We start from the raw sequence: 57,671 nt of genomic DNA, 5'->3' as shown, positions 1-57,671 counted from the left end.
ATTCCGGATACATCGGTGACTATGGTAGATTTCGGAATCATCCAGACCTCGGCCAAAATGGAAATGGGACAGCGCCTCTGTACCTTGTTTGACGATTTGCACACAGTGATTCAGGAATTGCAGCCAGATTTGGTGGCGGTGGAAAAATTGTTTTTCTATCGTATGTCAAGTACTATCCTTGTGGCACAGGCTAGGGGTGTACTTTTGTTAGCTTTGGCACAACATAAGCTACCGTATGTTGAATTTACACCTGGCCAAATTAAACTAGCTTTAACAGGTTATGGTAATGCCGATAAATCTGAAGTGCAAGATGCCGTGGCGCGGGAGTTAGATTTAGACGAGATTCCCAAGCCCGATGATGCTGCCGATGCTTTGGCGGTGGCTTTGACAGCTTGGTTTCAGTTGTAGCTATTTGCACCGAGCAGTCAGCCATATTGTGGGATGGGCATCCGGCCCGTCCTGAATGATTAGCGGGCATATTTTTGCCCACTCCAAAAAAAATTTGGGGATATTTTTTTATTTGTCAGTCCCTAAGATGTCATGCCGCTTTTGCCTGAACTAAGAAATTTTTTCACAAATAAGTAACAACAGGCAATGAATTCAGCTTGTCGAAAACCAACAATATTTTGCACAAACTTATAAATGGCTTTCTTACTAGTTCCATTAAACTCTGGAAACCGCACTAAAGCCTCATCTATGAATTTTGCATATTGTGAGTAATCAATAAATAAAGACTCTCTAGCTAGTTCAAAATATGATTTAGCTAAAGCCTGACGATATTTCATGGAAAGTTTGTTTAATTGCAATAATTTTTTTTCACTTTTATCTATAACTATATAGTGGTTTTTTATCCAACGACTTTTAGAAGCAGTAGAAACTGTAGCTGCCGAGCCATGTCGTCTATAGATTGAATAACAGCCTGGTTGATATATAACTTGAGCTTCATTCATTACCACTGAAATAAAAAAATCTCTATCTTGTGCAGCAGTCAAAGTTTCATCCCAACCGCCACTATTTTCTACTGCGGTTCTTTTATAAAGTAAAGCACTTAAAGCCACCCACCAATTTGCTAATAGAGAAGCCAAAATATCTGTTTGTATTTCGGGAATTTCTATTTTATCTAAGAAAAAAGAACCATCAGATAAATGGCGCTGATATCTCCAATCGCCATAAACAACATCGGCTCCTGTTTCTTCTAAAAATTGGACTTGCCTTTCTATCTTTTCAGGCAAAATATAATCATCTGCATCTAAGTACTGAATATACTCTCCTCTAGACAAATTGAATCCTCTATTTCTGGCATAATTTCCCCCTTTATGAGCTAAAGCTTGCCAAATAATTTTATCTTGATAACTTCTCAGAATGTCTAATGAATTGTCTGTAGAGCCATCATCAATCACAATAATTTCAATGTTTGGATAAGTTTGTTGCAAGCAACTATCAATTGCTTCTGCTAACCATTTTTCTGCATTAAAGCAGGGGATGATTACTGAAACTAGTGTTTTTTTTTTCATGGGTATATTCCAATAAATTTGGCAAAATTTGCTGTTATAGGTGCTTTTGTGAGGAAAAAAGTTAAATATCTCTAATAAATCTAGGCTTAATTCGTAATTATGATACCGCAAGAGGTATATTAACTTAGTGCATTACTAGATATTAAAACAAAGTGGTAAGTAGGTGGGCGTAAATAAAGTTAACTGGTCGGGGTCGTCATTTGTCCTTTGTCATTGGTAAGGGTTTCATGGGGTTTACGAGTCGTAATATAGTTCGGTTTTTCCGAGTTCCACTTAATTAATACTCGATAACTAATGATCAGTAAACCAGCAACTTGGGGAAACAAACGTAAAAGTAAGGCAAATGGGAGGTAGACAGCATTGCTTGAAGAGTGACCGTAAGGCTACAGCCAGTGACATGGGCTTGAATTACTCACTAATAGGTGGTTTTTTGGTCTGCTGGCATTTAGCTGAAATATCTGCATGACAAGCTAAAAAGCTTTTGGGTTTACTGATGACGAGAGACTGTATCCCAAAGATCAGTTAGGAAATGTTTATGTTCTTGGATATCTGATTTTTTTGCCTGTAAAAATCCAGCTTCTCGCATCTCCTCTGGCACAGGCTTAGAAATAATATCAACGACTTCCTGAATCGAATTATAAACAAATCCGGCTTCACCAACATAATTCCTAATATCCGGTCGAATATTTGGCATACACACACCAACACCAGCAGCCTGTGCTTCAGCCACCGCCATAGGCCAACCCACTGTAGCTAATTCAAATGCTGCTGTGTATACAAGCCACTGATGTTTTTTGTATTCTGAATGCATTTGATTTGGTTCTATAGGCAAAATAATATTTACAGGATGATTTTTGCTCTCATTCAGCGATTTGAGTTGTGCGACATCATAACCTAGTGCATAAATATCAAACTTTCTCTCAGGCATTAATGAAGCGAGGGTAATATAGTCTTCCATTTTCTTTTTAGGAATGGCTGCACCAGTATTCATAATTGCATCACCGTTGGTTGAGCGATTATAAAAAGATGCATAATTTACCACTGGATAACAATCGATAATTTTATTTGATCGAACACCGTGTTTTTCCAAAAACGGTCGTGCAAAGGGAAAAGCTAAAGCACCCAAGCAAAGTTCATGATTTAGCCAATGCAAGTTTTTTTTGATTTGGGTAACTTTCTTAAATTGCGGGGTATCTTTTTCGATAATTTCTCTGATCCGACCCCGCCAGTTTTTTCTTCGCAGAGAAAGTGTATCGTAAGAATGGGTACGGATTGTAAAGGGTATTCCTGTACTCTCGGCTAGAGGGCCTAATGTGGATAACTGATTTAAGTAATGTGTGTGGAGAACGTCAGGTTTCACCTGTTCTATCAGTTCTTGAATGGCATTAATTTCGGTTAGGTGATGATAAGGAAAGTGATTTTTGTAAGGAACATTTGATGGTTTCTGAGATACAATTGTGACATTGTATTCATGATAAATTGCTTCTAATTCTGTTTTAATATAAGTCTGAGAAATTTGGGGATAGCCTCTGATGATATACATTACAGAAACTTTTTTCATAATCACCTCACATGAACATAAATATGATTAGTTGAGAAAAATAAATCGAACTAATTGTTCTTTTATGATTGTGCGATCGCCTAAATATTGTGTGGAAGTAATTTCTTTTTATATGGTGATAAAACACGAATCAAAGTATCTCCTGGAGATAGTTGCATCGCCCATAACAATGTAGACAATGCTGAACTTTTTTGACCTAATTGAAATGACCTGACAGCGTGTTCATACAAGAATTTAGCAAAAGCTTTGGGATGCTGAAGCAACAGTGATTTATGTTTGTATATTAGACGTTCAAAGTTCACCTGACGCAGCGAGGGATCTCGTGAAATTCTGGGACCATCGTGTACATACAGACGATAATTAACTGTTGACAGACCAAGAATTGAGCAAACAGGATTCAGTCGCAAAAACATTTCAGTGTGTACACGTGAGGTAAAAGATTCGTCATAACCTCCTATTGATAAAAATATTTCCCGTTCTACCACCAGCGTTTGTTTAGAAAAAAACGACATTCCAGACTCGATTTCTTCTAAGAAAAAATGTGCGCCACGTGGTAAAGTTGGCGGTATACGCTGAGAGAGTAATTTACCATCTTGATTGACAACTTCCAGACTCGATAGCACTGCTACGGGTTTTGGCAACGTCGTATTAGCAAGAGCTTCTAGGGAAACTTGAGCCATGTGAGGTAACAGTTCATCATCATCGTCAAGGTATGTCATCCATCTTCCGCGTGCTGCTTTGGCCCCAACGTTACGAGCTGCGGCAGTTCCGCCGTTTTTTGGCAAGGAAATAATTTTTAGTTGGGGGTGTGCGGGTAAATTCACTGGCTCATTGGAAGCGTCATCAACAACAATTACCTCTATATCTTCTACAGTTTGTCCTAGAGCAGATTTAACTGCCCGTGGTAATAAATGAGGGCGATTATATGTAGGAATAATGATACTCAATAAAGGGTAGTGCATATTTAATCAAAGTTAAACAATTTTGGATTTTGGATTTTAGATTTTGGATTTTAGATTTTGGATTTTGGATTTTGGATTTTGGATTTTAGATTTTGGATTTTGGATTTTGGATTTTAGATTTTGGTTCGACCACAGATAAATCAGAGAGCTTGTATCATTTTTAGTTATTGATAACTTGCCAAATTCGGGGTTGATAAAATAAACACCGACTTGTATTTCTGCTTGATTTGACAGTAAATCGAAAAGATTCAATCTTATCAAAAGAGCGGACACCTTGTTTCAGGTATATGTTGGCGCTATACATACCAGGAACTAAGCCACAGTTGGGCATCTGCATCTGAATTTCAACTTTTCCAGGAAAGACTTCCAAAACTTCATTGTCACTGGCTGAAGTGATAGTCAATATCCGAGATTCACCTTCACTGAGGGTGGAAAGTAAAAATCCCAAGTTAACATTTTCCAGGTGTTTATCGGCTTTGCATTCCACAGATAAATAAGCAGGCTCACCAGTTGTCAGATTTGGCAGCAAGTTACCTTGTGGATCTTTAAAACATACAGAAACAATATCTAACCCTAAACTTTCACTTTCTGGTTTTTTTGGTAAATTCATTAAACCTACTGCTTTTTCTGTTCCACTCAAGCAAAGGTCTTCTTCATATTTACGGATTACTGTTTCGGTTTCACCGGCTGAAATCAATTTGCCTTTTGATAAATAAAGGGAAGATTCACAGACATTTAAAATATTATATTGGTTATGAGAAACTAGCACAAAAGCTGTACCTTTTTCTCGCAGTGATGCTAGGCGATGATGGCATTTCATTTTGAATTTAATATCTCCCACAGCCAGCACTTCATCAATCAATAAAATATCTGGTTCTATGTGAACTGCACAAGCAAATCCTAGTCTAGCTGCCATACCAGAACTATAAGTTTGTACAGGGGCATCAATGGCATCTCCAATTCCCGCAAAATCTACGACATCTGCAAATTTTTCTGATATTTCTTGAGTTGATAAACCCAGGATTGACATATTAGCATAAATATTTTCTCGTCCTGTTAATATGGGATTAAAACCTGCTCCTAGTGCAATGAGTGGAGCCAGCCTACCCGTGACTTTTACACTGCCAGTATCGGGCTTAATTAAACCACTAATAATCCGGAGCAGCGTACTTTTTCCCGCACCATTTGACCCTACTAAGCCTAACGCTTCTCCTCGCCGCAGTTGGAAGCTGACATCTTGCAATGCCCAAAACTCTTTTGAACGCAGAGTATCACTTTTTCTATTTCCGCCGACTAACTCGGTGGCGATATCCTGAACACCATAGAATAAAGATTGTTTTAAGTCTCTACAGAATTTTTTAGAAACGTTGTCTACTGAAATCAGGACTTCAGTATCTTCAAGCTGAACCGCAAGTTTTTGATCTATTAAATTAGTCATGATTAGGAACTGACTCTCTCCACCACGAAAGGCATAGCAAGACGGAATATAACCCAGGTTAATATTAATCCTACTAAAGTAATTGTGCTGACTAACCAAAAACCATAAGGTTCTGATACCACTCCTGTTGTAGCTAATTCTCGCGTTGTTACCAATAAAGGAGTGACGGGATTCATCTGGACTAAAAAACCAAAGGTTCCTGCTTTGGGAACTGGATAAACTACGGGAGTTAGGAATAACCAAAACCCTGTAATCAGAGTTAATCCTTTCGATACATCTTGATATAATACTCCTAAAGGAGCTAATAGAATGCCGAGAAATGTTCCCAGCAAAACTAAATGAATTAATGGCACTGGAGTTAAAATTATTGTCCAACCTACGGGAATCTGAAACCAGATAAATAATGCCACTATTAAAATTAGCTTGACGGCAAAGTTAAAAAATACTTCGCCCACTTTGGCTAAAATCAATGCTTCCCGTGGAAAGTTAACTCTAGCTAACATCGGTTTGGCAGTTGTCACCGCTTGCACTGGCGCATTTAAAGCTTCAACAAATGTTTGCCACAATGCGGTGCTGAACATAACATAAGCGGGATAGGGTATATCTGTAACGCCAACGTTAATAACTTGGGCATTACTAGCAAGAGTAAAACTAGTGGCCATAATGATTGGTGGTAAAAAAGCCCAGGCTATTCCTAAAAAGGATTGACGATACTGAGCGCTAATATCCCTGACCATCAGTCTCCAAGCAAGTTCGCGAGATGCTAGTAAGTCTCGCCACATTTGTCGGAACAATGTCAACGGATGTCTCAGCGTACTTTCAGGTGTATAAATGACTTGATGCTGATGTTTCTTCAAAACTTTTTACTGCCCAGTTTTTTAACTTTTGACTCTTGACTTATTGGCGGTGCTAGTTCCTATTTCGATGCTGTGATTGCAGATTCATCTTGTTTGCTATTTGGACTTTGTATGACACTGGACAAATGTTTTTGACCATAGCGGTAGGTGATCAAACGGTTGATTACTTTCTCTACAGAACCAAGAATTTTATTAGCCAAACGGGAGTTAATTTTGCCAAAGAGGAATTTCTGGGACAAAGGTTTAATTATGGTCATTTGTCGCCGCCATCCCAAACGGTTGTATTTATTTTTGAAGTACTGATCTTCGGTGATATTCCACTTTTCACGCAGGTGTTTGAGACTTGCTATTTCCCAAGCATCGCTCCAACGCAGCATATAGTAGGGTATGTCTGTCAATTCTAATTGTGAAGTCGGGACATAAGTCATCAGCGATGCTGGTTCTAGGTAGACTTGACCGCCGGCTTGAGTTACCAATATGCAAAAATCAATGTGTTCTTTTGTGTTTAGCAGTTTTTCATCTAAGAAACCAATTTGCTCAAATATTTCTGTGCGTACCATCATGCAATGGAACTCTGCTAGTCCGGTTTCTTGACGTTGTAGCTGGGGAAGGACATCTGCAACTTTCCGACCTTGGTGATAAATTTTTTCAATTATCCGCCGTTTTGTGGTTTCTCCTTGGGTTTCCACTGCTACCCTAGATTGTCCACCTGCACAATGTATTTCTGTGTGCAGTGGCAGATATTGACAGATTAAGGGACTAACTACGGTTGCTTGAGTTTCTTCGGCACATTCTACCAAAGGCTTTAGCCAGTCGGGGGTAACGACTACATCATTATCGATGAAAACGACGTATTTGGTCGTAACTTGACCTAGACCGATGTTTCTGGCACGGTTTGGAGAGAGATAATAATCGGTGCGAATTATTTGAAATTGCTTTTGTTTGGCTTGTTGGATTAAATAATCTTTGATGTGAGGGGGGGAACCACCATCAATGTAAATTAAGTTAAAGGGATACTTAGTATGCTCATAAATGCTTTCTAGAGACTCACGGGTGTAGCTGAAACGTTCCCGTGGGGAGACAACAATTGTCACGTCTGGGGTGGCGAATATCGCTTGTGAGTTCATGGTGTGATCTCAATCAATAAATAATGTAATTGTGAATGAATTAGGAAAAGGTTAAGTTGATATTTTTTCATAATTCATATTAACTAGTGGATTTAACACTGTGACTTGAGAAGATAAATTATTCTTCATTACCTGCTGATAAATTTCAACTAGTCTATCGTTTAATCTATTGAGGTCATAATGTGACTCTACATAAGCATGACCAGCTTGACCCATTGTTGACCAAATTTCTGGATGTTCTATAAGATAAATTAATTTTGAAGCTATGGCGTTGCTATCTCGCTCTGGAACGAGAAAACCAGAAACACCATTGTTCACAAGTTCAGGAATACCACCGTGGAGAGTAGATATCACTGGTAAACCCATGATCATGGCTTCTTTTAATGTATTCACAGGCGCATCTTGATTACCATCTTTGGCTGTGATACAGGGGGCGATAAAAATATCTGAATTATCAAGAATTTCCACAATTTCTGGCTGGGTTTTCCAACCAACAAGCTGGACTTGATCAGTAATATTTAGGGAATCAATGATTTGCTGTAAATCTGGTTTTAATAAGCCATCGCCAATGATATTGTACTCAATATTTGGGTAAGATTTTATAACTTGGGCAACGGCACGAATAGCGTATTCAATACCTTTCTTTTCTACAAGACGGCCAGTTGTGGCAATCCGAATTTTACCATCAATATGAGGCTGTCTGACTTTAAATGGAAACAAACTGCTATCTATACCCGAACCATGAACAACGAGTTTTTGCGGATTACAACCTAGTTTTATGGCTTTTTTCTGGAAATATTCGCAGTTCGCTAGAAAAAAATCTCCTTGAGCAAATAGTGAATCATAAATATGTTCTCCATGCTTTCTCACAAACCAACTGATATCGTAGCCTCTAAATGTAGTAATTAATTTACCTTTGATAGCACCAATATCACGCAAAAACATCCCTTCTAAACCTAACATCCCAAACTGGCAATGAATAATATCATAAGGTTGAGAGTCTAAGAGCCGCATCGCTGAATATAGCAACCGCAAGGAGGCTGCTGTTCTAGCATATTTGAAAATGTTCAGCGATCGCAGCACAACCATCGGAGCTTTTTGCAAGTTTTTCCGGATTAATTCGATAGCTTTGAAGAAGCGCCACAAGTAATTGTGGGGCATTTTTGGTGGATAGTGTGTATGAGCTAATAGGTGATATTTTTCTACATCTGGATGAAGTTGATAAGTATGCTGTGGTGGATGTCCATAAATATCAACTTGATGACCACGGGCAATTAAACCTGTAATTTGATTGGTAATAAATGTTTCTGATACAACCGGAAATTCTCCGACTATGAAGGCAATTCTCATACTTATCTCTTACAGGTTACTAGCTGTTTTAAATTTAATCTCTTAGAGATGTTTGGGTATGGACAATAATTGGTTCCGGGCTGGATTTTTCCAATGCATCACAATTTTTGAGCAAAAAACCATATTTTTTAGAATACATAAAAATTTTTCAAAAATATCCCCAAACAAAAAACTAAATCAAAAAAATATATATGGCACAAATATTTAATCTGTTGTTTATATTTAAAACAAGTAAATATTTTCAATATCCATCTAAAGATATATTTAAATGCGGTGGATGTCTTCTGTAAAGCTGCACTTGATTCACCTGACAGCTAAATGGTCAGAGAAATCCAATATAAAATCAAAGATACAATTAATACTAGTAGTATCTTGGAATCAACTGGATATGTCCCCATCGTTAACTGAAAAAATTCTCTCCCAACTACCAGGCGATGTTCTCGGAGGTTTGCGTCAAGGCGATCGCCTTTTAACATCCATTAGAGAAAATACCGCCCCAGTCCCCACGGTAGTTACAGAAAGCCAGCAGCCATTAGACGCTGTAGACTGGGATGTGATCGTCTGCGGTGGAACTTTAGGGATTTTAATTGCTTGCGCCTTAGCAGTGAAGGGGCTGCGGGTGGCCTTAATGGAACGGGGAATTTTACGGGGGAGAGAACAAGAGTGGAATATTTCTCGCCCAGAATTAGACGTATTTGTAGAATTAAACTTGCTGAGTCCTGAAGAATTAGCACAAGCGATCGCAACTAAATATAACCCCGCACGAGTCAGTTTTGCAGGTAGTCCCCAAATCTGGGTAGAGGATGTCTTAAATATCGGCGTAGATCCAGTTTATCTCCTAGATACCTTGAAAACTCGATTTCTGGCGGTTGGGGGAAAGTTGTTAGAAAATACACCCTTCACTGATGCGATCGTTCATCCAGAAGGAGTCATAGTCAATCACCAATATAAAACTAAATTATTAATCGACGCAATGGGACATTTTTCTCCCATCACCCGCCAAGCCCGCCAAGGCAAAAAACCAGATGCTTTGTGCTTAGTCGTGGGAAGTTGCGCCCAAGGTTTTCCGGAAAATAACTCAGGCGACTTGTTGTTATCATTTACGTCTTTGCAAAATCAATGTCAGTATTTTTGGGAAGCTTTCCCAGCTAAAGATGGCAGAACTACTTACTTATTTACATACATGGATGCAGAACCACAACGCTTGACTTTAGCAGCATTGTTTGAAGAATATCTGCGACTGCTACCAGAATACCAGGGTGTGGAATTAAACCAATTGCAATTTCAACGAGCGCTGTTTGGCTTCTTTCCTACCTATCGCCAAAGTCCCATCAAAACCCCTTGGAATCGCCTTTTAACCGTGGGAGACAGCAGTGGTAGTCAGTCTCCCTTGAGTTTTGGCGGCTTTGGGGCAATGGTACGTCACCTGAAGCGGTTAACATTTGGTATTCATGAAGCACTAGAAAGCAATCAATTATCTGCCAAAAATTTAGCCCTGTTGCAACCCTATCAACCAAATCTCACAGTTACCTGGTTGTTTCAAAAAGCCATGAGTGTGGAAATAAATCAGAAAATCGCCCCAGATCAAATTAACCAACTACTCCAGGCGGTATTTCAGGAAATGCAACAACTGGGGACACCAGTCTTAAAACCGTTTTTGCAAGATGTGGTGCAGTTTTCGGGACTGACACAAACACTGTTAAAAACTGGTTTATTTCATCCGGGATTAGTGGCCAAAATTATTCCGCAAGTAGGTTTGACAAATTTAGTTGATTGGATAGGGCATTATAGTAATCTAGGTATATACACTGCCTTGTTTCGGTTAAGTCCCATGCTAGAAACATGGGTAAAGAATCAGCCCAGCGAACAACAATATTATTGGCATCGTTTAATTGATGCCTGGAAATATGGTTCTGGTGCTGACTATTCTGACGAATGATTGCCAAAAACTTGAATATTAGATGTGTGAGAATAACATGATTGAGCAGAAATCTTTAGGCATAAAATACTTTACGGTACTGATTGGCTTCCTGCGCGATCGCCAGGGTTTTCTTGACGAAGTTCGCCAAGGTGCGAGATTACCAAGCAAAATTATTTCTTTGTTGGTTTGTAGTTCCATTTTTCTGGCGATTTATGGCGGCATTATTGGTGCATACCATAGCTGGATGCAAGCTTTATCTTCCGCTATCAAACTACCAGCACTCTATCTGATTACACTGCTAATTTGTCTGCCCACATTGTATTTTTCTAATATTATTTTTGGTTCCAAACGTACTTTTACTCAACACTTTACACTAGTCTTAACTGCGGTTTCCGTGACTAGTGTACTCTTATTTAGTTTTGCCCCAATTACACTTTTTTTCTTAATTACTACCAATAATTACCAATTTTTAATTTTATTAAATGTAGTAATTTTTACGATAACAGGAATTATTGGGATATCTTCTTTATATCAGGCCATGAATTTAGTTTTAGAACAAGATAATCAAGGGAGCAAAACACGTCAGAAAATCTTACGATTTTGGCTGCTTCTCTATGCTTTCGTAGGCAGTCAGTTGGGATGGACTCTCAGACCTTTTTTTGGTGCGCCTGATTCGACCTTTCAATTGTTTCGAGAAAGAGAAGGTAATTTTTATCTGAGTGTTATTCAAGCTATTAGCTACCTTTTAGGATTCGGTTCATGAGTATGCTTCTGTCCTTGGGCTAAATGCAAAAGTTCTTGCGTAGTTAAACTACGTTTGTTCTCCACAGACGCTTGTCGCACTGCATCCAAGACAGACTGGGTTGCTTCTGGGTTCAGAGAAATACCATGCTGCTCTAGCACATTAGACAATAAATGCCTACCAGAATGCTTACCCACAACCAAACGCCTTTCCCCGCCTACCTCTTCCGGGGCAAAGGGTTCGTAAGTATGAGGATTTTTTAGTACACCATGAGCATGGATACCTGATTCGTGAGCAAAACTATTGTCGCCCACAATTGCTTTCCCAGGATGTACATCGTACCCTGATGCTGATGCTACAAGTCGGGATAATTCCACTAAGCGAGAAGTATCAATTCCTAAATTAGTATTATGGATGCGTTTGAGAGCCATCACGACTTCTTCTAAAGCGGCATTTCCGGCTCTTTCTCCTAAACCATTGACTGTTGTATTCGCTGATAAAGCACCAGCCTTGATCCCGGCGAGAGTGTTCGCAGTGGCTAAACCAAAATCATTGTGGGTGTGCATTTCTACGGGTATGGATAATGCTGTCACCAATTGTTTAACTTGTGTATAGGTAGTGAAAGGATCGAGAACTCCTACTGTGTCACAAAAACGAAACCGTGATGCACCACATTCTTGAGCATAAAGCGCTACATCCAAGAGGAATTGTGACTCGGCTCTAGAGGAATCTTCTCCGCCTACGGAAACAAACAGCCCATGATCGAGGGCAAAGCTGATACTATTCCCCAGTTTCTCTAAAACTACTGGCCATTTTCCCTGAAATTTCACGGCAATTTGGATCGCAGAGACAGGAATTGATATATGCACTCGCTGCAAACCACAATCTATACAAGCTTGAATATCTGAAATTACGGCGCGGTTCCAACCCAGGAGGTCAGCTTGCAAGCCTAAGTCAGCAATTGTCGCGATCGCGTATTGTTCGGCTTCACCCATTGCGGGAATCCCGACTTCTAATTCATGAACTCCAATGGCATCCAGTAATTGAGCGATCGCTATTTTCTCCTGCAAGTTAAAGGCCACACCAGCCGCTTGTTCCCCATCACGCAAAGTTGTGTCGTTGATCACAGTTTGATTCATTTCCGTAAGGCCTCTGTTATCATACTTAATATACAAAACTTTTCCTGTGTAAATAAGTAAAACTACAATTATGTCCCAGGATTATAGAGTAAATAAAAGTACAGCCAGTTTTCTGTCCCTCTTCTTTTCTGGGTAAAAGCATAATGCAGAGATGCCTGTGCTGCCTGCGGCATCGACTGAGCTTGATTAGATCAAACAATTTTAGATTTTAGATTTTAGATAGCGCAGCGTTAGCGAGTCCGCGTTCGCGCAGCGTCTCGTAGAGAGCGTCTTTTGGATTGACTCCACAGATAAATCAGATATCGGTCAATAATCGTCCATCCTCTTCTATCTGCGGTTAATTCATTCTTGTTCCTGCTATACCTCACGAATGTGGAAATCGCTAGATCATTTTCTCATCTGGTGAGGTAAAATTTTTTCCTTGTTCATCTGTCTTTAAGTGTAGAAATTCGGGGAGAAAATGGAAGTAAATCTGCTGAAGGAGGTAGTCTTTGTGGTGCTTTGGGTGGAGGTAATAGCGACAAGATAAAATTATCATTTGGTGGTTATGTTCTATTAGCAACCGTGGCTCTCATTGGTTGATAAATTCTGCTATTGAACAATACAAACAACCCCAGCAGCAATCAGAATACACTGAGTTTATAGGGGTATTTATTAATCATTATACTGACTAATAGTTCCTTAATGGTACATTCAAGCATCTCAGGACTTGTAGAGTTTTAGCCCCAAGGTTAGTTTTTCTGATCATTTTCAAATGTCAAGAATTCTTGCAAATTTTCTGTCCCAAAAATAATTGCAATTTGTAAATTTTTGTATTAATTAAAACTTTTAAAGTTATATTTTATTAAGTAACTAATATGGAAATGCTTTGAGAGCAATGTTTACAAAAATGACGATAACTGAAATAAATGTGTGAAAAATTACATGATTTATGCTGGCGATAGCTTAAATATTGCACTTGGGTGGTTTGACCCCCTCCGGGTCAGAGCATTAATTAGTGTAATCTCTGAAAGTAAAAGATCATCTATCCCGCATTCAACAATACAATGGGTTTGAGAACTACAAAAATTTCCTCAATATCCCAAGTTGTATACTCACTGACGCGATAGCCAGGAAAGATTTTTTTGATATCCCACCAAATTTATATTCAATAATCTGATTTATCTCCTTTTCTAAGTCAATAACCGTCGGTAACCAAGCAGTTTCGAGCTATATCTTTCGCTAGGTAGTTCTGATATCCATCAGATAATGAAAATTGATGAATTAACTATGAGATTAAAAAATCAGCTAATTGAATCGCCTAATTTATATCATGCTATTGATCAATTTCCTTTAACGATTAGCCCTGATAGTTATGTAGTCGATGCCATTATCTTGATGAGTCAAGAACCCAGGATGAATTCGTCACCAACCGACTCAAATTATCGGTTAGTTGACAGGAGAGGTAATCGTCAGGTTAATACCTGTATTTTGGTTGTAGAGCAAGGCTTCGTATTAGGTATTTTTACAACTACAGATGTAATTAGAATCACGGCTAGCCGCAGAAATTTATCTCAGGTGAAAATGGCTGAAGTCATGGTGAAGCCAGTGATTAGCCTGACACCATCCCATTCTCAGGATATCTTTACAGCTTTCTCACTATTGCGTCAGCATCAAATTTGCCATCTGCCTGTTTTAGATCAACAGGGGCAATTAGTCGGGCTGGTCACCGAAACTACCTTGCTCAACACCTTTGCGCTGAATACGGTGAGCGCTGTCGAAATCTATCCGCAAAATGTACAGCCACCAAAGCTCAAGGACTGCCAAACTCACGATCATTTAAAAACATGGTTTGACGCACAAACAGTTGAAGTCATGCAAGTTAATCAAGAACTTCAGCAAGCCCTCACAGAACTCCAAGCGGTGCAAGAAAAACTGGCGGTGGCGCGTGAAATCGCCGAATTAGAACGTCAGCGTTATCAAGATTTATCTGAGTTCGCTTCTCATGGTTATTTAGTCAGCGATACCACAGGTGTGATTCAAGAAGCTAACCATGCAGCAGCTACCTTGCTGTGTGGACAACAGAATGATCTGGTGGGCAAATCATTAGTTGTGTTTATTGCTGAACAAGACCGTCAAAGTTTTATCACCCAACTCCAGACATTACAGCAGATAGAAGACTGGGAAATTCACCTCCAGCCACGGGATAGTCTCTCTTTCCCAGCTAGTCTCAGAGCAGCGGCCATCTATGACTCACAGGGTCAGCGAGTGGGTTGGCGCTGGTCGCTTTGTGACATTAGCGCCCGCAAACAAACAGAAGAAACTTTATTCCAAGCCACCAATGAGTTAGAAATCCGGGTAGAGGAACGCACACAGGAACTTCTTTTATCTAACGAGCTTTTACAACAGGAAATCACCGAACGCCAGCAGATAGAAGAGTCATTGCGGCAAAGTGAGCAACTGTATCGCCAGTTAGTGGAAACTCAAACCGACTTGATTGTCCGCGTAGATTTGCAGGGAAGAGTTACTTTTGCAAATAAAGTACTTTGCCAAGCGTTGGATCAGCAATTAGACCAGTTACTGGGTGAATGGTTTTTTCAGTTTTTCCATCCAGATAACTTGCCTCAAGTCACAGAAAATATCAGAAAATTGATCTGCCCACCCCATGACTTGTTCACTGATGAGCAACCTTTGTTGACAGTTAACGGTATGCGCTGGGTGCAATGGCAGGTGGGAGCAATTCAGAATGAAACCGGAGAAGTGGTGGAATTGCTGGGGGTAGGCAGAGATATCACCGAGCGCCAGCAGATGGAGTCAGCGCTGCACAAAAGTGAGGAAAAATTTCGCAACTTTGCTGAACAAACCCAAGCCGTGATTTGGATGTCAACCCCAGATTTAAGCCAGCACTTGTATGTTAGTCCGGCTTTTGAAAAAATTTGGCATCGTTCTTGCCAAAGTCTAGCTGACCAACCTGACTCTTGGATAGAAACAATTCATCCAGATGATCTCGATCGCCTGATGGCAAAAATCAAACGACAGATGCAGCATCAGTCTGCTGATGTAGAATATCGCATTTTCCGCCCTGATGGTTCGATCCGCTGGATCTGGGATCGGGGTTTTAGCATCTATAATCAACAAGGAGAGGTGGAATATACTGCCAGGTTTGCCGAAGATATCACCGAGCGCAAGCAGATAGAAGATTCACTGCGGGAGAGTGAGCGGCGACTAACTTTAGCCCTGGAAGCCACTAAAATGGGTACCTGGGACTGGGATCTCCGCACGAATCAAGTCATCTGCTCTGCCAATATGGCGCTCCTTTATCGTTTCCCCAGTAGTCCTAGTGGTGTAAGCATAGAAGAATTTTTGAACTTAGTTCATCCTGAAGACCGCAAAGGTTTGTCTGAGGTGATCTCTTGCAGTATTGCGGAAACAAGTGAATATCAAACCGAATTTCGGGTTGTTTGGCCCGATGGCACTATTCAGTGGCTCAGTGGCAACGGTAAAGTATTTTGTAACGAACTGGGTGAGCCAATTCGGTTGATCGGTACAACTCGGTGCATTGGCGAACGCAAACAGGCAGAAGCCGCACTGCGAGCTAGTGAAGAACGTTATCGTTCAGTCGTTGCTGCCATGCAGGAGGGAATCATTGTATATGAAGCTAATGGCAATATAGCTGCCTGTAATGCCAGTGCTGAAAGAATCCTGGGGCGGACTTGTGACCAAATGCTCAGGCACATCTCTGACGATCCCTTCTGGCAGACAATCAAAGAAGATGGCTCTCCCTTTCCTGGTGAAATGCATCCATCAATGGTCACCTTACGTACAGGCCAACCCTGCTCGAATGTGGTCATGGGACTGTATCCGCCCAATGGACAACTCACCTGGATTTCCATTAATTCCCAACCCTTGTTTCACGACAATGATCCTGTTCCTTATGGTGTCATCGCTTCTTTTTCTGACATTAGCGATCGCAAACAAGCACAAGAAAAAATTGGCGAGCAAGCAGCCTTACTGGATATTGCCACCAATGCGATTTTAGTTCGAGATTTTGAAAGCAAAATCCTCTACTGGAATCAAGGTGCAGAACGGATGTATGGTTGGCAAGCAGAAGAGGCTATAGGCCAAGACCCCCAGCAGCTTTTTTACAGAAAAAATTCGCAGCAACTGAAAGTAGCCCTGAAAGCGGTGATTAAATCTGGCTCGTGGCAGGGTGAGTTACGTAAATTTACAAAATCTGGCTCAGAAATTGTCATAGAAAGCCGTTGGACGCTGATGTATGATGCAGCCGGACAACCGAAATCCATTCTTTCTGTGGACACGGATATTACCGAAAAAAAACAACTGGAAGAGCAGTTTTTCCGCGCCCAACGATTGGAAAGCCTTGGCACTCTAGCAGGTGGAATTGCTCACGACTTGAATAATATTTTAACACCTATTTTGGCTGCATCTCAACTGCTACAGGTGAGATTCTCTCAAGACAAAGAACATTATCACCAACTACTACAAATTATCGAAAGCAACACCAAACGAGGAGCAGATTTAGTCAAACAAGTCTTGTCATTTGCGCGCGGATTTAAGGGAGAGCGCACCATAGTTAAACTCAAGCATCTGATTGGGGAAATTACCCAGATTGCCACACAAACATTTCCCAAATCCATCGAATTTGCCATCACCATACCAGAAGACCTCTGGGCTGTGTCCGCAGATGCGACACAACTGCATCAAGTGTTAATGAACCTCGTAGTTAATGCCCGTGATGCTATGCCAGCAGGTGGTACAATCACCATTTCCACCCAAAATATCTTGATTGATGAAGCTTATGCCCGCATGAATCTGGATGCTAAAGTTGGCCATTATGTTGTGATGACTGTTGCCGATACCGGAATAGGCATACCACCGGAAATATTAGATAGAATTTTTGATCCTTTTTTCACCACAAAAGAAGTCGGTCAAGGAACAGGATTGGGGCTTTCAACTGTCCTGGGAATTATCAAAAGCCACGGTGGGTTTATGAATGTATCTAGCACAGTCGCCCAAGGCAGTAAATTTACACTGTTTTTCCCGGCTGTGGAAGTCACCCAATCACTTGACATCAATCATTTAGAAATATTTCCCGGACAGGGAGAACTAATTTTATTTGTGGATGATGAAGCTGAAATTCGGGAGATTGCCCAAATTGTCCTGGAAAAATACAATTATCAAACCCTCACCGCTAGTAATGGCATTGAAGCGATCGCCCTTTATGCCCAGCACAAAAAGCAGATCAGTGCCGTTTTAATGGATATCATGATGCCGGAAATGGATGGAATCACCACCATTCGCACCTTACAAAAAATGAATCCCCAGGTAAAAATCATTGCTTGTAGCGGCATTAACCCTAATATCGCTTTGGCAAATGCCGATCATACAGCTGTTGATCTAGTTGTTGCCAAGCCCTACACAGCGCCAGATTTATTAAATAGCTTGCACCATATCCTCCGGAAAAACTAGCTCATCGTCTTTTTAGCCAGTCTAGAAATTGGAGATTTTTTTAGGTGTCAGTGCCTGATTTTGTTGCGAAATTGAGAGGCTATAGTTAAACTGACCTTCAGATAAATCACCTACGTGTAATGTGTATATTCCTGCTTGCCAATAACCAGTAAGTTCTGGCTGGCTTTCAGAGTAATTATCTGCCAGCACACAAAAACGCCCTCCAGGCCCGTCAATCAGCAGAGTTGGCTGTCCAGGACTGTCAACTGTTAAGCGTAAGAAAGGCACTGGCTTGGTTAACTCGATAATGTGATTGGGTGTATTCGCAATGTTGCCGCAACTACTAGCAACAGCACCCCCAGACGTGCCATTTAAAACCAGTGGTTCTGAGCTTAAATCTGGTTGAATTTGCAGCGGTGGGACTTCAGCCACATTAGCCTCATTCAGCACCAAACTGATTACCAAAGCTGCGGGAACAACTGTAAGTAGCCTCAGAGTCTTCATCATCATCCCTGCTCCCGACTATTTCTCAAGTCATATTGATCTTAAGAGTCTAAACTAATCGACGACGTGAATCTGTCTATGTTCCAGATCAATTTGGATAAATTTATCTTTTCTCTATCTGCAACTCGCTAAAAAATAATTTCCAGGATTTGGTAGGTTTGTTGTGGAACTAGTGAATTAGAGTCAAGGTGAAAACATAGATGAATCCTCAACCTGAAGAAGATTTGCAGCGTCGCCTCCAAAATTTAGAAGCCCAAATGCACTCTCAAGCTGTAGATGTGGGACAACCACCAGAAAACAGACAGAAATCGCCGTCTGCATTTGTCAACTTGAAATCTCATGTAGCGCGATTGCAGCTTTGGTTTGAAAACTTGAACCGTATTACCAAGGTGATAGTTGCAGGTGTGGGGGTGCTAGTGGGATTTGCCATGCTACAAGCAGTCATGAAACTAGTCGCATCTGTGATCAGTGTGGCAGTGTTGGCATTCTTCGTGTATCTTGGGTACAAATTTTTTGTATCTGGTAGCTTTGAAAAAAAGCAATAGTCTATCTTAACTGCGCCGAAAGCCACTTAAAAATAAATTCAAAGGAATTATAGAATGGCCACCCCAATTGTGAGGAGTAATACCAGTCCATCTAGCCAGTCCAACAAACCGGAAAAAGCCAAGTCATTGCCATTAAACACCAGACGTTTGGCTGCATGGGCCACTGAAATCACTCTGGTGGTGGTGAGTGGGCTAGTTCCCTTTGGGCTTGGTGTCTATGCCAATTCTCGCAGCGACCTCAACCGCGTTCCACTTCACCCAGTCTTGGTAGTCACAGAAAGAGCGATCGCTCGACCCTTGGCTTTGCCTGTCAGCTCTGGTATTCGCAACGTCGCCGCCCCGACGAATTTTTTGTGGATTATTGCCTTGTTAGCCCCTGTGAGCCTCTCGTGGTGGCAATTATATTTACTGGGGAAAACAGGTAGTACTATTCCTAAGCGGAAATTTGGTGTGCGAGTGGTGAACGAGGTAGGTAAGCCGCCCGGTTTAGCCGCAGCTGTGGCGCGAGAAGGAATTGGTCGCTGGACTGTACCTGTTTCCATCGCCTATATTCTTTGGCGCTACAGTTTTGCTTTTCCCAATTTAGGATTGTTCACATTTTTGGCTGTATTGATGGTGCTGGGAGAAGGCATAGCCTTACCCTCACGTCGAGGCCGTCGCGCATTCCATGACTGGTTGGCAGGTACGTATACAATAGATGGCACTCGTCCTGTGACATCCTCAGTTCCGGCTAATGCATCCCAGATAGAGCAGTCCGGGGAGGAAACAGCCCCTGTCTCAATGTCGATGCTCACAGGAGAAACGACAAATACTTCTACCCTGTGGCGACGGATGCGGCAAAATCCCAGCCGGACTTTGTTTGCGGTAGCAGTAGCCAGTATGATCGCTGTCCTGGGAACTTTAGTAGCCACGCAAGTTTATATCCAAACTCAACAAACTCGGCGGGAAACCAAGCAAATAAACAGCCAAAAGTTTTTGGTACTCGTAGAAAAATTGAGTCCTAACTCTGGTGCTAGCACAGAGGAACGCCAAACGATAATTCTGGCAATGGCTGGTCTCAATGATCCCCAGTCGATCCAATTTCTGACAGAGCTTTTGGTTAAAGAAACTAACCCCATTCTCCTGAATACAATTCAACAAGCTTTAACAGGTGTCGGACTCCCAGCTATCCCGGAATTGAAAAATAAAAATCAGTTGTTAGCAGGTGAATTAAAGTCTGTGGGTAACAATGCATCTTCACAGTCAGAATTGCGACCACAGCCGTTACATATTAACCAGCAGACAATCAATAAAATTCTCAGCGTCAACAGCACTCCAACGGCAGGGATTGATCTTAGTCGCGCTGAATTAGGTCAAAGCGGGACTCCATCAAGTTCGTTTTTTAACTTGGTGTTAGATAACGTTGATTTGTCGGGAATCAATTTCAAAGGGGCAAATCTCAACCAAGGCAGTTTTAAAGGTAGTATTTTTCGGGGAACTGGTGAGGATGGACGGTGGGATACTTATGATGATGCGATCGCGGATTTGAGCCAAGCTCAAATGAAACAAGCCAATTTCACCGATGCAAATCTCAGTCGCGTGATCATGAACCGTAGCGATTTAAGCCGCGCTACCCTCAACAGAGCTAATTTATCCTATGCACGTTTAATCGAAGCTGATCTCAGCAGTACTCAGCTAGTAGGAGCCAATTTGCGGGGTGCATTCCTAGAGAAAGCCAGCTTAACTGGGGCTGACATCGGTGATGCCAAATTCAACGAAGCCAATTTGTATGCGGCGCGTTTAAGTCGCGTCATTGCCATCGGCACACATTTATCCTATGCCAATTTAACTAATACTGATTGGCGAGGCGCAGATTTATCAGGAGCCTATTTAGACCGGGCTAATCTCAGCAATGCCAATCTCAGCGCTACTCGACTGACTGGTGCTGTTTTGCGTTCGGCGAAGTTGGAAAATACCAACTTGCAAAATGCTGACCTGAGCTTTGTTGATTTACGGGGAGCAAATGTCGCAGGTGCTGATTTTCAAGGCACAGTTTTCGCTCCTGTCCCCCAAAATCCCGAAGATCAATTTGTCGAAATGCCAGACTTAGGCTCAATCTCTGCTGTGGTCGAAGGAGTTGATTTTTCTCAAGCCAAAAATTTAGATAAAAGGCAAATAGCTTACATTTGTACCCAAGGCGGAGTCCATTCAAGTTGTGCGTCTGTAGGACTGGGAAGGGGTAATTAATCCTAGATAAATTCTCGCCTAAATCATCAGTAATAGCGATAATATAAGTATTCAAACGAACTTATAACATTCAAGATAGTGTGAGGTTTCCGATAATGAAGCATCTTGCTTATTTGGTTCCAGTCTTAGCGGCTGGCGCGGTCTTGAGTGTAGCTATTACTATTCAACCAGCACAGGCTCAGGTAGCATATGGTAGCTATGTCGGTGTAGGGCCAACTGTTGGTCTGACTGATGGAATTCAAGTTGGGGGTGTTGTAGCTGTCCGTTACAAGCTTCTAGAATCACCAATTTCTTTCCGCGCTCAAGCTTTAATTGGGAGAAATACCGCAGTTGTACCTACGGTTTCTTACGATGTTCCCCTGAATTGGCAAACTGATGCCTACTTGGGCGCTGGTTTGGTGTTGGCTGGTGGTGATAGTGATAGTTCTTCTCCTGTGGGCAACAAAATCAGTTTTGCTTTACAGCCAGGAATTGATTACATTATCCCCAATAGTAAGACTGTGATTTTTGGTAACGCCATCATTGCTTTTGATGCTTACCGTGACGGTGCTGGTGGTGCGGCTGTCTCTGTGCAAGGTGGTGTGGGTTATAGATTTTAAAATTTTGCCCTTAGCTTTGCTCCCCGTAGTTTAATTACGGGGTTTATTGTATGTTTTGTTTCCTTAACTACAAATTCTTGCCCCTACGACATTGGGAGTGAGATATTTTTTAATTAGGCGACCGAGAATTTCAATTCCTTGCTCGATATCTGCTGCTGTGTGGCAAAAGTTCAACCGCATTGCTTGATAACCGCCTCCTGGAAAAAATACGGCACCATTGGCAACGAGGACATGGTGAGATAAGGCTTCTCGACAAATTGCCTGAATCGGTAAATGGTCTGGGAGATGAATCCACAAAAATAAACCACCTTTGGGAATAGTCCAGGCGATTGCGCGGAGCGCAGTGCCAGAGGCAATCGCATCAGGAAAATAATGCTCTAGTGCTTGCAGCATCATGTTCCGTCCTTGCAAATTACTAGTGCGTAAACGACTCAGATGACGGCGGTAATGTCCTGATCCTAAAAACTCGCTGACAATTGCCTGAGATACCGTAGAAACGTGCAAGTCATTAAGTAATTTTTGCTTGACTAAATGCTGATGATGTTCACCTGTGACCACCATGTAACCTACTCTTAATCCAGGCATCAGGGTTTTGGAGAATGTACTGATGTACGTAACTAAATTGTGGCGATCGCTTGCTTTAATGGGAGCCGGAACAGGTTCAAAATTTAAACCTTCGTAAGCATTATCTTCCAAAATCGGACATTCGTACTCTTGTGCTAATGCCAGTAATTTTTGGCGATGTTCCTGGTTCGTTGTGATTCCTGTGGGGTTGTGTAGAGTGCTGATGGTATAAATTAATTTTGGTCGGTGACTGTGGAGATATTGCTCCAGTAATTCCAGATTCATTCCCTGTGCAGTCATGGGAATTCCGATGACTTTAGCGCCCAAATTTTCCAGAATGCCCAATGCACCATGATAAGTTGGTGTCTCCACAATCGCCCAATCCCCTGGTTGGAGATAATATTGCATCGCTAGAGATAATGCTTGTTGTGAACCAGTGGTAATAATGATTTCTTCGGGAGAAACAGCTAATCCTGTTTGCACTAACATCTGAGCAATCAACTGTCGCAGCAGAAGTTGTCCTTGAGGAAAGTCTTCTTTAAAGAGGATATCTCCGGCTTTAGCTAAGGCACGTTTGGCAATTCGTTGGAGATTTGCTAAACCAGGATTATGGGGAAAACCTGAACTGAAATCAATCATATCTCGTTGCCGTCGCGCCTGAATTGAAGCTGTATATTGTTCTGAAAATGATTCTCCCCCTTGAGAAATTATTACCTCTTGGGCTGGGGCGAAGTGTGACCGGAAGGTAAAACTAGAGCTAATGGTAGAGTTAACAAAATATCCTGAACCTTGGCGAGCATGAATCAGTCCATCGGCTTCTAGGAGACTATAGGCTTCAATTACAGTTAACTTGTTGACTTGAATACTTTCGGACAAAGCCCTAATTGAGGGCAGTTTTTGACCAGTCGTGATTTTTCCAGATTGAATCAAACGACTTAAATAATCGCGAATTTGCCGATAAATAGGGTTTTGTGAGTGCCGATCTAAGGGAATAATCACAGCGCCACCCTTCCTTAAAGACGAAAGCAGGAGAATACAGGCAATATAAGCGATTTTCCTGAGTTTTAACCAGTACAGTTGTGTTGAATTTGACTATAACAGTTAGCAATGCCGCTACTGTACCAGACTAAATTGGCTAAATCTGTACCTTCTCACGCAGCTATGAGCAAGGGAATCTAGAAAGTATAAGTGTGGAAAGAAATTTTTATGCAGATACTTGAAGTATGGTGGCGGCTAGAGTCAAAACGGCAAATATTTTGGCAAAAATTAGTTAATGCACTGTCAGCCAGTTCGGAATTGCAAGTTTGGCAAAAAAGCGATCGCTCTGGTCATATTACTTGGCGAGCCTATAATCCCATGACAGGCCGTTCTGCTTGTTTTGGCTCTGAAGAAGAAATGCGAGTCTGGATTGAGATGCAGTATTACCAAGAAATGTAACGATCAGAATGGATTTTTGTAAGAGTATAATCATCGTAAATATTATCTAGTCGTCGATTATGCCATCTATCAATTCCTCTGATACAAACGATGTACTTCGTTACCGTCCTCGCCGTCTGCGCCGGACTGAAACTTTACGACGCATGGTCAGGGAAACAACTCTCAGCGTTAACGACCTCATCTATCCCATGTTTGTGACTGAGGGAGAGGGGCAAAAAGTTGAGATAGCTTCTATGCCTGATTGTTATCGTTATTCCTTAGATTTATTGTTAAAAGAAATTAAGGAAGTTTATGATTTGGGAATAAATGCGATCGCACTTTTTCCCGTAGTTCCAGAAGAGCTAAAAGATGATACTGGTACTGAAAGCTTTAACCCAGATGGACTGGTACAGCGAACTGTCAAAGCGATCAAAGAAGCAGTTCCCGAAATTATTATCATGACTGATGTTGCCCTTGACCCCTTCACGAATCATGGGCATGATGGTTTAATCGATGACCAGGGTAATATTTTAAATGACCCCACCGTGGAAGTGTTGGTCAAAATGGCCGTTTCCCAAGCAGCCGCTGGGGCAAGTTTTGTTGCACCTTCCGACATGATGGATGGCAGAGTCGGCGCAATTCGTCGCGCTTTAGATGCAGAAGGCTACATTGATGTGGGAATTTTGGCATATTCTGCTAAGTATGCCTCTGCCTATTATGGCCCCTTCCGGGATGCTTTAGATTCTGCACCGAAATTTGGTGATAAAAAGACTTACCAAATGGATGCAGGTAATGCCAGAGAAGCTTTGAAGGAAATAGAACTAGATATAGCTGAAGGAGCAGATATTGTCATGGTTAAACCTGCCCTCGCTTATCTCGATATTATTCATCAAGTCCGCAACGCCACACATCTGCCTGTAGCAGCATATAACGTTAGTGGCGAATACTCCATGATTAAAGCTGCTGCACGGATGGGTTGGATTGATGAGAAAAAAATAATTTTGGAAACTTTAACCAGCATGAAACGAGCCGGTGCTGATTTGATTTTGACTTATTTTGCCAAAGAAGTGGCTTTAATGTTGGTATAAACCTCTGTTGTTTATTTCTCTGCGTTCTCTGCGCCTCTGTGGTTCGTCTCTTTCGTGAATTTATTTCTAGGAAATGCCTAATTCTAATTTTTAACGAACCGCATTGGCCCTAGCCTCTCCCTTTGGGAGAAGGGCGCAAAGTACACAAAGGAAGAAGGGAAGAAAGTTATTGTTGCTTTGGATACGGAACCCAGAAAAAATCAAATGATGCGAGTTTTAATTCTGGGTGGAACCGGAGAAGCGGCAGAATTAGCCACCAAAGTTGCGAATATCCAGGGAATTGAGGTAATTTCATCTTTAGCCGGTCGCACCAGTAAACCTTCAGTCCCATTAGGCGATTTGCGAATTGGGGGTTTTGGTGGTGTGGCTGGACTAGCTAACTATCTAGATCAGATGAAAATCGATGTGTTGATCGATGCTACCCATCCCTTTGCTAATCAGATTGCTTTGAATGCGGCCGATGCTGCAATGCAAGTCAAAATCCCCCGTTTGAAGTTAATCCGCCGACCTTGGAAAAAAGTAAATGGCGATCGCTGGATTGAAGTTGATAGTGTAAAATCTGCCGCAGCTGTTCTCGAAAATCAATCAAAACGGGTTTTTTTAAGCATTGGTAGGCAAGAAATCGGTACTTTTGCTCACCTGAATCAAATTTGGTTTCTGATGCGGATGATTGACCCGCCTGAGCCAAATGCCTTAGTACCGCCGGGAATATTGTTGTGCGATCGCGGGCCTTTTCACCTCCATAATGAGAGAGAAATCCTGATTCACCATCAAATTGATACCATTGTCAGCAAAAATAGCGGTGGTGATGCCACTTATGCCAAGATTATTGCCGCACGGGAACTAAAACTCCAAGTTGTAATGGTAAACCGTCCCCCTATACCACCAGGAGAACAAGCCACAGACATAGATGAAGTTTTAGAGTGGCTATTACAGCACTTGCATCCGTGACTCAGTATTTCTTCCTTTGCGCCTCTGCGCCTCTGCGTGAGAAAAAATCCAACATAAAAAACGCCCCCCATTTCTGAGAGGCGTTTCTTATTCAGCTAAACTTAATGATTAACCGTTGATAGCAGGTGCAGTTAAAGCAACAGGAGCAACATCAGCAGCAGCCAAGTCTAGAGGGAAGTTGTGAGCGTTGCGCTCGTGCATTACTTCCATACCCAAGTTAGCGCGGTTGATTACGTCAGCCCAGGTAGCGATGACGCGACCTTGAGAATCAATTACTGATTGGTTGAAGTTGAAACCGTTCAAGTTGAACGCCATTGTGCTGATACCCAAAGCGGTAAACCAGATACCGATTACAGGCCAAGCAGCTAGGAAGAAGTGAAGTGAACGGCTGTTGTTGAAGGAAGCGTATTGGAAGATTAACCGACCGAAGTAGCCGTGGGCTGCAACGATGTTGTAGGTTTCTTCTTCTTGTCCGAACTTGTAACCGTAGTTTTGTGATTCGGTTTCGGTTGTTTCACGTACCAAGGAGGAAGTTACCAAGGAACCGTGCATTGCGGAGAATAATGAACCACCGAAGACACCAGCTACACCTAACATATGGAAGGGGTGCATCAGGATGTTGTGTTCTGCTTGGAACACAATCATGAAGTTGAAGGTTCCGGAGATACCCAAAGGCATACCGTCAGAGAATGAACCTTGACCAATTGGGTAGATTAAGAATACTGCGGTAGCAGAAGCCAAAGGCGCAGAGTAAGCTACACAGATCCAAGGACGCATACCCAAGCGGTAAGATAGTTCCCACTGACGACCCAGGTAGCAAGCGCAACCGATCAAGAAGTGGAAAATTACCAATTGGTAAGGACCGCCGTTGTACAACCACTCATCTAAGGAAGCTGCTTCCCAGATGGGGTAGAAGTGCAAGCCGATCGCGTTGGAGGAAGGAACAACTGCACCTGAGATGATGTTGTTTCCGTAAATCAAGGAACCAGCTACTGGTTCGCGGATACCGTCGATGTCTACTGGAGGAGCAGCTACGAATGCGATGATGAAGCAGGTGGTAGCAGCTAGTAGGGTTGGGATCATGAGAACGCCGAACCAACCGATGTAAATCCGGTTGTCGGTGCTGGTGATCCACTCGCAGAAGCGATCCCATACGTTAGCGCTTTGACGCTGTTGTAAGGTAGTAGTCATTTCTATGATTGCGATATGTTTTTAATGAATCAGACGCATCGTTTGCTTGTCTGTCCTAATAAACTTAACATGAATTTACGTTTTGTAAAGTATTAATTTTGTTATCAAATTTGCTACAAACATTACATTTACTTATATTAAGTTGCCAATAAAGGCTAAATAACTGCCCTGACCGTTAAAAATCAAAGTAAATATAAGGTAAGCTCCCGTCAGGAGCTAATAACCACACTGAGTAAAGGCATAGCGGTACAAAGACCAGCTTTACAGGCCAGTTAAACTCTAACTTCAGCCTGCTATTAAAGGCATAAATTATACTCATAAATAGAGCTAGGATGACCAGCAACGAAGTCAGCTGATATTGGTTCATATTCAAGGATTCTACATAAACTTTCTGCAAAAACTGGGCATCGGCAGAATGACCCCAGAGGTGCTGAATTACCCAAGCAGAATCCTGGAGATTGGGGAGGCGGAACCAAATCCAAGAGATAAAAACCATCAGTTGGGTTAAAAACCAAGCGACAACTATACCCAGAGGATTTTGCCAGAAATGTGTCAAAGTTTCAAAGCGATCGCTAATCACATCTGTGAGTCGATGCAGCCCCAACGCTAAACCGTGGAATATACCCCAAACGATAAAACCCCAGGCTGAACCGTGCCAGATCCCAGCGATTAGCATCACAATAAACAAATTCCAGCAGGTGCGAGTCAAGCCTTGACGCGAACCACCCAAAGGAAAATAGACATAGTTTCGTAACCAATCGCCTAAAGTCATGTGCCAGCGCCGCCAAAATTCAGCAATGCTGGTGCTGAAATAAGGAAAGTTGAAATTCTCAGGTAAAACTAAGCCGAAGAGTAAAGCACTCCCACGAGCGATGTCTACATAACCACTGAAATCCAAATATAACTGTAAGCCATAGGCAAATGTCGCCAACCACAGATCAGTGCTACCCGCCCGTTGTAGATTGCCAAAACATAAATCAACAAAAATTCCCAAGTTATCTGCCAAAATTCCTTTTTTGACTGCGCCCTGAGAAATTAACCACAGTGCTTCTGTTACGCCCTCAGCAGAGGGGAAGTGTGGTTTCTGCAATTGAGATGATAGGTTGTGATAACGAGTAATTGGGCCAGAAATCAGTTTAGCAAAGAATAATTTATAGGTAGCAAATTTGAGGAAGTGTTTAGTAGCTGGCGCACCACGATAAACATCTACTAAATAAGCAATGCACTCAAAAGTGAAAAATGAAATCCCCAAAGGTGCAATTAATTTAAAGGCAGAATCTGGTGAATTGATTTGCAGATTAAAAACATATTTAAAGAAAGCGGGTAGATATTTAAAGCTCAATAACAATAAAACATTTAAACTTACACCCAGCCACAATAACTTGAGCCGACGACGATTCCAATCGGTTTGGGCAAATTGCCACTCTTCGTTAGAAAGTTGCCAGTCAACAGCATATTTTCCGTGTGTGGTATTGTTGCCAATCTCTAGCCCCACACGAAAATTAATAAAAGTCAGTACCAATAATAAAGGAATGTACTGAACATTCAAAGACCCATAGAAAACCAGACTAGCAATCAGCAACGTCCACATCCGCAATTTATGGTTAGCTACAGACCAGTAAATTCCCAGTACACTCAGCAAAAACACTCCATAGAAAATTGATATAAAGTTCATATTTTAGTTATTAGTTATTAGTCATTGGTCATTAGTCATCATTGGTTCTGGGTTATTTCCTTGAAATGTTTATCTCTCCACGTCTTACTTTGTCGGCCAAGCAATCATCGGATCATTAGCCAACCTTTTAGATACTTCGTATGCTCCAAAGCGGTTGAGGTGACTGGGGTCAGAAAAGAAATCATTGCTTTTTGGCCAAAGTTGGCTTAAGTCTCTATATATAAACTTGGGCTTGCTTGAGAGGGATAACATATGTTGCTGAAATTCTTGCTCATATTTTGTGCGGACTGGATCTAAATAATCAGAGGTCAGGGGCATATTAACAAATACTAAAGAAATATTCCGAGACTGGGTAAACTGTAAAATTTCTTCAAAAGCTGCATCTTGTTCACCTGCTATCTGGAAATCTTTATAATCGTTGTCGTAGTTACCTGCAACTCTAGGGTGCTTTTGATAGTGAATTATCGGATTGAAGCGCACGGATAAAGCTAAAAATCCATCAAAATCTACTGCTTGCTGGGTAGTATCTAGTTCAGAATTATCAGGATTTAATTCTGTTTGTGACCCTATAGTTTGAGTTTCTTTAACTAAAGGCAATGAAAGCAGTTGTTTCTGCAATAAAGTTTGAACTTGATCACGACTTTGATAGCTCAACGAAACGCCAGATAATACCTGATTTAACCAGTCATTTACTGCTTGATAACTGTTAACTTTGGGTTTTTCTCCTACTGGCGGCTGAGATGCAGAATTGGCGGAATTTTGCCGCGATTCATCGCTATTTGCAGATGTGAAGGCTTTTTGCAATACCTGTTTGTAACCCTCTGATGCGGCGATCGCCTTAAAGGTGATATCCTCCCGATTGCTATTGAAGGCACGGGAACCATCTGCCCACAGAATGAGTTTTGGGAGTTCCGCTGGCTCTAGCACCTGACGAATAATCAAGTCTACAACTTGTGCTGTCGCACCGTTAATGCCAAAATTAAATACGTCAAGATGGGGATAACCCTGATTTGCTAAAGTCTGAGAAAGTACTACCGGATCAATTCCTCTCAAGGCGCGGGAGGAACCAATAATTAATACATCTGCTGGTTTACCGTTTTCAGCAATTCGCTGTTTGTACAATGCTAGTTGTTCGTTTAATTGGCGAGAATTGAAACTGGGTATTGGCGATCGCGCTGCTAATAAAATTGCTGCGGCGTTGGCTCTTTCTTTCAGTGGTCCTGCTCTTAAAATCCTTTCTTGGCCATCGTCCTCTTGGGTAAACCCAGAATTATTAAAGACATCTTTTTGACTCTGAGAAGATTGCTTCCCAGACCTGCTAGTCAAAAATCCTGATTTCTGATTCTGGTTGGCTTCAGAACTCAATGAGGGTGAAACACTAGTTACTTGTGGTGAACTTGGTGTCGGGCGAGTAATTATATGATTCAAAATCCAATCAGTTTGCACAGTCAGCAATAAACCCAACGTACCCCAAACTAGAGCTACCTTCAGCCCTTGACTATCAGGATTCTGGATGACTGATTCACCACTTTCTGTAAATATCTGCGTTCCTGTTAACCACTTTTTCACTGTGGTGATCGCAGTTGTTGTCCAATCTCTGGCAACTTCTGTAACAAAATTTTGAACTTCTTCGGAAGTTAAATCATGACGCAAAACGGGCTGATTAATTGTCGAAATGTGATTAATTTCGTTTGTACCAATTAACAGCTCATTAACATATTCCGCAGTCGCAGCAAATTCTGGGGTGGCTTCTGGAACTAAACGTTGACGTGTTACTAAATCTACGCCATCATGCCAAAATGGTTCCTTATTACCAGCACGGCGACCGTAGACGCGCACCCCGGCAATACCGGGAATTTTTAACTGTCGCAAAAACTGGGTGACTTTATGAGCTACTTGTGAGCGAGCTGGGCAAATGGTCGCATCACACATAATATGCAACAAGTCACCTTTGCGTAGCAGCAGAACACGAATACCACCTGTCTTTAAACGCCGATCCAGATCAAGATTGAGTAAACGCTCTAGTAAAAAAGTAATTGCTGGTTGATCCCCATCACTGGCTAACTCAAAGGGTAATGGGGCTAGGGCTGGATGTTCGCTAGCAGGTAAAGTTAGCCAGTCAATCCAAGCTGGTTGCTGATCTGAAGTGGTTTTTCCGTACACAGTGGCAGCCAGAATACCTTGGGGAGCGATCGCTTCTAGGTGGCGGGAAATTCTCTCTAAACATTGGGCTTTATCTGGCGCTGGGGCAGTGTTTAACGGGTCAACAGCCGGGGTACAAAAGATATGTAAGGTTGATTCTTTGAGAGAAACTTGTACGGCCACCTTTAACTCTGACAATATCGAGCTTAATAGCCTGGTGATTGCCTGCACGTCTCCCCACCTGGCCCAGTCCTTGAGCATCATTTCTGGCGGTCGCAGATCCACTCTCAGCAGCCAATCAGATACTGCTTCACCACTGACTTGGGAAACAATCACCGCATCTTGGTAGCCGACCAGTTTCAAATCTCGTAACTGCTGGGCTACTGGTTCAGCTAATAATGATGAATCGGGGCTATAGCTAGACTGACAAAAGATCCACAGGCGATTCACTACCGCTTGATTGCTATCTTTTGGCTGATACTGCTGGATTTTCACCTGTACCGACACACCTAACGGACTGAGAGTTTCGCTGAGATAGCGGGCAATGGCATTGGGGTCTCCTCGACGTGCCAAATTTTCATTAGAAAGAATCAGAGATCCACCCACAGAAGCGGATTTTTCCGAGTCTTCCAGGACTTGCTCTACCTGTTCTAGATGCCGTTCTATCTGGTTTAAATAAACCCGATGACACCATTTGGGTCGATATTCCCCTTTCTTCCGCCCATAGACAAATACTTGGTATATTGAGGGTTGTTCGTTACTAGTTAAAAGATCCAAATCTGTTTGCTGTAGCGCGTGAAGCAAGTCAGACAGAGTGCGCCAGCGTTGAGGAAACTCTGAACCTTCACAAAGAATGTGTAGGTCATTTCCCCGCAACCGGACTTTTACCCCAAAAGAGTTGATTCCTGTGGCTTGGCTTACCCACTGCACTAGTGATTTCTGACTATCTAGTAATACTGTTTTCATGGGCAGTTAACTTTAGTCATTAGTTATTGGTCATTGGTCATTGGTGAATCAAACATGAACTCAGGACTTTCTGGTAAAGACGCGTTTAATTGCGTTTCTATTCAGGTCTGGGAAACCCTGGGGCTTGTACTTGTAAACTTGTAAACTAGAAACATAGGTCTATCACACTTGGCAGTTTTTTTTTAACAATTTTGTTACCTTGTGGGCTTGCAAAATCGGCCAAAATAGACAAGTAGGTCTGGAAGTCGCACAAACGTTGAATGCACGCGTTTCTTTTTACTCATTTGCCAACAACCAAGAATTAGCAATGACTCCTACTACCCAAAAGTCCTCAGACAATACCGGATTCCATCTACCTTTGTTGAGCATTCCCCAATCTTTCCTCTTACAAATAGGTACAGCGTCTATACTACTGCTGCTCACCACAGAAAAGGCTACAGTAAAAGCCCTAGAATCTATGGGGCAAGCCAGTGAAGAATTATTTCGAGGCGATCGCCTGCCGATTCTCCCGTTTCCAGATGACAACATTTTGCATACAAGCGCCAGAGGCGGGGAAAGAAGTTAAAAAATATACTTAAATCCTAAAAGACTCATGGTTTGACCTTGAGAATTAATTGCCTTGCACAGACGCGAATCATCGCGTCTCTACGATGTAAACAGTAATCAGCTTACAAGAGCAGAAATTATGGGTTCTACTTTATACAGTTTGTCTCATGCAGCGAATTTCTACCCTGCGTCGGAATTATTTTTGCGTCATCGTCTCCAAGTAGTAGAGGAATTGTGGGAATCAGTACTCCGGCAAGAATGCGGTCAAACGATGGTGGATCTATTGCGACAATTGCGCGATTTGTGTTCGCCAGAAGGACAAGCCACAAATGACCAAGCTGCATCTGCCGTTAAGTTGATTGAACAACTGAACATCAACGAGGCAATTCGAGCAGCTCGCGCCTTTGCGTTGTATTTCCAGTTGATTAACATCATAGAGCAGGAATATGAACAACGTCAGCAATTAACCCGCTATTCTGAGGGGGAAGCCGAAACGGTCATTCAGGAGGAGAGGTTATCAAACGCTTCTTACTCCTCCAACCAAAAGGAAGATGATTCCGTTCCTGTGAATCAAGAACTAGACCTACTATCAAAAAGTTGGGTTACCAAAGCAATGGGAAAACAAAAAGGTACTTTTGCTACTCTGTTTCCCCATTTATTCAAGCTGAATGTGCCACCGCAACAAATTCAACGCCTGATCTCGCATCTGGATGTGCGTTTGGTGTTTACAGCTCACCCGACGGAAATAGTGCGTCACACCATCCGCGATAAACAAAGACAGGTGGTAAACCTGCTGCAAAAACTGGATGTAGTAGAAAACCGCACTGAAAGCACCCTGGGCGGATATCCTTGGGAAGCAGCGGATTTGCGAGAACAATTGCTGGAAGAAATTCGCCTGTGGTGGCGGACAGATGAACTCCACCAGTTCAAACCCACAGTGCTGGATGAAGTTGATTATGCCTTACACTATTTCCAAGAAGTGTTATTTGATGGTATTCCTCAACTTTATAAGCGCTTAAAATATGCTCTGGGTCAGACATTTACTTGGCTAGAACCGCCCCATAAAAACTTTTGCTCTTTTGGTTCCTGGGTAGGTTCAGATCGCGATGGTAACCCATCAGTTACACCAGAAATCACTTGGCAGACAGCTTGCTATCAGCGGAAAATGGTCTTGGAAAGATACATTAAATCAGTAAAGCAGCTGATTGAATTATTGAGTGTATCGATGCACTGGAGCGATGTCTTACCAGAGTTGCTGGAATCTTTAGAGATGGATCAGTCGCAGTTAAGTGATGTGTACGATGCACTGGCGTTGCGTTATCGCCAAGAACCCTATCGCTTGAAACTGGCTTATGTGCTGAGACGGTTGGAAAATAGTCGCGATCGCAATGTAGCTTTGTATAACCACGAAAAGTCACCCAAGGAAGACTCCCCCATGTATCGTTCGGGGTCGGAGTTTTTGGCAGAATTGCGGTTAATTGAACGTAATTTGACTGAAACTGGTTTAAGCTGTCGGGAGTTAGAAACGCTGATTTGTCAAGTAGAAATTTTTGACTTTAACTTGACTCAGTTGGATATCCGCCAAGAATCAACGCGACACTCTGATGCTTTAAATGAGATTCTGGAATATCTGCAAGTCTTACCCCAATCCTATAACGAGCTATCGGAAGAACAGCGAGTGGCTTGGCTAACTGGGGAACTGCAAACCCGGCGACCATTAATTCCCGCAGAATTGCCATTTTCGGAAAAAACCAACGATGTGATTGAAACTTTCCGAATCTTGCGATCGCTACAGCAGGAGTTTGGTGTCAACATCTGCCAAACTTACATCATTAGTATGTGCCGGGAAGTTAGCGATGTCTTGGAAGTTTTACTCTTAGCCAAAGAATCCCGACTTTTTGACCCGGTGGTGGCTGTGGGGACTATTCAGGTTGTTCCCTTATTTGAGACAGTAGAAGACCTACAACGCTCTAGAAGCGTCATGCGGCAGTTATTTGAACTCCCGCTATATCGGGCTTTATTAGCAGGTGGCTATGAAGCACTCAAAGCCATTCAGCAAGAAGGTTCTTCATTGCCGATTGTCCCGACTACGGCTTCTCCCCTCACCCCTAACTTACAAGAAGTCATGCTGGGGTATTCTGATAGCAATAAAGACTCTGGTTTTTTAAGTAGCAACTGGGAAATTCATAAAGCCCAAAAATCACTCCAGACAATCGCGGAAGGATATGGTCTGAGTTTGCGGATTTTCCACGGACGCGGGGGTTCTGTGGGACGAGGAGGCGGCCCAGCTTTTGAGGCGATTTTGGCGCAACCAGGACACAGTATTAATGGGCGGATTAAGATTACTGAACAAGGGGAAGTATTAGCTTCTAAATATTCGTTGCTGGATTTAGCTTTGTATAATCTGGAAACCATTACCACGGCTGTAATTCAAGCCAGTCTATTACGCACCGGGTTTGATGATATTGAACCTTGGAATGAGATTATGGAAGAATTAGCAGTGCGATCGCGTCAACATTATCGCGCACTCATTTACGAGCAACCAGATTTCATCGACTTTTTTCACCAAGTTACCCCCATAGAAGAAATTAGCCAGTTACAAATCAGTTCTCGTCCAGCACGACGACCATCTGGAAAGAAAGATTTAAGCAGTCTGCGAGCTATTCCTTGGGTATTTAGCTGGACACAAACCCGATTTTTGCTGCCTTCTTGGTATGGTATCGGCACAGCTTTACAGGGATTCTTAAATGAGGAAGAGGAAACAGAAGAACACCTGAAATTGCTCCGCTACTTTTACATGAAATGGCCTTTCTTCAAAATGGTGATTTCCAAAGCAGAAATGACCTTAGCCAAAGTAGATATGCAAATGGCACATCACTATGTTCAAGAACTCTCTAACCCTGAAGACAAAGAACGGCTAGAAAAAGTTTTTGAGCAAATTGCCAACGAATTCTATCTCACTAGAGATTTAGTGCTAAAAATTACTGGTCACAGTCGGCTTTTGGATGGTGATCCTGTATTACAACGTTCAGTGCAGTTACGCAATGGTACAATTGTACCTTTAGGATTCATCCAAGTTTCCCTACTCAAACGCTTGCGACAGTCCCGGAATATTACTGCTACTTCTGGCGTGATTCACTCTCGTTACAGCAAAGGAGAGTTACTGCGAGGCGCACTGTTAACGATTAACGGGATTGCCGCCGGGATGAGAAATACAGGCTGACCGAAGAGGCAGGAGAGCAGGGAGCAGGGGAGCAGGGAGCTGGGGAGATTTGGAATTCCCCTGCCAAAAGGGTTCTGAGCAACTAAATCTATTTATACTCAAAGTAGGGTGGGTTACGCAGCGTAACCCACCATTCATTGCTGAATTCAACTCATGATTAAAAATAGACTTTTAACTTGTACCTTTTTAGCTTTAACATCAGGATTTTTTGGTGGTTACATCGGTGGACAAATGACATCGATACTGCATAACCAGAAATGTCAAAACCAAGCTTGGGGTTTAAAGGTGATGTGTAATGTTTGGGTAACGCCCGGAGCTGCTTTGCAAGGTACTACAACTGGATTATGGACAGGTACTATTTTAGGAGCATTTGTTGGCGGTTCTATTACACGCCCAGAATGATCAGTGGCTAATTGCGTCAGCAAGGCTGGTAAAATCTACCCATAGCCTTGAGAATAAATTGCCATGCCTACTGAAACTAATGAAGTAAATTCTACAACCAAGGGTGCTGATGCTATCGACGAAGCGATCGCCCAAGGAATCGATTTTGATGGTTCTGCCATTCCGCCTGCAAAGCTAGAACTGTATAGCAAAGTCATGGCACTAGAGGGAAATAGACAGCGTAGTGGCGTATCGAATACCATGCGATCGCGCATTGTGCGAATTGGCGCAAAACACATTCCTCAAGCCGAACTTGATAAATTCCTTGTAGAAGCAGGTTTTGCACCCCTAAAAGAGAAAGAAATTGCCTTCTTCTATGGCGGTAAGTGATATTCTTACCGAAAAATTGGGTTGAAAGCCCCGTCGTAGAACGACGGCTTTTAATTCATTAGTGTACTAAGATGCTGCTACACTAATTGTAGTGGAAAGGTAATCAACCACTTAAAAAACCTAGCCGTTGAAAGACAAAGCACTGAACCTTCTCCCAAAGGGAGAGGCTTCGCCAAGATAATTGAATCTATGCGGTTCTACTGCATTATTCTAGTTTCCTCCTAGCAGTAGGTAAAAGATTCATAGGGGCTAGACGACTCAGAATTTTGAAACAAATGTTTCAAACTAAACAGGACTTGCACTCATGCAAATAGGGTAGGGCATACCCGAATTAACGCTTGGGGAGAATCCCATCTCTGGTCTAGATGACGCAAGGACTCTAGGTTAAGTGGTTTCTTTGAACCAAGAATCCCCGTCGATTTATCGCGTGGAGTGTCAATTTTCTAAAGTTCTCACCGTCACTACTTGAGGCGGTGTGGAATCGGGTGGATAAATTAAATCTAACTGGACATTGCGCTGATTTGAAGGTGGCAGTGTAACTTGCAATAATGGTTCTAAAACTTGAGCCGTTCTATGCCATAGATGCACGTAGCGCGTTTTGTCTTGTCCCTGGTCATCAACATAACGCAATCTGACAGTACCTCGAAAAAATGGAAAATCTAGGGATGGCTTGAGAAAACGCACACCACCTTGAGATAATTTATCTTCCTTCAAAGGTGTTTCTAGGGTAATAGTCACCTTCTGGGTTTCGTTAGTGTTGTTGTTTAGGGGCAAGTTGAGGTTATATTCCACCCCATAATTACCGTGCGCTTCATAAGCTGTATCGGCATAGCGTACCAGCATTTTCGCCGTTTGATTTTGTTCAGTACCTAATCGACCACTCCGCAGAGTGTCTAAAGCATAGGAAATGCCTTTGCCTGGTTGAGGAATTGTCAAATACTCAGCTTCGGGATCATCCACTAGCTTTGCTTGCCACTGGGAACCTTGGGAGACACCAGCGACGCGCCCATAAATCAGTTGTCCACTGGTAGCATCGGGAGAAGAGGGGGTTTTATCCCTTGGCCCGGCTAAGTTTCCAGTATCCAGTAATGCTTGCCATTCTGCAAGAGTCGGTGCGCGATCGCTATCATCAGCATTTTTCTTCGCAAATGTAGCCAAACTAGCTGCATAAATTTCGCCACTACTACGCAGACGCATGAAGCTAGAACGACCATTGACAGGCTTTTCTAAATGTCGCACGGGAATAGGATGATTGAGTAACATTCGACTTGTTCCGGCGGGAATTACCAGTTTGGCGGGAAAATCAGCTTGGCGAATGCCTCGAAGTACGTCACTCACAGCCCGATTGCCTGGACCTGAGTAGGCTTTACCATCATTATTTTCTACATAAGGGGGTAAGGTAACGAAGGGTGCATCCTCCATCAAATAGCTTGCAGCCTGCAACACATCCACCGTCACAGATTTTTTACCAGGGTTATGCAGAATTACTCCTAGATAAAGCGTTTGTAAATCCTTGGGAGTATGGGTGTAGTGGTGGGCAAATAAATCAAAGCGTCCCTGGAAAGGAAAATTGAGGTGTGCTGCGGGTAATTTTTTTCCATTTGCCGGAAATGTAGACAGCAAAATCCCCTCGGTTTTCACCCATTCTGGACTATTGCTATTAAATACAGGTATGGTATCCAAATTCCCAGGTAAAGCACGTACTTCCCCAACCTGCACTATCTCTTGGGGTGTTGGCTTTGGTGAACTTTGGGCAACTACTGAATCATCATTCCGAATATTAGAGTTAAAAATTGTACATCCGACTATGGGAGCGATCGCAAGTCCGAATAGAAGTAAAAATATAGTTTTGGGTAATTTATTTTGAGATTGTTTGACTGACATCTTTGTTGATTTCCCGGAAACTGATGATTCAAAGATCACAAGTTGTAGCTACAAGTTCCTGGAAACAGATTTCTTAAAGCACTTACATCTGGCTGTTGACATCACTCCACCTTTGACTTGCATCAAAGTCTCCCCTCTCCTTACTAAGGCTATCGTGTACACAGAAGTCGGTAAATTCTCGTTTGTGTCATAAGACCCCACCCCTAACCCCTCCCCGCAAGCGAGGAGGGGAACTGGATTTTTGCTTAAACCCTTTTTTAGGGCGGGAAACCCTTTCTGGATCAAGATGTGTGTACACCCTAGCCTTAGTAAGGAGAGGGGCTGGGGGTGAGGTTCTGTATTTTAATTAATCCACATTATTCCTCATAAAAAAAGACAGACTTTTCGCCTGTCCACAAAAGTATTGATTTAGCAAAGAATTTAGAAATTAAGTTCAGCAGCTTGGACTTTTTCCACTTGCTTCTTCTTCAGCACGAGCATTACTTGAGCTAACATTACAAGTGCAACAAAGGCAATCATGCCTTGAACTCGGCTTGAGTCTTGCAAGACAATTTCTACATCTTTTTGACCAAATCCACCGACATTGGGGTTATTAGTCAAAGCATCACCAGCAGTTACAGATTGTCCTTCAGAAACAATCAATTCTGGACCTGCGGGAATGGTATCAATAGTAGTATCGCCAGATGCTGTTTGGATATTTACTAGATATTTGGCATTACCATTTTCATCTTCCTCTTTGGCAATCTTGCTAATTGTGCCAGTAGCGGAAGCATTATAAATGGTATTATTGCTCTTTTCACCAGTAGGATAAACTTGTCCACGTCCCCGGTTTGCACCTAAGTGAACTGAATATTTACCGAAGTGAATATTTTTATCAGTGGCGGGGTTGGGTGAAAGAACTGGGAAGACAATTTCTTGATACTGTTCACCGGGAATAGGACCCACAAGAAGAACATTCTCGCTGTCTTCAGTGTAGGGTTGGAAGTAAACATCGCCTACTTCTTCTTTCAGTTCTTCAGAAATGCGGTCTGCTGGGGCAATTTTGAAGCCTTCGGGTAACATCAACACAGCGCCGACGTTCAAGCCAACTTTAGAACCATCAGCACCAACTTGTTGGATGTTGGTATCGTAGGGAATTTTCACCACTGCTTTAAACACAGTATCAGGCAAAACTGATTGGGGAACTTCCACTTCTGCTGGTTTAGCTGCTAAGTGACAGTTAGCACAAACAATCCGCCCAGTCGGTTCGCGGGGGCTTTCAGGATAGGTTTGTTGCGCCCAGAAGGGATAAGCAGCCGCGCTTTGAGGCAGGGCTAAATCGCTAGTGAAGTAGAATGTCAAGGTAGCGATCGCTATGAGCAATGTTTGCATAATTGCTCTAGCAGTGCGAGTTAAACTCGCTGTGGTACGGGCATTTCTCATCTCTATAAGGACAATTATTTTCTGGTTAATTGGTCATTGGTCATCTCAGCACTCTCTTGTACAGACACGACTGATCGCGTCTGGGTCTCAGCACTTAATTAAGACCACCAAGGCTCTTCATCGGTGCGGAAGTCGGTTTCAGTCCAAGGGGTCAAGACGATTCTGTCATTTTCGGTTTTGGTGTGTGCGAGAGCCAAAGACAGAGGTGCTGGACCTCTGACCACCTTACCAGTTGCATCGTACTGGGAACCGTGACAAGGACATTTAAACTTGTTCTCTGCGACGTTCCAGGGAACAACACAACCTAAGTGTGTGCAGATAGCATTAATGCCATAATCGCCAATGGCTTCTTTGCTTTCTACGACCATATAGGTGGGGTCGCCTTTGAGTCCTTGAACTAAAGCGCGATCGCCTACGTTGTGGCTGGCTAGAAAGCTAGTGACACTCACATCGTTACCCAGCTCGTCTTTTGCAGTTGTACCACCACCAGCGCCACCGCTAGCAGGTGGAACAAAGTACTTGACTACGGGATACAATGCACCCAGAGCTACACCAGTCACAGTTCCAAAAGTCAGCAAATTCATGAACTGACGACGGCCCATATCTGGCACGTCCATTGATTCAGAAAATTGAGCCATATTCTACGCGCTCTTTGTGTATTTTGTTAAGCATTCTTACAAGAGTACCAGTACTTGAGGTACTCCTGTTTGAGTCGAAATGCTAACGCCTACAACGATGCTAATTTTCTTTATTCCAAGATATATTGAGCATCTCTTCTGTTAGCATTACATTTCTTTATATGTCTATCATACTTGAGTTACCGAACGTAACATCATAACTAAATGTAAAATCTAATTGACAAAAGCTATGACAGGACAGGAATTACGCAGATTATTGCTTGACAAATGGGGATATTCTTATGATGTCCAGTTTCGGCGCACTAAGGGGAAGATATTTATGCAAGTGATGTGGAAGTATCTTGAGCAAGCTTCTTTTCCCTTGAGTGAGGCTGAGTACCAAGAGCATCTTGACGGTATTGCTAATTATCTTCAGGCTTTGGGTGGTGTTGTGCAAGTACAGAGATTTATTGCCCAAACACGCGATCGCCCCCGACTAGGTAAAGCTGTGAGTATTCCTCTGGATCTAGGTGAACGCGCTTCGGAATGGATTGTTTGAGATGCGATGCGATGCGATCGCCAGTCGGGCTGAAAAAATGTTTAGGCTATTCAGCAACAGTTTACCCATGTCATGATTAATTATCATGCTAGAGGCAGAGTTGCACCATCATAGAAAACAGCTGCTTTACCTTCATTTTTAGCAGCATTAACAGCTTGTTTAGCTTTCTCCCAGGATGGAAACTATAGAAATTCCCATTCACCATTATTATCATTAACAACTCAGTCACAACCAAAAGATTAAAGATCCCCGACTTCTTCAAGAAGTCGGGGATCTGAGACTCCCGACGTTGGCACTAAACGTTGACGGGTATACTTGCTCTTGTTACCTGAACTGTGGGTATCATTTTTCTTATAATTTATCGTAGTTTATTTTTTTCTCGGCAAGCGTTAGTGTAGATATCGCAATCATCATCTTCTGTGAAAAACTACGAGTCCAGTTGAATAATTACTAAACCCGCAAATCTGCCAAAGCTCTGCTATGTCTCCCCTCATCGCTTGCGGGTAGGGGTTCAATGATTGTATTAATGGCAACTAATTAACCGGACTTAACATAATCGCCTGTACAATGCCATCAATAATTTTTATCCTGAATTTCGTTGCCGGCAAGCTGCCAAATTTTCACGAACAGTAATAGTATGGGGATGATTGTCTCCCAGCAGGCGTTTTCTCAGTTCTAAAGCTTCGAGTAACAGGGGTTCGGCTTGGTCGTACCTTCTTTGGGAATAGTAGAGTCCAGCCAAGTTGTTGAGACTCGTGGCGACTGACGGATGATGATCTCCCAATAGGCGTTTAAAGAGTTCTAAAGCTTCGATTAACAGGGGTTCGGCTTGGTCGTACCTTCTTTGGGAATAGTAGAGTCCAGCCAAGTTGTTAAGGATAGAGGCGATATCGGGATGATTGTCTCCCAGCAGGCGTTTACAGAGTTCTAAAGCTTGGAGATATAGGGGTTTAGCTTGGTCGTACCTTCCTTGAGAATAGTAGAGATATGCCAAGTTGTTAAGGATGGGGGCGACATTGGGATGATTGTCTCCCAGCAGGCGTTTAAAGAGTTTTAAAGCTTGGAGATATAGGGGTTCAGCTTGGTCGTACCTTCCTTGGGAATCGTAAAGTAATGCCAAGTTGTTAAGGATAGAGGCGATATCGGGATGATTGTCTCCTAGCAGGCGTTTTCTGAGTGCTAAAGCTTGAAGAAACAGGGGTTCGGCTTGGTCATACCTTCCTTGGGAATCGTAGAGTAATGCCAAGTTGTTAAGGATGGAGGCGACATTGGGATGATTGTCTCCCAGCAGGCGTTTAAAGAGTTCTAAAGCTTGGAGATATAGGGGTTCAGCTTGGTCGTACCTTCCTTGGGAATAGTAGAGATATGCCAAGTTGTTGAGGATGGAGACGATATCGGGATGATTGTCTCTCTGTAGGCGTTTAAAGAGTTCTAAAGCTTGGAGATATAGGGGTTCAGCTTGGTCGTACCTTCCTTGGGAACGGTAGAGTTCTGCCAAGTTGCTAAGGCTGGTGGCGACATCGGGATGATTGTCTCCCAAGCGGTCTTGTGCTGTTGATAAACACTGCTGTCTCCAAGGTTCGGCTTGGGTATACAAACCTTGTCCTTCATAGAATCTGCCCAAGCCGACGCAAGGCAAAATTAAATCTTCATCACTAACATATTGAATGAGATGATTTACTACTTCAGCTAAATGAGGTATTTCAAGGGAAACAGCATTAATTTCCTCAAGTGTGGGAGTTTGAGGAATTTCTTGGGCGACTGCTACCATTACCTGAGAAAGCGATCGCTTAAATTCCTCTGCTTGCTCTAAACCTGTAAACTTAGATTGGAAAAATTCCCGCAGTAGGGGATGTAGTTGATAGATTCCTTCACCTTTGCGCTGGAGTAAATGCAGATACAGCAGCTTCTCGTCCCGAATTTCCTCTAAATCATCCTCATCTTTCTCTTTTAAGCACTGTTCTACAAAGTTCCAAGGTATGGGTGCGGCCGCAAATAAACTAAGAATACAACCTAGTAATCTGTCATCCTCTGCCAAGTCGTCCCAACTCAACTCAAAGGCTGCTTTCACTCCCAATAGTGCTGTCATGTCATCATCTGACTTCGACTTCTTAGATAAGGCACGCTCATCTAATCGCTTTTTCTCCAAGCGCCCCATCATTTCCGATAGGGACAAATCCTGTTTCCGCGCCAGATACCGCCCCACTAACTCCAAACCCAAGGGTAAATACCCCAGCCATACACACAACTGATTTGCTACATCTAATTCTCTCTCGATTCGCTCTGGTGTTTCTCCCAGCAAAGACTGTAACAACTCCAAGGCTGCTTCTGGTTGTAATACATCCAAAGGTAATTGCTTGATGGATGCACCCAACAGTTGGCGCGTAGTCATTAACACTCTAAATCTGGAAGATAGCCCATTTAGGTAAGTTTTGACTTGCTGGTAATCTGTGACATCATCCACCACTAGCAGCACATCACCCTCACGCCAATTCCGCAAGCAGAATTGCACTTGTGCGGGTAAATCAAACTCTTCTGGTGGGTTTAAATCAAGCTGAGTTCTGGCAAATCGCACCACTTGAACGCCCACATCCTCAGCTTTGACTTGTAACCAGCAAATTCCACCTTTGTAGGTTTCGCGCTGATTCATTGCATATTGCAAGGCGAGTTCTGTTTTACCCAGTCCACCCATTCCCGCAATTGCAGCAATGGCTACTTGGTTATTTTCCTGCAAAAGTTGGTGGAGTTTTTGCAGTTCTTCATCACGTCCCACAAATTTCACCACCCCACTCAGGGGTAAATTTTGCGGTATTTGAGGATTTAACTTTACCCGTTCCCCTTCAGGCGAGTACAGTCAGAAGTTCTGAGTACCAATGAAAGTATTTCCCTGAAAGACGTTTTTAATTGATTCAGCTAATTTTGTCGAATTGATCACACCTGCTGGTTGCGAGTTGAGGTCATTTGCTAAAGCCTGAACCTTTGGAGCTACTTGTGGGTCAGCGTTTGCGGCTGCTTCCACTTCCAGCACTGATTGAGCAATTTCGGTATCTGTATCAGCTGCTGCTTTCAATTCCAGTACTGCTTGACCATAATCTAACGCTTGCTGTGGGTTTCCCTCTGGCGTATTCGCTAGTAAGGGGACTTTATTTTTCTTTTGTAGCTGTGCGATTAACTCGTTACTTTTTTGGATTGCTGCTTCCCCAAGCTTTTCGCCTGTTTTTTCTAAGGCTTTGGTTAAAACTATTGTAGCGATCGCAGTTCCTACGGCTGTTAGTGTTATTGGTTCCATATCAATAATAAATATTTAAGAGATTATACTTATTTGACTCAGTATAACCGTTTTTTAACAGAGAAAAAAGCATCAATTATCACTCACGCAAAAGATTAAAGATCCCCGACTTATTCAAGATGTCGGGGATCTGAGACTACCGATGTTGGCGCTAAACGTTAACAGGTATACTTGCTCTTGTTACCTGAACTGTGGGTATCATCTGCATCCCCGATGGTGCGGCTAAAGTCAGTCCACGGCGCACGGGATACACAGGACGCTTGTTAACTAGAGATAATTGAAATTCTGACAAAATTGTGGCTAAAGCAATTTTCATTTCATACTGAGCAAAAGCCAAGCCTATACAACGACGATTTCCACCGCCAAAGGGCAAATATTCATAAGGGGAAAATTGCTTTTCTAAAAAGCGTTCTGGTTTAAATTGCTGTGACTGTGGGTAAACTTCTTCACGATGATGGGCTAAATATATACTGGGAATTATCGCCGTTCCTACTGGTATTTCATAGCCCATAATTTCTACTGGGGTTTTCACAACTCTGGGAAATCCATTCCCCACAATTGGATAAATTCTCAAAGTTTCTTGGCAAACTGCGGTTAAATATGGCAATTTAGCAATGCTACTCGGTTCGGGATGCACACCCAGGGTTTCTAATTCTCGTTGTAACTTTTCTCGTACTTCTGGTAAATGTCCCAACCAGTAAAAAGCCCATGTCAATGCAGAAGCTGTAGTTTCATGTCCCGCAACTAACATTGTCATTAATTCATCACGTAACTCAATATCTGACATTCCCTCGCCATCTTCATAACGAGCCGAAATCAATAAACTGAGAATATCTTGGCGATGTTGTCCAGTTTCCGCCCGACGTTCTTGAATCAAACTATAAATTAGTTGATCGATTTGCTGCAATAACCGCACAACTCGCCCCCAAGGACTCCACGCACCTAAATCTTTTTGCATAAAGCTAAAAAAGAAGGCGCTGGACATTAAAGGGGAACCCATGAAGTCTAGGAGGGATGTGAGTAGTCGCCCCAATTCTCGAAAAACTGGCCCTTCATCTACACCAAATACCACTCGTAAAATCACCCGCATGGTGATTTCTTGCATTGAGGCGCGAATATTAAAAGGTTTCCCAATCGTCCATTCGTTACTAACTTGCTGGGTAATTTTGCGGATAGTTTCACCGTAAGCCCGCATCCTTTCGCCATGAAACGGTGGTGTTAATAATTGTCTTTGGCGTTGGTGGCGATCGCCATCTAATATAATTACAGAATTATCGCCCAGCAAAAATCCTAAACCTCCGCCTCCTCCACCAGATCGAAAACAGCTAGCATTACTACTAAATATCTGTTCCAGTGCTTGAGGATGGCTAAAATAGACAATGTGCTTATCCCCACGATTCCAAATGGTGAAGTTGTCACCATAAACTTTGGCAAAATCTTCTACATATTTCACCGGCTGAGTGATAAATTTAACCATCCGCAGATAGCGCGGTAATTTGGGACCATCAGGTAAGTTGTAAGTTACTGTCATAGGAGTTTGTTTGAGTGACGGCTGATGATGTTAATTTTTACGAGTTTTTCTGTCATCGGAGGCTACACAAAGCGGTATATTTAACTAAGGCAGCCTCAGAAGTAAGCAGTGCCAAAAATCATCCTTATCCTCAACGGTAGGGGAGGAATCGGAAAAACGACTATGGCAGTTAATTTAGCTGCACAATTTGGGCAAAAAAACAAGTTTATTCTTATTGATGCAGATATTCAAGCTTCCGCCAGTTTATGGGCGGGGCGGAATTATAACTAGAGGATGTCGCTATTACTCAATGGCGAACAAACAATGCACCGCAGGCGGCGTTAGACTAAAGCTGCGTGGCTGATGAATTACAGCGTGATTGGAGAAAATAATGGTTAACAAACATCTATCTGATTTACTACAAGAAGAAGCACAAAAATTGATCCCACTAGAAAATCAATCGGTGATTGAAGTTAAAGCTGAGAAAGTTACTGAAGACAATGCTTTAACAACAGAGAAATTACCAACGCTGACATCTAAGCCAACTCCTGCGAAGGATACTATGCCTACTAATAATAATTTAGAAATCACTATCCAAGAATTAAAACAAAGTCTCGAAGAATCTCAAGATAAAGCAAAAGCTTTTCAAAAGCAAATTGTCGATTTGCAATCAGTTTTGTATGAGAAGCAAGTTTTAACAGAACGGCTGACAAAAGAACTACACGAAGCTAAACAAGACGCGTTACACCTTGCAGAAGCTAATTCTCAACTTATCGAAGAAAGTAAATCACCAATCCCAGCCAAAGACAATAAGCCCGCAATTCCAGAAAAATCGAACAATTCCGCTATCCAAGTCAAAGAAAAATATAACCCAGTTGGCTATAAAAAATCACATCAAGTTCCTGAATATCTGCTAGAACGTCAGAAAGAAGATGATGATTTTGCCGCTAATACTTGGTTATATGACTAAATTCGTAATTCGTAATTCGTAATTCGTAATTCGTAATGCCTCCTGCGGAGGAGCTACGCTAACGTAATTCGTAATTAATTACGGAATTCTAGAATGTGTTGGGCGGTGACTTGTGGCTGTTCTAAGTGTGGGACATGACCAGCGTCTTGAATCCAGATTAGTTGACTATGGGGAATTGCTTGTTGAAATTTTTTGGCATCCGCTGTACCTAAAATTTTATCGGCATCACCCCATAAAATCAGTGTTGGTTGTACAATTTCTGAAAGCTGTTTTGCTTTAAAAGCACTGTAACCACCGCTTTTGGTAAAGGCTATTAATGCTTGTGTCCAATCGGGCATTTCTAAGTGTAATGCACCACATAATTGAGCATCAAGTGACGCGAGAAGCTGATTTTTGTAAGCAGTGCGGGAAATGCGATCGCGAATTTTAGGATTCCGTAAAAAGTTAGCTGCAAAAGCATCCAAGGGGGGAAACATCAATTTACTTAACGGTGAACCCCCTTTTAAACCAGCGCTGTCGATTAACACCAGTTTTTCTACTACTTCTGGGTAAGTCAAGGTGAAATCAATGGCCGCAGCACCCCCCATCGACGCACCCACCAAAATCACTGGTTGCTTTATTAAGGTTTTCCAGAAATTATACAGATGGGTTTTGATGGCTATGGGGCTAAATGGTAAACCCGCAATTCTATCTGTAAACCCAAAGCCTAATAAATCCACTGCCCAGGTTTGATTATCCCTTGCTAGCAGTGGCAACAGGCGACGAAATTCTAAAAGGGAACTGTCGAAGCCGTGAATTAATAATATAGGCGTACCACCACTACCTTGTTGAACATAGGTGGTGTTAATTGGTTGGTTAATTAAAGGAGTTGCGATCGCTTGACTTTGAATACTTTGAGCCAAGGCGATGGAAGTCGGTTCTGTCAGTTGCCCAACTGAGGGAGGTAAAAAACTAGGAAACATAAACTTCAGTTTACCGTTTAAGAGTACTCCAGTGGCTGCCAAATTGTCGGTATATTAAATATATTTATGTCCCTGACTCAATTGTTAAATTCTCCTCTATGGCTAAAGTGGACTGTCATCACTTTACTAGGCTTTCTGCTCAGTAGTATCACAGGCTTAATGGGGGGATTTTTGGGCTTAAAAGTCTTCGTCTATCCACTGGCTTGGGTGTTTAAAGGGTGTGAAGGAGAAGGTGCCATCGGATGTATAATTCTTGGCGCAGCATTAGGAGCAGCTATAGGATTAGGGCTGACCATTGGTATCGCTCAATGGTTAATCCTCCGCAGCATTGTGCCGCGTTCCCAATGGTGGATTCTGACATCAGTTTTAGGATGGTGCGGTATCTTTTTCAGCCTGACTGTCATGGTATATGTAACCACACCTGCACCTGGTTCGCCTGGATTTGGGCAGCCTCTCATAGCACAATTGCCCTTAGCTGGAAGAGCGATCGCACCAGTCATTTTAGCGGGTGCGCTCATGGGATTATTTCAGTGGTTGATTCTGCGCTCTTCTCTGCGGCAATCATGGTGGTGGATTCCGACTCATGCTTTCATGATGCTACTGGCAGGATTGGGGGTGTATCTCCAGGAAGAGAATATCAGTGGTTTACCCACTATGGGCGTATTTATAGTGATTTTTTCGCTAATTTATGCCGTGTTGAGTGGTAGCCTCTTACATTGGCTGGTACAGCGTAAGTAAGTCAAAAGAAGCAAGGAAGAAGACAAAAGACGGAGCTTGTACTCCGCCCCAGTTCAAGCGTCCTAAAAGGGCAGGGAAGAGTACCCATGCTCCCTGCCCCCTTCCCCTCCGCCTCTTCAGTAGCAGAGAAAATTTTCTCAAATGTCAAAATTGGTACGAAAGCCTCGTACAATTGATATCACTTCATTTTTCAACTCAGGAGCTAATGCCATGCCAATGGCGGTTGGCGTAATTGAAACCTTGGGCTTTCCTGCTGTACTAGCAGCAGCCGATGCAATGGTTAAATCTGCCGCAGTCACAATTGTGTATTATGGTCAAGCTGAAAGCGCTCGAATGTTAGTCGCTGTTCGGGGACGCGTTTCGGAAGTTAATAGGGCTGTAGAAGCAGGAATATTAGCCGGAGAACAAACTTTTGGTGGTCAAGTAATTACCCACTACATTGTTCCTAACCCTCCAGAAAACGTGGAGACCATTTTACCCATCCACTTCACCGAAGTATCTGAACCGTTCCGGATGTAATAGGCAAATTTGTCATCTGAATATCTTGCACCATTGCCAATAACCATAGGGTGAACGCTACCAAAAGCATAAAAATCCACGTTTTAGCCCACGGTAAGCAATACCCACTCTAGAAAAATTGTGATCAAATCAGTGATGCAAGATGTCAACGCCTGAAAAAAACACATTGAGCAAATTTTTACCCTATAAGGGTTTTAAAATGTGTTTTGTGAAAATCATCAAACTTCCCCACGTTGCTTCAGACAATACATTTATTCATACAGGAGATTACTAAATGTCATTACAGGCCGTTGGCGCACTTGAAACGAAGGGTTTTCCGGCTGTACTAGCAGCAGCTGATGCGATGGTAAAAGCCGGACGCATCACCCTTGTCGGTTATATCCGAGTGGGTAGCGCTCGTTTTACAATAAATATTCGCGGAGATGTTTCTGAAGTCAAAACAGCTATGGCAGCTGGTATTGAAGCCGCAGAAAATGTTCATGGCGGTACTCTGGAATCCTGGGTGATTATTGCCCGTCCCCATGAAAACGTGGAAGCAGTTCTGCCAATCGGCTATACAGATGCAGTTCAACAGTATCGGGATTCTGTAGAAAATCCCATTGTGCGCTCATCTAACAGGTTATAAAGTTAAATTCATTAGTTATTTAGTCAAAAGTTAAAAGTTTAGAATTTACCTTTGACCTTTGACTATTGACTTTTTTTGACAAAACGTATGATAAATCAATAACTTTAGCTGACATTACCAGTGGGATTAGTTGCAACACCACCTGATCATCTCCCCCTGTTTTTCCCTATTCTTTCGTAATCTACTCAATATTGCCCAAAAAACCGAAATTGATCGCAGCAGGAACCAATTTTAGCTACATCTGGGTCAGAGAAAAACTACAATTTAGCAAAATTTACCTAAATTTTGCATAAAGTTAGTAAAACCAGACGTAATAAGAATAGAACATCTGAGATGTCTTGATGAAAAAGACAGATGAATGGGCAACTGTCAGATGATCAGTTAAGTGTGACAAATGGGGGTTGTGATGCAAACTTTAATACAGGGTTTCGAGGAGCGCAATCTCGCTATGACAAAGGAGGCAGAAAAACTAGCTGATTATTGGGGTAAGCGTCTAGCTGCGGAATGTCCAGAGCAAAGCATAGCCAACAGAGAAAGTATTATTCTCTGGCTTTTAGGAAGTGATTTAGAACGCTTTGATCAGATCAAGCCTCAAGAACTCAAAATTGCGGAACAAGCGATGGAATATCGCTGGAAAATTTTACGCCAACGCTACTTGGGTATCGGGCGAGAACGTGCCTATCGCCAGCTGCTGACTCGTCTAGCAGGTTTAGTTACATTACGCAATAAGATTCAGACTTGGGTTTCTCTGAGTCGCGATCGCCAGCGTAGTGTCATGGATGTATTGCAAGAAGTTTTACAAGAATTGCTGCAAAACGATAAGTATATGCAGCAGCAAATGGCTTGTATTGCTGAATTTACCCCGGATAAACGACTGCGGGATACTTTATTATTTGCCAGTATAGAAGAGTATTCTATGCGTCCAGTCCGAAATCAACCCTTGCTGGTATATAGATTTGTCAACTACCTGCGGCGCATTCAGCGTGGTGGTTTAACCCAAGTGCCAAGCAGTGAATTGGTTAGGGTGGTTTCCGAAGAAATCCTCTCAGATGCTAGTGAAAATCGGGTAAACTTGGCTGATCATCAAGCGATCGCTGAATATCAAGAAACACAACAACTAGAAGAGCAACAGGCACTGCGGCAGCTAGTACAACAGGAATTTGCCGATTATTTACAAGAAACTCTGGGACAAGAGGCAGTAGATTGGTTGCGATTGTATCTGCAAGGCAAGTCCCAAGATGAAATCGCCAAAAAACTACATAAGCCAATCAAAGAAATTTACCGACTCAGAGAAAAAATTAGCTACCATGCTGTGCGCGTCTTTGCCCTCAAAGGTCAAACAGAACTCGTGGATAACTGGTTGGGAATTTCCCTGCAAGAACACAATTTGGGGTTAACTCAAAACCAATGGCAGCAACTCGATGAAAACTTAACTCCTTTGCAGCGACAAATCCTCGATTTGCGTAAAGCAGGCCACTCCATAGAAGCAATAGCCCAACAATTACAGATGAAAACTCATCAGGTGATGGGCGAATGGACAAAAGTCTATCTTGCAGCCCAATCTTTAAGAACTCAAGAATGAGTCTCAAAAAAGAGGAAAGGGAACAGGGAGCGGGCATAGCGGCGCTGACCGCGTAACGTCCCGAAGGGTACGGGGACAGTGGAAAAGACCCCAGACATATCTAACTGCTTTGATTTTGGGTTTGGGATTCATTCCCAATGCCCAATCTGGTGGTAATTAATTTAATTTTTAACAAGATAATTAAGTATCTTTTGTTTACTTCTAACTAATTTATAGCAAAATAAAATATAAGAAAACACTGAGTAATCAAATTTATGTTGTCTTCAGACGGGAAACCAACTGATACTAGAGCAAATGGGCAGCAAGTATTACCCAACACTCCAGCAAATTGGGAGCGAAGACGCGAGCAAGTATTCTATCTAATTGATAATCTTTTATCCTTTGAAGCTTGCCTATACCACCAAGTTGCGCCCTTTGAGATAGAAGACAATCAGCTGTTATTAGGCATGGTTCATCCACAAGACAGCGAGGCCCTAGATTACGTAAGTCGCATCGTATCTTATATTAATTGCACAATAGTGGCTCAAGAAATCACTACCGACATACACCGCACGATACTATCGGCTTACCTCAACCATAAAAATACATTCCGCCCAGATGCCAAACCAGTGGATAACCAAGAAGCAAACGAAGCCTCGGAAAAGAGCAAAATTACTATTATCGACCAACTGATTCAATCTACAACAAACTCCTCTCAACCCCATCAAACTAAAACCGCACAACATTCTCCGCAACAGAACGATTTTGCCTCCACGCCCAAGCCAAATAACTTATCTTCAACGACCACACCCATTCCTCCCCTCAACAACCAGCAAGAAGAAGACTCTGCTAGGCTAGAACTACTCAGTAAATTAACGGTTTTACAAGTAAATGTCTCCGAAGAATTCATTCCTGTAGAGATGCTCGCCAGCCTACCACCCAAGAAATTACTAGAAGAATTACTGGGGCGAGTTTTGAGTGGGGGAATTGGTCGCTTGTATTTGGAAAGACAACCTTACCAAGGAAAGATATTTTGGAGTGATAATGGAGTCATGCAGTCCGTATTAGAAAATCTTCCTCTTTCCCTATTCCAAGGAGTACTGAATCAATTGAAGTGCTTTGCCTCCTTACCTGTTGGCAAACTTGCAGAACCAAAACAGGTAGAAAAAGAATGCCTATATCAACGAAATCGTTTGTTATTACGCCTGCGGGTGATGCCGGGAACTTACGGCGAAGAGGCGACTCTACAAGTATTAAAGGGAACGGCTTTAAAGTTTTATCAGCAACAACAGTTAGCCCGTCTGAGTCGCGATGCCTTGGGAATTTCTCAACAACTCAGCTTGAAGTTACATGAACTGCAAGAACGAATTAGTCTCAATCCCAGCCTCAAATCTGAGCAACTGGACTCTGTAGTAGCTTTAAATAAGCTCGTACAAAATTTAGACCAGCAGATCAAAGTACTGAGAGCCACGAGCGAAATCCCCACAAATAGCTAAGAAAAATTAATTCTGTCAGTGAAAGCGCTGATTTCTTTCCTATACACACTTGTTATGTTGTAATGGAATTATGGAGTAAACCCCTTTAAAATTTTAGTATATTTTATCACATAATTTTACTTGTTTATACTAGGATGAGGGGTTTAAAAATTTATAGTAGCCAACTTAATTTTTCAGACTTAAACTCATTTATTTGAGATACTACATGCAGACTGAGCTTTTTAGTCAACTTTTTCCCTTATTGAGTACAGCCAATCCACAGACTTTGGAATGGCTACTCAACGTGGCAATTGAACACGAATACCCTGTTGGGCGAGCCGTGTTGATGGAAGATGCCTGGGGTAACGCAGTTTACTTCGTAGTTTCCGGCTGGGTGAAAGTCCGACGCACCTCCGGAAATGATTCTGTAGCTCTGGCAATTTTAGGTCGAGGTGATTTTTTCGGCGAAATGGCGATTTTAGATGAATACCCCCGTTCAACTGATGTTATTGCCCTTTCGCCAGTGCAGTTGTTGAGTATCTCTAGAGAGCGTTTTATTCAAATATTATTTAAAGACCCGCAGTTACATCACCGGATGTTGCAACTGATGGTGCGGCGATTGCGACAAAGTAACCAGCGTTTACAAATCCGCTCTTATCCGCCTGCTGTCAAACTTGCTCATACCTTAGTCAATTTGAGCGAAAGCTATGGACAAGAATCAAGCAATGGGAAGGAAATTTTGAATATTCCTTTGAAAGATTTAGCCGATGTCACAGATATTGGTGTAGAAGAAACTACCAAAATCATGCAAAAACTCAATGAAAAAGGTTGGATCTTCATTGACAGTGCCAACAATATGATTAATCTGATCAACTTGAAACAGTTGATCAACCTAGCTGGAAAGGTCTAAGCTCGATTTGAGGTATTTGCCGCAATAATTCCCAATATCAGGCTGAGAACACCAAGATATTTACGAAATTGCCCTTTCTGCATCATGATAAATGTAATAGTTTCGACATGACATTTATTAAATGTGGGAAACTACTTCTATTGAGTAAATCTCAGGCTAGTTAAATGTGTTCAGAAGTTAACCGTACTCATACTTGCTCGAATTGCGGCAATACTTAAGTCGTTCTCATTGGAGGATGTAGCGGTTACCTAGTGTATACGGTCAAGATCCTTGCAGGGTGTAAATTCTTCGGAATCCCCCTTTAGCAAAAATCCTCTGGCTTTTGAGCATGGGGAGTGTCAATCAGTCTTAAGTATACAGTTGTTAACTATTAACTATTGACTATTGGCCATTAACTATTGACTATTAACTATTGACTCAGAATTTATAACACTTAATTACAGATGACCGAAGCAACAGCACCTTGTATCGAGATTGGCCTCCAGGAAACAGTACCGATGATTCATTACCTGGTGGCAATGCCTCAACCAGAAACGCATCTGTTTGAGGTGACATTACAGCTAATCAACCACTCATCGACAATTCTTGACTTGAAAATGCCTGTATGGACACCAGGCTCATACTTAGTGCGAGAATACGCCAAAAATTTACAATATTTTGCTGCTTTTGCTGGGGATAAGCCTTTGCCTTGGCGAAAAATTAGTAAAAACCATTGGCAGGTGAATACAAGTGGTGTTTCAGAGTTAACTGTGCGTTACCGGATGTTTGCCAATGAGCTATCGGTACGGACGAATCATTTGGATACGACCCACGGCTATTTCAACGGTGCTGCATTGTTTTTTAGACTCCCTGGTTGGGAGCTTCTACCAATTCAGATTACCGTTGTACCACCATACCCAGATTGGCGAGTCACGACTTCTTTAGCACCAGTTGGCGATCAAGCCTATACTTTTTTGGCTGATGATTTTGACACCCTTGTGGATAGCCCTGTGGAAATTGGTAGCCACCAATCATATTACTTTGAGGTTTTGGGAAAGCCCCATGAACTGGCAGTTTGGGGAGAGGGCAATTTACAATCACAGCAAGCAATTGCCGATATCCAAAAAGTTATCGAAGTGGAAGCGCAAATGTTTGGGGGTCTGCCCTACGAAAGATATATTTTTCTGCTGCATTTATTTGCCCAAGCTTATGGAGGTTTGGAGCATAAAAACTGTTGCTCATTAATTTACCAGCGTTTTGGGTTTCGCTCTCAGGATAAGTACGAGCGCTTTGTGCAATTGGTGGCACATGAATTTTTTCACTTATGGAATGTCAAGCGCATTCGCCCCAAAGGTTTGGAAGTTTTTGATTACGAGCAGGAAAACTATACACCTTCTTTGTGGTTCTGTGAGGGAACTACAAGTTACTACGACTTACTGATTCCTTTGCGGGCTGGCATTTATGATGCTAAGTCCTATTTAAGTCATTTGAGTAAGGAAATTACCAGATTTCTGACTACGCCAGGGCGCAAGGTGCAACCACTGGCTGAGTCGAGTTTTGATACTTGGATTAAACTTTATCGTCCAGATGCCAATAGTAACAATTCCCAAATGTCCTACTATTTGAAGGGGGAAATGGTTTCTTTGTTACTAGATTTGCTGATTAGAGCGCGTCATGGGAATCAGCGATCGCTTGATGATGTGATGCGGCAAATGTGGTGGAAATTTGGGCAACCAGAAATTGGCTACACTCCGGAACAGTTGCAGGAGGTAATTGAATCGGTGGCGGGTGTGGATTTGGCTGATTTCTTTGAATCCTACATTAATAGCACTGACGAATTACCTTTTAATCAATACCTGGAACCTTTCGGTTTGCATCTGATCGCGGAACGAGAAGAAGAACCTTATTTAGGTTTGAAGGCAAAAACTGAAAATGGGCGAGAAGTGATTAAATTTGTGGAAGTGGGTTCACCTGCACAACTGGCAGGAATTGATGCGGGCGATGAGTTATTGGCTATTGAGGGTATCCGATTAACAGCTCATCAATTGAGCGATCGCCTCAAAGATTACCAACCAAACGAGACGATTGAAGTCACAATTTTCCATCAAGATGAATTACGCACCTATTCAGTTACCCTTGATACACCACGTCCGACTAAGTTTCAGATTGTCCCAGTACATAATCCCGATCCCTCGCAGAAGGAGAATGGTGCAGGGTGGTTAGGCGCACCGATAGTGACTCTTCGTTGATAGTGAACTACCTACACTGATCTGTCGCTACAGTGTAGGCTTCCCAATTCATTGGAGATAGTTAAATCCTCAACCGTGGTCAGTTGTCCGCGAAAATATAAACGATACAACTCACACGCAGGAGTACAGCGATCGCCTTCCAGGTTCACTAGCCCCATACTATGTAATTTATATGCGATGACTGGCTCCAATTTCACAGAATTTATCGTCGTAATTACCTCATAGAAAGCAGTTGCCAATTCTGGCTCCCCTTGCAATACCAAGACATACTGTCTTAAATACTCGTGATAAATTCCCGCCGCCGTTGCTGCTTTTTGTAGCAGTTCTTGTAGATTCCCTTCTAACCCTCCCCTACCCACAAGGTGATACAAAGCCAATCTAATTAAATAAGGATGTCCCCCTACCATTGCCATTAAACTTTCAGTATTCTGACTATTTTCCCAATCTAATCCGTGACGTTGTGCTAAATCCTCTACTTGCTCTGTTGTAAAAGTTGGGATCTTAATTAGCAAACCCATATTGAATGGGGATTTCGTCAGTTTTAGAGGAACCAGAATTTCTTGAGAATAAACTAATACCAGGCGGAGTTTTTGCCAAATTTCCACCATTTTGGACTGTTCGTACCAAGAACGCACTAATGGCAGAAATTCCCCAGCAATCTCAGGATACTCAAATACCCAATCGACTTCGTTCAATACCAAAACCACAGGACTTTTGACAGCAGACAGCAAATACTTTTGGAAATAGATCGTGCAGCTAACTTTACTACCCATATCCTCATCCCAGTAATCATGAAGTTTTGGTTCTAGCTGTAACTCCCGGCTGACATTGGCACACAACCAGCGCAAAAACTTATCCAAACTGCTAAAAACTGCTTGTTCTGCTTGCTGAAAATCCAAATTTACAGTGCGAAAGCCTTGATGAGTAGCCCTGGCGATCACCCTGAGAATCAGAGAACTTTTGCCCATTTTCTGAGGGGCTTGGATGCAGATAACACTTCCTGGTGTAGCTATTTCTGCATAGGCAAGTTCTTCAACTGGCGATCGCGAAATATAGAATCTAGAAGCAAGGGAAACCGGGCCATGAGGAGATTCCAACGATATGGCAGTTGCAGCGCGGTTGAACTCCTTAATTAACTGCTGATGGGATTTGCTCAGACGGCGAGATGACAACGTTTGACGGAAGTTAGATTTATTAATGGGTTCTCGCCAAAAATCGCTTAACAATTGCCATAAATGAGCCGCAACTTTCCGCACACGCTCTCCCCCGTAGTGAGCTTCAAAGGCTATACTCGTATAAGTTTTTCCCTCCCACGAAGAGCGCAGTATCATCTCTTGGAGTGTCGTCAAACCATTGACTTGACTGGCTTTTAGTAGCAATACGACTTCATCTATAGTCATTCATCATCGGCCTTAGTTCTGTGTTTTTGTCCTCAAACTTGAGGTTCTGAGGATTTCCATGAATGTAGCCTTCCAAGTTTGAGTGAAAGCCTGTTTTTTTCCCAAAGGCTACAAATACAGCTTGACAATATTACTTTTATCTGAAACATCTTACATATATTGATTTTAGAATTTTTTAAATAATCAGTTCCAGGTATTCTAGCCACTTAAATCGTGATTTTAAATACCTATCATCTGACATTTGGCAATCATAGATGCAGAAAATGTAGCTAATTTTTGCTCCAGTCTGACATGAGCGATCGCTACAGAGGTTACACTATTATCTTTAAGTTTTTCTATAGTTAAATCAAGATTAGTCATACCTTATTGATAGATCGCAGTTATCTCTTGAGATAGTGAAAACAAAGAACAAATTAACCACAGATGAACACAGATAAATACGTACCTAAGAGTTGAGGAAATGCTATATACGGCAATTGCCAACTATACAAAGTACATCTTAGCCCCCTCATCGCTTGCGGGGAGGGGGTTGGGGG

The 57,671-nt window shown here is 42.4% G+C and carries 45 protein-coding genes and 1 pseudogene (1 of these 46 running past the window's edge); 24 read left to right on the top strand and 22 right to left on the bottom strand.

Annotation, left to right across the window (positions count from 1 at the left end):
* Positions 1-408, top strand: partial view of a crossover junction endodeoxyribonuclease RuvC gene (gene ruvC / locus AACX33_RS09635; RefSeq protein WP_193997603.1) — the 3' portion only. Its footprint begins 84 nt before the window's first position; only the last 408 of its 492 coding nucleotides appear in the window; its start codon lies beyond the left edge, outside the window; the stop codon is at positions 406-408.
* A gap of 122 nt (positions 409-530) precedes the next feature.
* On the opposite strand, the gene AACX33_RS09630 is transcribed toward ruvC, so the two are convergent.
* The 7 genes from AACX33_RS09630 to AACX33_RS09600 all read right to left on the bottom strand — a co-directional run bounded on the left by AACX33_RS09630 (position 531) and on the right by AACX33_RS09600 (position 8,809).
* Positions 531-1,514: a glycosyltransferase family 2 protein gene (locus tag AACX33_RS09630; protein WP_193997604.1), complete on the bottom strand. Its 984-nt coding sequence runs from the start codon at positions 1,512-1,514 to the stop codon at positions 531-533.
* Positions 1,515-2,001: 487 nt separating this feature from the next.
* Positions 2,002-3,075, bottom strand: a complete 1,074-nt coding sequence (locus AACX33_RS09625; protein WP_227788999.1) for a glycosyltransferase — start codon at positions 3,073-3,075, stop codon at positions 2,002-2,004.
* 80 nt (positions 3,076-3,155) lie between these two features.
* Complete coding sequence (locus tag AACX33_RS09620) at positions 3,156-4,037, bottom strand: glycosyltransferase family 2 protein (RefSeq protein WP_193997605.1); 882 nt, start codon at positions 4,035-4,037, stop codon at positions 3,156-3,158.
* A 160-nt stretch (positions 4,038-4,197) separates the two neighbouring features.
* A complete protein-coding gene (locus AACX33_RS09615; protein ID WP_193997606.1) occupies positions 4,198-5,475 on the bottom strand; it encodes an ABC transporter ATP-binding protein in 1,278 nt (425 codons plus the stop codon).
* A 2-nt stretch (positions 5,476-5,477) separates the two neighbouring features.
* On the bottom strand, positions 5,478-6,257 hold the full coding sequence (locus AACX33_RS09610) for an ABC transporter permease (RefSeq protein ID WP_193998014.1): 780 nt from the start codon (positions 6,255-6,257) through the stop codon (positions 5,478-5,480).
* Between the two features lie 134 nt (positions 6,258-6,391).
* Entirely contained in the window at positions 6,392-7,459 is a 1,068-nt protein-coding gene (locus AACX33_RS09605) for a glycosyltransferase family 2 protein (protein WP_193997607.1), read from the bottom strand.
* A 51-nt stretch (positions 7,460-7,510) separates the two neighbouring features.
* Complete coding sequence (locus AACX33_RS09600) at positions 7,511-8,809, bottom strand: glycosyltransferase (protein ID WP_193997608.1); 1,299 nt, start codon at positions 8,807-8,809, stop codon at positions 7,511-7,513.
* A 388-nt stretch (positions 8,810-9,197) separates the two neighbouring features.
* Here AACX33_RS09600 and AACX33_RS09595 point away from each other — a divergent pair, with 388 nt between their 5' ends.
* A complete protein-coding gene (locus AACX33_RS09595) occupies positions 9,198-10,748 on the top strand; it encodes an FAD-binding oxidoreductase (protein WP_193997609.1) in 1,551 nt (516 codons plus the stop codon).
* 37 nt (positions 10,749-10,785) lie between these two features.
* Positions 10,786-11,493: an actin-binding WH2 domain-containing protein gene (locus AACX33_RS09590; RefSeq protein ID WP_193997610.1), complete on the top strand. Its 708-nt coding sequence runs from the start codon at positions 10,786-10,788 to the stop codon at positions 11,491-11,493.
* On the opposite strand, the gene nifV is transcribed toward AACX33_RS09590, so the two are convergent.
* The gene (gene nifV, locus AACX33_RS09585; RefSeq protein ID WP_193997611.1) at positions 11,469-12,611 is read right to left on the bottom strand and encodes a homocitrate synthase; all 1,143 of its coding nucleotides are present in this window, start codon (positions 12,609-12,611) and stop codon (positions 11,469-11,471) included. The two genes, AACX33_RS09590 and nifV, sit on opposite strands and share 25 nt — an antisense overlap.
* Positions 12,612-13,859: 1,248 nt before the next feature.
* On the opposite strand from nifV, the gene AACX33_RS09580 reads away from it, so the two are divergent.
* Complete coding sequence (locus AACX33_RS09580; protein ID WP_227788998.1) at positions 13,860-18,080, top strand: PAS domain S-box protein; 4,221 nt, start codon at positions 13,860-13,862, stop codon at positions 18,078-18,080.
* Positions 18,081-18,101: 21 nt separating this feature from the next.
* Here AACX33_RS09580 and AACX33_RS09575 read toward each other — a convergent pair whose 3' ends face one another.
* The gene (locus tag AACX33_RS09575; protein WP_193998015.1) at positions 18,102-18,563 is read right to left on the bottom strand and encodes a hypothetical protein; all 462 of its coding nucleotides are present in this window, start codon (positions 18,561-18,563) and stop codon (positions 18,102-18,104) included.
* Positions 18,564-18,763: 200 nt separating this feature from the next.
* Between AACX33_RS09575 and AACX33_RS09570 the strand changes: the two genes are divergently transcribed.
* The 3 genes from AACX33_RS09570 to AACX33_RS09560 all read left to right on the top strand — a co-directional run bounded on the left by AACX33_RS09570 (position 18,764) and on the right by AACX33_RS09560 (position 21,933).
* Positions 18,764-19,108: a hypothetical protein gene (locus AACX33_RS09570; RefSeq protein WP_193997613.1), complete on the top strand. Its 345-nt coding sequence runs from the start codon at positions 18,764-18,766 to the stop codon at positions 19,106-19,108.
* 54 nt (positions 19,109-19,162) lie between these two features.
* Positions 19,163-21,334 carry a pentapeptide repeat-containing protein gene (locus tag AACX33_RS09565; protein ID WP_193997614.1) on the top strand — a complete coding sequence of 724 codons (2,172 nt, stop codon included), beginning with the start codon at positions 19,163-19,165 and terminating at the stop codon, positions 21,332-21,334.
* A gap of 95 nt (positions 21,335-21,429) precedes the next feature.
* Positions 21,430-21,933, top strand: coding sequence for a hypothetical protein (locus AACX33_RS09560; protein WP_193997615.1), 504 nt, complete (start codon positions 21,430-21,432; stop codon positions 21,931-21,933).
* A gap of 63 nt (positions 21,934-21,996) precedes the next feature.
* Here AACX33_RS09560 and AACX33_RS09555 read toward each other — a convergent pair whose 3' ends face one another.
* Positions 21,997-23,496, bottom strand: a complete 1,500-nt coding sequence (locus tag AACX33_RS09555; protein WP_193997616.1) for an aminotransferase class I/II-fold pyridoxal phosphate-dependent enzyme — start codon at positions 23,494-23,496, stop codon at positions 21,997-21,999.
* A gap of 207 nt (positions 23,497-23,703) precedes the next feature.
* On the opposite strand from AACX33_RS09555, the gene AACX33_RS09550 reads away from it, so the two are divergent.
* The 3 genes from AACX33_RS09550 to AACX33_RS09540 all read left to right on the top strand — a co-directional run bounded on the left by AACX33_RS09550 (position 23,704) and on the right by AACX33_RS09540 (position 25,952).
* Positions 23,704-23,934, top strand: a complete 231-nt coding sequence (locus AACX33_RS09550) for a hypothetical protein (RefSeq protein WP_193997617.1) — start codon at positions 23,704-23,706, stop codon at positions 23,932-23,934.
* Positions 23,935-23,993: 59 nt separating this feature from the next.
* The gene (gene hemB / locus AACX33_RS09545) at positions 23,994-25,001 is read left to right on the top strand and encodes a porphobilinogen synthase (RefSeq protein ID WP_193997618.1); all 1,008 of its coding nucleotides are present in this window, start codon (positions 23,994-23,996) and stop codon (positions 24,999-25,001) included.
* Positions 25,002-25,205: 204 nt separating this feature from the next.
* Positions 25,206-25,952 carry a cobalt-precorrin-6A reductase gene (locus AACX33_RS09540; RefSeq protein WP_193997619.1) on the top strand — a complete coding sequence of 249 codons (747 nt, stop codon included), beginning with the start codon at positions 25,206-25,208 and terminating at the stop codon, positions 25,950-25,952.
* A gap of 108 nt (positions 25,953-26,060) precedes the next feature.
* Here the strand turns inward: AACX33_RS09540 and psbA are convergent, their stop codons facing one another.
* The 3 genes from psbA to AACX33_RS09525 form a co-directional block, all read right to left on the bottom strand.
* Complete coding sequence (gene psbA, locus AACX33_RS09535; RefSeq protein ID WP_089090755.1) at positions 26,061-27,143, bottom strand: photosystem II q(b) protein; 1,083 nt, start codon at positions 27,141-27,143, stop codon at positions 26,061-26,063.
* Between the two features lie 175 nt (positions 27,144-27,318).
* Positions 27,319-28,818: an MBOAT family O-acyltransferase gene (locus AACX33_RS09530; RefSeq protein ID WP_193997620.1), complete on the bottom strand. Its 1,500-nt coding sequence runs from the start codon at positions 28,816-28,818 to the stop codon at positions 27,319-27,321.
* An 84-nt stretch (positions 28,819-28,902) separates the two neighbouring features.
* Positions 28,903-31,926 (bottom strand): DUF1574 domain-containing protein, encoded by a 3,024-nt coding sequence (locus tag AACX33_RS09525; protein WP_193997621.1) that lies wholly within the window; start codon positions 31,924-31,926, stop codon positions 28,903-28,905.
* A 307-nt stretch (positions 31,927-32,233) separates the two neighbouring features.
* On the opposite strand from AACX33_RS09525, the gene AACX33_RS09520 reads away from it, so the two are divergent.
* From AACX33_RS09520 to AACX33_RS09505, 4 genes are all read left to right on the top strand, one after another.
* Positions 32,234-32,491: a hypothetical protein gene (locus AACX33_RS09520; RefSeq protein WP_193997622.1), complete on the top strand. Its 258-nt coding sequence runs from the start codon at positions 32,234-32,236 to the stop codon at positions 32,489-32,491.
* 120 nt (positions 32,492-32,611) lie between these two features.
* Positions 32,612-35,695, top strand: a complete 3,084-nt coding sequence (ppc, locus tag AACX33_RS09515; RefSeq protein WP_193997623.1) for a phosphoenolpyruvate carboxylase — start codon at positions 32,612-32,614, stop codon at positions 35,693-35,695.
* A gap of 153 nt (positions 35,696-35,848) precedes the next feature.
* Positions 35,849-36,097: a hypothetical protein gene (locus AACX33_RS09510; RefSeq protein WP_193997624.1), complete on the top strand. Its 249-nt coding sequence runs from the start codon at positions 35,849-35,851 to the stop codon at positions 36,095-36,097.
* Positions 36,098-36,160: 63 nt separating this feature from the next.
* A complete protein-coding gene (locus AACX33_RS09505; protein WP_193997625.1) occupies positions 36,161-36,466 on the top strand; it encodes a small RNA NsiR4-regulated ssr1528 family protein in 306 nt (101 codons plus the stop codon).
* Positions 36,467-36,901: 435 nt separating this feature from the next.
* Here the strand turns inward: AACX33_RS09505 and AACX33_RS09500 are convergent, their stop codons facing one another.
* From AACX33_RS09500 to petC, 3 genes are all read right to left on the bottom strand, one after another.
* Positions 36,902-38,350, bottom strand: a complete 1,449-nt coding sequence (locus AACX33_RS09500) for a DUF3370 domain-containing protein (RefSeq protein WP_193997626.1) — start codon at positions 38,348-38,350, stop codon at positions 36,902-36,904.
* Between the two features lie 420 nt (positions 38,351-38,770).
* The gene (petA, locus tag AACX33_RS09495) at positions 38,771-39,772 is read right to left on the bottom strand and encodes a cytochrome f (RefSeq protein WP_193997627.1); all 1,002 of its coding nucleotides are present in this window, start codon (positions 39,770-39,772) and stop codon (positions 38,771-38,773) included.
* Between the two features lie 98 nt (positions 39,773-39,870).
* Positions 39,871-40,410 carry a cytochrome b6-f complex iron-sulfur subunit gene (petC, locus tag AACX33_RS09490; RefSeq protein WP_193997628.1) on the bottom strand — a complete coding sequence of 180 codons (540 nt, stop codon included), beginning with the start codon at positions 40,408-40,410 and terminating at the stop codon, positions 39,871-39,873.
* A gap of 229 nt (positions 40,411-40,639) precedes the next feature.
* Here petC and AACX33_RS09485 point away from each other — a divergent pair, with 229 nt between their 5' ends.
* Entirely contained in the window at positions 40,640-40,948 is a 309-nt protein-coding gene (locus tag AACX33_RS09485) for a DUF3067 family protein (protein ID WP_193997629.1), read from the top strand.
* Between the two features lie 583 nt (positions 40,949-41,531).
* Here AACX33_RS09485 and AACX33_RS09480 read toward each other — a convergent pair.
* The 3 genes from AACX33_RS09480 to AACX33_RS09470 all read right to left on the bottom strand — a co-directional run bounded on the left by AACX33_RS09480 (position 41,532) and on the right by AACX33_RS09470 (position 45,768).
* On the bottom strand, positions 41,532-43,721 hold the full coding sequence (locus tag AACX33_RS09480; RefSeq protein WP_193997630.1) for a tetratricopeptide repeat protein: 2,190 nt from the start codon (positions 43,719-43,721) through the stop codon (positions 41,532-41,534).
* An 81-nt stretch (positions 43,722-43,802) separates the two neighbouring features.
* Positions 43,803-44,237, bottom strand: coding sequence for a hypothetical protein (locus AACX33_RS09475; RefSeq protein ID WP_193997631.1), 435 nt, complete (start codon positions 44,235-44,237; stop codon positions 43,803-43,805).
* Between the two features lie 151 nt (positions 44,238-44,388).
* On the bottom strand, positions 44,389-45,768 hold the full coding sequence (locus AACX33_RS09470; RefSeq protein WP_193997632.1) for a cytochrome P450: 1,380 nt from the start codon (positions 45,766-45,768) through the stop codon (positions 44,389-44,391).
* 108 nt (positions 45,769-45,876) lie between these two features.
* Here AACX33_RS09470 and AACX33_RS09465 point away from each other — a divergent pair.
* Together AACX33_RS09465 and AACX33_RS09460 are read left to right on the top strand one after the other, a co-directional pair.
* Positions 45,877-46,035, top strand: a pseudogene (locus tag AACX33_RS09465) (ParA family protein); the annotation flags it as partial.
* Positions 46,036-46,138: 103 nt separating this feature from the next.
* The gene (locus AACX33_RS09460) at positions 46,139-46,717 is read left to right on the top strand and encodes a hypothetical protein (RefSeq protein WP_193997633.1); all 579 of its coding nucleotides are present in this window, start codon (positions 46,139-46,141) and stop codon (positions 46,715-46,717) included.
* Positions 46,718-46,791: 74 nt separating this feature from the next.
* On the opposite strand, the gene AACX33_RS09455 is transcribed toward AACX33_RS09460, so the two are convergent.
* A complete protein-coding gene (locus AACX33_RS09455; protein ID WP_193997634.1) occupies positions 46,792-47,679 on the bottom strand; it encodes an alpha/beta fold hydrolase in 888 nt (295 codons plus the stop codon).
* Positions 47,680-47,745: 66 nt separating this feature from the next.
* On the opposite strand from AACX33_RS09455, the gene AACX33_RS09450 reads away from it, so the two are divergent.
* The 7 genes from AACX33_RS09450 to AACX33_RS09420 all read left to right on the top strand — a co-directional run bounded on the left by AACX33_RS09450 (position 47,746) and on the right by AACX33_RS09420 (position 55,735).
* Positions 47,746-48,417, top strand: a complete 672-nt coding sequence (locus AACX33_RS09450) for a hypothetical protein (RefSeq protein ID WP_193997635.1) — start codon at positions 47,746-47,748, stop codon at positions 48,415-48,417.
* A 210-nt stretch (positions 48,418-48,627) separates the two neighbouring features.
* Positions 48,628-48,936 (top strand): carbon dioxide-concentrating mechanism protein CcmK, encoded by a 309-nt coding sequence (locus AACX33_RS09445; RefSeq protein WP_193998016.1) that lies wholly within the window; start codon positions 48,628-48,630, stop codon positions 48,934-48,936.
* 274 nt (positions 48,937-49,210) lie between these two features.
* The gene (locus AACX33_RS09440; protein WP_089092385.1) at positions 49,211-49,561 is read left to right on the top strand and encodes a carbon dioxide-concentrating mechanism protein CcmK; all 351 of its coding nucleotides are present in this window, start codon (positions 49,211-49,213) and stop codon (positions 49,559-49,561) included.
* Between the two features lie 394 nt (positions 49,562-49,955).
* Positions 49,956-51,143, top strand: coding sequence for a HetZ-related protein 2 (locus AACX33_RS09435; RefSeq protein WP_193997636.1), 1,188 nt, complete (start codon positions 49,956-49,958; stop codon positions 51,141-51,143).
* Positions 51,144-51,397: 254 nt separating this feature from the next.
* A complete protein-coding gene (locus AACX33_RS09430) occupies positions 51,398-52,618 on the top strand; it encodes a GspE/PulE/PilB domain-containing protein (RefSeq protein WP_193997637.1) in 1,221 nt (406 codons plus the stop codon).
* 205 nt (positions 52,619-52,823) lie between these two features.
* The gene (locus tag AACX33_RS09425) at positions 52,824-53,507 is read left to right on the top strand and encodes a Crp/Fnr family transcriptional regulator (RefSeq protein WP_193997638.1); all 684 of its coding nucleotides are present in this window, start codon (positions 52,824-52,826) and stop codon (positions 53,505-53,507) included.
* A gap of 443 nt (positions 53,508-53,950) precedes the next feature.
* A complete protein-coding gene (locus AACX33_RS09420) occupies positions 53,951-55,735 on the top strand; it encodes a M61 family metallopeptidase (protein WP_193997639.1) in 1,785 nt (594 codons plus the stop codon).
* A gap of 11 nt (positions 55,736-55,746) precedes the next feature.
* Here the strand turns inward: AACX33_RS09420 and AACX33_RS09415 are convergent, their stop codons facing one another.
* Both AACX33_RS09415 and AACX33_RS09410 read right to left on the bottom strand, forming a co-directional pair.
* Positions 55,747-57,135, bottom strand: coding sequence for an AAA-like domain-containing protein (locus tag AACX33_RS09415; RefSeq protein ID WP_193997640.1), 1,389 nt, complete (start codon positions 57,133-57,135; stop codon positions 55,747-55,749).
* Between the two features lie 219 nt (positions 57,136-57,354).
* Positions 57,355-57,495 carry a hypothetical protein gene (locus AACX33_RS09410; RefSeq protein WP_193997641.1) on the bottom strand — a complete coding sequence of 47 codons (141 nt, stop codon included), beginning with the start codon at positions 57,493-57,495 and terminating at the stop codon, positions 57,355-57,357.
* Positions 57,496-57,671: the final 176 nt, after the last annotated feature.

It is taken from the genome of Nodularia sp. LEGE 04288, from assembly GCF_963896525.1.
In the GTDB taxonomy this organism is placed as follows: domain Bacteria; phylum Cyanobacteriota; class Cyanobacteriia; order Cyanobacteriales; family Nostocaceae; genus Nodularia.
The sequence above is the reverse complement of the archived record's forward strand: the minus strand, read 5'-3'. Positions and strand labels throughout refer to the sequence as shown.

Bases quoted from the DNA above. Each gene is read 5' to 3' on its own strand.
- AACX33_RS09630 (WP_193997604.1), bottom strand. From the start codon at position 1,514: ATGAAAAAAAAAACACTAGTTTCAGTAATCATCCCCTGCTTTAATGCA.
- AACX33_RS09625 (WP_227788999.1), bottom strand. From the start codon at position 3,075: ATGAAAAAAGTTTCTGTAATGTATATCATCAGAGGCTATCCCCAAATT.
- AACX33_RS09620 (WP_193997605.1), bottom strand. From the start codon at position 4,037: ATGCACTACCCTTTATTGAGTATCATTATTCCTACATATAATCGCCCT.
- AACX33_RS09615 (WP_193997606.1), bottom strand. From the start codon at position 5,475: ATGACTAATTTAATAGATCAAAAACTTGCGGTTCAGCTTGAAGATACT.
- AACX33_RS09610 (WP_193998014.1), bottom strand. From the start codon at position 6,257: ATGTGGCGAGACTTACTAGCATCTCGCGAACTTGCTTGGAGACTGATG.
- AACX33_RS09605 (WP_193997607.1), bottom strand. From the start codon at position 7,459: ATGAACTCACAAGCGATATTCGCCACCCCAGACGTGACAATTGTTGTC.
- AACX33_RS09600 (WP_193997608.1), bottom strand. From the start codon at position 8,809: ATGAGAATTGCCTTCATAGTCGGAGAATTTCCGGTTGTATCAGAAACA.
- AACX33_RS09595 (WP_193997609.1), top strand. From the start codon at position 9,198: ATGTCCCCATCGTTAACTGAAAAAATTCTCTCCCAACTACCAGGCGAT.
- AACX33_RS09590 (WP_193997610.1), top strand. From the start codon at position 10,786: ATGATTGAGCAGAAATCTTTAGGCATAAAATACTTTACGGTACTGATT.
- nifV (WP_193997611.1), bottom strand. From the start codon at position 12,611: ATGAATCAAACTGTGATCAACGACACAACTTTGCGTGATGGGGAACAA.
- AACX33_RS09580 (WP_227788998.1), top strand. From the start codon at position 13,860: ATGAAAATTGATGAATTAACTATGAGATTAAAAAATCAGCTAATTGAA.
- AACX33_RS09575 (WP_193998015.1), bottom strand. From the start codon at position 18,563: ATGAAGACTCTGAGGCTACTTACAGTTGTTCCCGCAGCTTTGGTAATC.
- AACX33_RS09570 (WP_193997613.1), top strand. From the start codon at position 18,764: ATGAATCCTCAACCTGAAGAAGATTTGCAGCGTCGCCTCCAAAATTTA.
- AACX33_RS09565 (WP_193997614.1), top strand. From the start codon at position 19,163: ATGGCCACCCCAATTGTGAGGAGTAATACCAGTCCATCTAGCCAGTCC.
- AACX33_RS09560 (WP_193997615.1), top strand. From the start codon at position 21,430: ATGAAGCATCTTGCTTATTTGGTTCCAGTCTTAGCGGCTGGCGCGGTC.
- AACX33_RS09550 (WP_193997617.1), top strand. From the start codon at position 23,704: ATGCAGATACTTGAAGTATGGTGGCGGCTAGAGTCAAAACGGCAAATA.
- hemB (WP_193997618.1), top strand. From the start codon at position 23,994: ATGCCATCTATCAATTCCTCTGATACAAACGATGTACTTCGTTACCGT.
- AACX33_RS09540 (WP_193997619.1), top strand. From the start codon at position 25,206: ATGATGCGAGTTTTAATTCTGGGTGGAACCGGAGAAGCGGCAGAATTA.
- psbA (WP_089090755.1), bottom strand. From the start codon at position 27,143: ATGACTACTACCTTACAACAGCGTCAAAGCGCTAACGTATGGGATCGC.
- AACX33_RS09530 (WP_193997620.1), bottom strand. From the start codon at position 28,818: ATGAACTTTATATCAATTTTCTATGGAGTGTTTTTGCTGAGTGTACTG.
- AACX33_RS09525 (WP_193997621.1), bottom strand. From the start codon at position 31,926: ATGAAAACAGTATTACTAGATAGTCAGAAATCACTAGTGCAGTGGGTA.
- AACX33_RS09520 (WP_193997622.1), top strand. From the start codon at position 32,234: ATGACTCCTACTACCCAAAAGTCCTCAGACAATACCGGATTCCATCTA.
- ppc (WP_193997623.1), top strand. From the start codon at position 32,612: ATGGGTTCTACTTTATACAGTTTGTCTCATGCAGCGAATTTCTACCCT.
- AACX33_RS09510 (WP_193997624.1), top strand. From the start codon at position 35,849: ATGATTAAAAATAGACTTTTAACTTGTACCTTTTTAGCTTTAACATCA.
- AACX33_RS09505 (WP_193997625.1), top strand. From the start codon at position 36,161: ATGCCTACTGAAACTAATGAAGTAAATTCTACAACCAAGGGTGCTGAT.
- AACX33_RS09500 (WP_193997626.1), bottom strand. From the start codon at position 38,350: ATGTCAGTCAAACAATCTCAAAATAAATTACCCAAAACTATATTTTTA.
- petA (WP_193997627.1), bottom strand. From the start codon at position 39,772: ATGAGAAATGCCCGTACCACAGCGAGTTTAACTCGCACTGCTAGAGCA.
- petC (WP_193997628.1), bottom strand. From the start codon at position 40,410: ATGGCTCAATTTTCTGAATCAATGGACGTGCCAGATATGGGCCGTCGT.
- AACX33_RS09485 (WP_193997629.1), top strand. From the start codon at position 40,640: ATGACAGGACAGGAATTACGCAGATTATTGCTTGACAAATGGGGATAT.
- AACX33_RS09475 (WP_193997631.1), bottom strand. From the start codon at position 44,237: ATGGAACCAATAACACTAACAGCCGTAGGAACTGCGATCGCTACAATA.
- AACX33_RS09470 (WP_193997632.1), bottom strand. From the start codon at position 45,768: ATGACAGTAACTTACAACTTACCTGATGGTCCCAAATTACCGCGCTAT.
- AACX33_RS09460 (WP_193997633.1), top strand. From the start codon at position 46,139: ATGGTTAACAAACATCTATCTGATTTACTACAAGAAGAAGCACAAAAA.
- AACX33_RS09455 (WP_193997634.1), bottom strand. From the start codon at position 47,679: ATGTTTCCTAGTTTTTTACCTCCCTCAGTTGGGCAACTGACAGAACCG.
- AACX33_RS09450 (WP_193997635.1), top strand. From the start codon at position 47,746: ATGTCCCTGACTCAATTGTTAAATTCTCCTCTATGGCTAAAGTGGACT.
- AACX33_RS09445 (WP_193998016.1), top strand. From the start codon at position 48,628: ATGCCAATGGCGGTTGGCGTAATTGAAACCTTGGGCTTTCCTGCTGTA.
- AACX33_RS09440 (WP_089092385.1), top strand. From the start codon at position 49,211: ATGTCATTACAGGCCGTTGGCGCACTTGAAACGAAGGGTTTTCCGGCT.
- AACX33_RS09435 (WP_193997636.1), top strand. From the start codon at position 49,956: ATGGGGGTTGTGATGCAAACTTTAATACAGGGTTTCGAGGAGCGCAAT.
- AACX33_RS09430 (WP_193997637.1), top strand. From the start codon at position 51,398: ATGTTGTCTTCAGACGGGAAACCAACTGATACTAGAGCAAATGGGCAG.
- AACX33_RS09425 (WP_193997638.1), top strand. From the start codon at position 52,824: ATGCAGACTGAGCTTTTTAGTCAACTTTTTCCCTTATTGAGTACAGCC.
- AACX33_RS09420 (WP_193997639.1), top strand. From the start codon at position 53,951: ATGACCGAAGCAACAGCACCTTGTATCGAGATTGGCCTCCAGGAAACA.
- AACX33_RS09415 (WP_193997640.1), bottom strand. From the start codon at position 57,135: ATGACTATAGATGAAGTCGTATTGCTACTAAAAGCCAGTCAAGTCAAT.
- AACX33_RS09410 (WP_193997641.1), bottom strand. From the start codon at position 57,495: ATGACTAATCTTGATTTAACTATAGAAAAACTTAAAGATAATAGTGTA.